This window comes from Bradyrhizobium sp. UFLA05-89, from assembly GCF_059803475.1.
The window spans coordinates 1-57,671 of record NZ_JBANBA010000011.1 but is presented as its reverse complement, the minus strand read 5'-3'; the positions used below and the strand labels follow the sequence as shown (position 1 = coordinate 57,671).

General features: G+C 64.3%; 47 protein-coding genes (1 of these 47 running past the window's edge). 31 read left to right on the top strand and 16 right to left on the bottom strand.

The features are described 5' to 3' along the window. Positions 1–222, bottom strand: the 5' portion of a protein-coding gene (locus SO139_RS08555) for a RidA family protein (RefSeq protein ID WP_449379222.1). The gene continues 183 nt to the left of window position 1, outside the view; only the first 222 of its 405 coding nucleotides appear in the window; the start codon lies at positions 220–222; the stop codon falls past the left edge of the window. A 116-nt stretch (positions 223–338) separates the two neighbouring features. Here SO139_RS08555 and SO139_RS08550 point away from each other — a divergent pair, with 116 nt between their 5' ends. The 6 genes from SO139_RS08550 (at position 339) to irr (ending at position 4,447) form a co-directional block, all read left to right on the top strand. After that, positions 339–1,067, top strand: a complete 729-nt coding sequence (locus SO139_RS08550) for an ArsR/SmtB family transcription factor (RefSeq protein WP_474799276.1) — start codon at positions 339–341, stop codon at positions 1,065–1,067. Positions 1,068–1,119: 52 nt separating this feature from the next. Next, a complete protein-coding gene (locus tag SO139_RS08545; protein ID WP_449379176.1) occupies positions 1,120–1,458 on the top strand; it encodes a hypothetical protein in 339 nt (112 codons plus the stop codon). Between the two features lie 141 nt (positions 1,459–1,599). Then, positions 1,600–2,238, top strand: a complete 639-nt coding sequence (locus SO139_RS08540; RefSeq protein ID WP_449379177.1) for a TetR/AcrR family transcriptional regulator — start codon at positions 1,600–1,602, stop codon at positions 2,236–2,238. A gap of 384 nt (positions 2,239–2,622) precedes the next feature. Further along, a complete protein-coding gene (locus SO139_RS08535; protein ID WP_449379178.1) occupies positions 2,623–3,285 on the top strand; it encodes a DUF3313 domain-containing protein in 663 nt (220 codons plus the stop codon). A gap of 16 nt (positions 3,286–3,301) precedes the next feature. Next, positions 3,302–3,859: a DUF2147 domain-containing protein gene (locus tag SO139_RS08530; RefSeq protein WP_449379179.1), complete on the top strand. Its 558-nt coding sequence runs from the start codon at positions 3,302–3,304 to the stop codon at positions 3,857–3,859. A gap of 87 nt (positions 3,860–3,946) precedes the next feature. Then, positions 3,947–4,447, top strand: a complete 501-nt coding sequence (irr, locus tag SO139_RS08525) for a Fur family transcriptional regulator Irr (RefSeq protein ID WP_449379180.1) — start codon at positions 3,947–3,949, stop codon at positions 4,445–4,447. Between the two features lie 58 nt (positions 4,448–4,505). Here the strand turns inward: irr and SO139_RS08520 are convergent, their stop codons facing one another. Continuing rightward, complete coding sequence (locus SO139_RS08520) at positions 4,506–6,827, bottom strand: molybdopterin-dependent oxidoreductase (protein ID WP_449379181.1); 2,322 nt, start codon at positions 6,825–6,827, stop codon at positions 4,506–4,508. A gap of 166 nt (positions 6,828–6,993) precedes the next feature. On the opposite strand from SO139_RS08520, the gene SO139_RS08515 reads away from it, so the two are divergent. Next, a complete protein-coding gene (locus SO139_RS08515) occupies positions 6,994–7,833 on the top strand; it encodes an alpha/beta fold hydrolase (protein WP_449379182.1) in 840 nt (279 codons plus the stop codon). An 8-nt stretch (positions 7,834–7,841) separates the two neighbouring features. Here SO139_RS08515 and SO139_RS08510 read toward each other — a convergent pair whose 3' ends face one another. Beyond that, entirely contained in the window at positions 7,842–8,393 is a 552-nt protein-coding gene (locus tag SO139_RS08510) for a cytochrome b (protein WP_449379183.1), read from the bottom strand. Between the two features lie 2 nt (positions 8,394–8,395). Between SO139_RS08510 and SO139_RS08505 the strand changes: the two genes are divergently transcribed. Then, positions 8,396–8,542, top strand: coding sequence for a hypothetical protein (locus SO139_RS08505; protein ID WP_449379184.1), 147 nt, complete (start codon positions 8,396–8,398; stop codon positions 8,540–8,542). 22 nt (positions 8,543–8,564) lie between these two features. On the opposite strand, the gene SO139_RS08500 is transcribed toward SO139_RS08505, so the two are convergent. Beyond that, positions 8,565–10,106: a winged helix-turn-helix domain-containing tetratricopeptide repeat protein gene (locus tag SO139_RS08500; protein WP_449379185.1), complete on the bottom strand. Its 1,542-nt coding sequence runs from the start codon at positions 10,104–10,106 to the stop codon at positions 8,565–8,567. A gap of 132 nt (positions 10,107–10,238) precedes the next feature. On the opposite strand from SO139_RS08500, the gene mddA reads away from it, so the two are divergent. Together mddA and SO139_RS08490 are read left to right on the top strand one after the other, a co-directional pair. Next, positions 10,239–11,024, top strand: a complete 786-nt coding sequence (mddA, locus tag SO139_RS08495; RefSeq protein WP_449379186.1) for a methanethiol S-methyltransferase — start codon at positions 10,239–10,241, stop codon at positions 11,022–11,024. 46 nt (positions 11,025–11,070) lie between these two features. Next, positions 11,071–11,493, top strand: coding sequence for a GFA family protein (locus tag SO139_RS08490; RefSeq protein WP_449379187.1), 423 nt, complete (start codon positions 11,071–11,073; stop codon positions 11,491–11,493). A gap of 84 nt (positions 11,494–11,577) precedes the next feature. Here SO139_RS08490 and SO139_RS08485 read toward each other — a convergent pair whose 3' ends face one another. Together SO139_RS08485 and SO139_RS08480 are read right to left on the bottom strand one after the other, a co-directional pair. Then, positions 11,578–13,140 carry a winged helix-turn-helix domain-containing tetratricopeptide repeat protein gene (locus tag SO139_RS08485; protein ID WP_449379188.1) on the bottom strand — a complete coding sequence of 521 codons (1,563 nt, stop codon included), beginning with the start codon at positions 13,138–13,140 and terminating at the stop codon, positions 11,578–11,580. Positions 13,141–13,390: 250 nt separating this feature from the next. After that, a complete protein-coding gene (locus tag SO139_RS08480; RefSeq protein WP_449379189.1) occupies positions 13,391–13,780 on the bottom strand; it encodes a BA14K family protein in 390 nt (129 codons plus the stop codon). Positions 13,781–14,094: 314 nt separating this feature from the next. Between SO139_RS08480 and SO139_RS08475 the strand changes: the two genes are divergently transcribed. Then, the gene (locus SO139_RS08475; protein ID WP_449379190.1) at positions 14,095–15,351 is read left to right on the top strand and encodes an aminopeptidase; all 1,257 of its coding nucleotides are present in this window, start codon (positions 14,095–14,097) and stop codon (positions 15,349–15,351) included. A 160-nt stretch (positions 15,352–15,511) separates the two neighbouring features. On the opposite strand, the gene SO139_RS08470 is transcribed toward SO139_RS08475, so the two are convergent. Continuing rightward, complete coding sequence (locus SO139_RS08470) at positions 15,512–16,072, bottom strand: hypothetical protein (RefSeq protein ID WP_498539947.1); 561 nt, start codon at positions 16,070–16,072, stop codon at positions 15,512–15,514. A gap of 239 nt (positions 16,073–16,311) precedes the next feature. Between SO139_RS08470 and SO139_RS08465 the strand changes: the two genes are divergently transcribed. Then, positions 16,312–16,767, top strand: coding sequence for a cupin domain-containing protein (locus SO139_RS08465; RefSeq protein WP_449379192.1), 456 nt, complete (start codon positions 16,312–16,314; stop codon positions 16,765–16,767). A gap of 78 nt (positions 16,768–16,845) precedes the next feature. Here SO139_RS08465 and SO139_RS08460 read toward each other — a convergent pair whose 3' ends face one another. From SO139_RS08460 to SO139_RS08435, 6 genes are all read right to left on the bottom strand, one after another. After that, complete coding sequence (locus tag SO139_RS08460) at positions 16,846–17,901, bottom strand: amidohydrolase family protein (protein WP_498539946.1); 1,056 nt, start codon at positions 17,899–17,901, stop codon at positions 16,846–16,848. Positions 17,902–18,103: 202 nt separating this feature from the next. Then, positions 18,104–18,634: a hypothetical protein gene (locus SO139_RS08455; protein WP_449379194.1), complete on the bottom strand. Its 531-nt coding sequence runs from the start codon at positions 18,632–18,634 to the stop codon at positions 18,104–18,106. 75 nt (positions 18,635–18,709) lie between these two features. Continuing rightward, the gene (locus SO139_RS08450; RefSeq protein ID WP_449379195.1) at positions 18,710–19,654 is read right to left on the bottom strand and encodes an EamA family transporter; all 945 of its coding nucleotides are present in this window, start codon (positions 19,652–19,654) and stop codon (positions 18,710–18,712) included. 71 nt (positions 19,655–19,725) lie between these two features. Beyond that, positions 19,726–20,538 carry an MBL fold metallo-hydrolase gene (locus SO139_RS08445; RefSeq protein ID WP_449379196.1) on the bottom strand — a complete coding sequence of 271 codons (813 nt, stop codon included), beginning with the start codon at positions 20,536–20,538 and terminating at the stop codon, positions 19,726–19,728. Between the two features lie 91 nt (positions 20,539–20,629). Then, positions 20,630–22,153, bottom strand: coding sequence for a permease (locus SO139_RS08440; RefSeq protein ID WP_449379197.1), 1,524 nt, complete (start codon positions 22,151–22,153; stop codon positions 20,630–20,632). Further along, a complete protein-coding gene (locus SO139_RS08435) occupies positions 22,150–22,902 on the bottom strand; it encodes an ABC transporter ATP-binding protein (RefSeq protein WP_474799303.1) in 753 nt (250 codons plus the stop codon). Before SO139_RS08435 ends, SO139_RS08440 begins: the two co-directional genes overlap by 4 nt. A gap of 267 nt (positions 22,903–23,169) precedes the next feature. Here SO139_RS08435 and SO139_RS08430 point away from each other — a divergent pair, with 267 nt between their 5' ends. The 6 genes from SO139_RS08430 (at position 23,170) to SO139_RS08405 (ending at position 29,945) form a co-directional block, all read left to right on the top strand. Beyond that, positions 23,170–24,045, top strand: coding sequence for a branched-chain amino acid ABC transporter permease (locus SO139_RS08430; RefSeq protein WP_449379198.1), 876 nt, complete (start codon positions 23,170–23,172; stop codon positions 24,043–24,045). Positions 24,046–24,050: 5 nt separating this feature from the next. Then, entirely contained in the window at positions 24,051–25,202 is a 1,152-nt protein-coding gene (locus SO139_RS08425) for a branched-chain amino acid ABC transporter permease (RefSeq protein ID WP_449379199.1), read from the top strand. Continuing rightward, positions 25,199–25,957, top strand: coding sequence for an ABC transporter ATP-binding protein (locus tag SO139_RS08420; RefSeq protein ID WP_449379200.1), 759 nt, complete (start codon positions 25,199–25,201; stop codon positions 25,955–25,957). Before SO139_RS08425 ends, SO139_RS08420 begins: the two co-directional genes overlap by 4 nt. A 4-nt stretch (positions 25,958–25,961) precedes the next feature. Then, positions 25,962–26,750 carry an ABC transporter ATP-binding protein gene (locus SO139_RS08415; RefSeq protein ID WP_449379201.1) on the top strand — a complete coding sequence of 263 codons (789 nt, stop codon included), beginning with the start codon at positions 25,962–25,964 and terminating at the stop codon, positions 26,748–26,750. Between the two features lie 80 nt (positions 26,751–26,830). After that, entirely contained in the window at positions 26,831–28,669 is a 1,839-nt protein-coding gene (locus SO139_RS08410) for an AMP-dependent synthetase/ligase (protein WP_449379202.1), read from the top strand. A gap of 76 nt (positions 28,670–28,745) precedes the next feature. Continuing rightward, entirely contained in the window at positions 28,746–29,945 is a 1,200-nt protein-coding gene (locus tag SO139_RS08405) for an ABC transporter substrate-binding protein (RefSeq protein WP_449379203.1), read from the top strand. Between the two features lie 186 nt (positions 29,946–30,131). Here SO139_RS08405 and SO139_RS08400 read toward each other — a convergent pair whose 3' ends face one another. Together SO139_RS08400 and SO139_RS08395 are read right to left on the bottom strand one after the other, a co-directional pair. Further along, the gene (locus SO139_RS08400; RefSeq protein ID WP_449379204.1) at positions 30,132–31,256 is read right to left on the bottom strand and encodes a lysozyme inhibitor LprI family protein; all 1,125 of its coding nucleotides are present in this window, start codon (positions 31,254–31,256) and stop codon (positions 30,132–30,134) included. 189 nt (positions 31,257–31,445) lie between these two features. Next, positions 31,446–32,195: a transglutaminase-like cysteine peptidase gene (locus tag SO139_RS08395; RefSeq protein ID WP_449379205.1), complete on the bottom strand. Its 750-nt coding sequence runs from the start codon at positions 32,193–32,195 to the stop codon at positions 31,446–31,448. A 624-nt stretch (positions 32,196–32,819) separates the two neighbouring features. On the opposite strand from SO139_RS08395, the gene SO139_RS08390 reads away from it, so the two are divergent. Together SO139_RS08390 and SO139_RS08385 are read left to right on the top strand one after the other, a co-directional pair. Next, entirely contained in the window at positions 32,820–39,740 is a 6,921-nt protein-coding gene (locus tag SO139_RS08390; protein ID WP_498539945.1) for a FecR domain-containing protein, read from the top strand. 124 nt (positions 39,741–39,864) lie between these two features. Continuing rightward, entirely contained in the window at positions 39,865–42,093 is a 2,229-nt protein-coding gene (locus tag SO139_RS08385) for a CHASE2 domain-containing protein (protein WP_449379207.1), read from the top strand. 218 nt (positions 42,094–42,311) lie between these two features. On the opposite strand, the gene SO139_RS08380 is transcribed toward SO139_RS08385, so the two are convergent. Beyond that, on the bottom strand, positions 42,312–43,907 hold the full coding sequence (locus SO139_RS08380) for an ABC transporter substrate-binding protein (protein ID WP_449379208.1): 1,596 nt from the start codon (positions 43,905–43,907) through the stop codon (positions 42,312–42,314). Positions 43,908–44,109: 202 nt separating this feature from the next. On the opposite strand from SO139_RS08380, the gene SO139_RS08375 reads away from it, so the two are divergent. The 11 genes from SO139_RS08375 to SO139_RS08325 all read left to right on the top strand — a co-directional run bounded on the left by SO139_RS08375 (position 44,110) and on the right by SO139_RS08325 (position 57,431). Then, entirely contained in the window at positions 44,110–45,768 is a 1,659-nt protein-coding gene (locus SO139_RS08375) for an ABC transporter substrate-binding protein (RefSeq protein WP_449379209.1), read from the top strand. A gap of 226 nt (positions 45,769–45,994) precedes the next feature. Beyond that, entirely contained in the window at positions 45,995–46,948 is a 954-nt protein-coding gene (locus SO139_RS08370; RefSeq protein WP_027521379.1) for an ABC transporter permease, read from the top strand. A 210-nt stretch (positions 46,949–47,158) separates the two neighbouring features. Beyond that, on the top strand, positions 47,159–48,061 hold the full coding sequence (locus SO139_RS08365; RefSeq protein ID WP_449379210.1) for an ABC transporter permease: 903 nt from the start codon (positions 47,159–47,161) through the stop codon (positions 48,059–48,061). 78 nt (positions 48,062–48,139) lie between these two features. Further along, positions 48,140–49,201, top strand: coding sequence for an ABC transporter ATP-binding protein (locus SO139_RS08360; protein ID WP_449379211.1), 1,062 nt, complete (start codon positions 48,140–48,142; stop codon positions 49,199–49,201). Next, complete coding sequence (locus SO139_RS08355) at positions 49,198–49,395, top strand: P1/P2 acidic ribosomal protein (protein ID WP_449379212.1); 198 nt, start codon at positions 49,198–49,200, stop codon at positions 49,393–49,395. Before SO139_RS08360 ends, SO139_RS08355 begins: the two co-directional genes overlap by 4 nt. Further along, positions 49,392–50,807, top strand: a complete 1,416-nt coding sequence (locus tag SO139_RS08350) for an amidase (protein ID WP_449379213.1) — start codon at positions 49,392–49,394, stop codon at positions 50,805–50,807. Before SO139_RS08355 ends, SO139_RS08350 begins: the two co-directional genes overlap by 4 nt. Next, entirely contained in the window at positions 50,804–51,781 is a 978-nt protein-coding gene (locus SO139_RS08345) for an ABC transporter ATP-binding protein (protein WP_449379214.1), read from the top strand. Before SO139_RS08350 ends, SO139_RS08345 begins: the two co-directional genes overlap by 4 nt. Positions 51,782–52,145: 364 nt before the next feature. Continuing rightward, entirely contained in the window at positions 52,146–52,415 is a 270-nt protein-coding gene (locus SO139_RS08340; protein WP_449379215.1) for a GlsB/YeaQ/YmgE family stress response membrane protein, read from the top strand. A gap of 236 nt (positions 52,416–52,651) precedes the next feature. Beyond that, positions 52,652–54,403 carry a type I secretion system permease/ATPase gene (locus tag SO139_RS08335; protein WP_498539944.1) on the top strand — a complete coding sequence of 584 codons (1,752 nt, stop codon included), beginning with the start codon at positions 52,652–52,654 and terminating at the stop codon, positions 54,401–54,403. Then, a complete protein-coding gene (locus SO139_RS08330) occupies positions 54,400–55,734 on the top strand; it encodes an HlyD family type I secretion periplasmic adaptor subunit (protein WP_449379217.1) in 1,335 nt (444 codons plus the stop codon). The genes SO139_RS08335 and SO139_RS08330 overlap by 4 nt, the downstream gene beginning before the upstream one ends. Before the next feature lie 206 nt (positions 55,735–55,940). Further along, positions 55,941–57,431 (top strand): AMP nucleosidase, encoded by a 1,491-nt coding sequence (locus tag SO139_RS08325; RefSeq protein ID WP_449379218.1) that lies wholly within the window; start codon positions 55,941–55,943, stop codon positions 57,429–57,431. Positions 57,432–57,671: the final 240 nt, after the last annotated feature.

Sequence of the window (57,671 nt, the reverse complement as noted above, 5' to 3'; positions counted from 1 at the left end):
TGTCAGCGAGGATCCTGCCGTTTCCAGGCAGTGCTTCATCTGATCGAGCACGATTTCGGCCTGCCGCTCGAATGGCAGCGGCCTGATCTCGCCTGTTTCGGGATCAAATGGCGGCAGTCCGGACAGATAGACCAGGCCGTTGGCGACGACCGCCGGATAGATCGGGCCTTTGCGGCGACGTTCCAGATAGGTCGAAATCGGCTCCACGCGGATTCGTTTCATGTTGCTTTCTCCGGGCTCTGCTGGCGCCACAAGCTACTGCATGCCGCCCATCGATGGTTCGGCGGTTGCCGAATTGTCACCGTTGTTGCGCCGGCGCCGTCGCGATAGGATCAGCCATGGTCGCGGCGGCAAACATGGTCGAAGTGGCGGCGCTGGTTGGCGACACCGCCCGTGCCACCATGCTGGCCGCGCTCATGGGCGGACAGGCGCTGACCGCAAGCGAGCTCGCTGCGCGGGCGCGAGTATCAAAGTCCACCGCCAGCGGACATCTCGGCAAGCTGGTCGGTGCGAGGTTGCTTAGCGTGACCCAGAAGCGCCGCAACCGCTACTACCGCATCGCGTCGCCTCTGGTGGCCAGGATGCTGGAAAGCATCAAGGCGGTCGCCGCGATCGAGGTTCCGTCGCGTCACCAGCCGCGCTCGATCGGCGATGACCAGCTCCGTTTCGCGCGCACCTGCTACGATCATCTGGCCGGTCATCTGGGGGTTGCCATCGCCGATGCCCTCGTTGCCAAAGGGCACCTTGTCCTCACGGACGACGGCGGCGAGGTGACCGCTTCCGGTACACGCTTCCTCTCCCTGTTCGGTGCCGAGCTGACGCCGACGTCCCGGAGCAGGCGAGTTTTCTGCCGCCCGTGCCTGGACTGGAGCGAGCGCCGCTATCATGTCGCCGGTCACGTCGGCGCGGAAATTCAACGATGCTGCCTGGAGCTCGGTTGGCTGAGGCGCGATCGCGACACGCGGATCGTGCGCATCACGCCGTCCGGGCAGATCGGCTTGCGCAAGACATTCGGCATCGACCTGAGCGATGGCAGAAGCCGCGGTTCATCAAATGCCCGATCATGAATTCGCGTGCTAGTCTCTCGCTGCCGGTCGAGCGTCAGCGAGGGGAAATCCCATGCCAGTGTTCAAGCTGCCCCTGTCGGGGGATGTCGTGCAGTCGATTTATCCGTCGTTCTTCAGTCCCACTGGCGGCCAGTTCGGGCTCGTCAACATCACGGTCGGGCAATCCTCGGCGCCGGAGGTCGAGAGGGACGTGCTGTCGGATGTCGGCAGCTACGGCAAGCAGATCGGCCAGATCGCCGATGCGTTGCTCGCGGTGATCGAGCATCTGGAAGCGGACGTCGACGGGACGCTCAAGCGCGACAAGGCGATCAAGGACTTCAAGACCATGCTGCATGCGGTCGCCAAGGTGAAGAACGCCCACCATCGCGAGGCACGGCGCCCGCGCGACTGATCGCGTCATACGGCCTGCGCGTTCCGTCCGGGTCGGGCGGCGAGCGGGCCGCCCGGCGCAGTCGGCATCCCGCCGCACAAAAAATGCAGCGCGATCCTGTTTTCACTTGATTCATCTCCCTGTCACGGTGACAAGTCCGCCATGGACAACGCTACCCGCTCGGAACGATCTCGCAACGCTGCGCTTGAAGCGGCGATTGCCATCATTGCGCGCGACGGACCCGGCCGGCTGACGCTCGACGCCATCGCGCGCGAGAGCGGCCTGAGCAAGGGCGGCGTGATGCACCAGTTCCGCACCAAGGAAGCCGTGCTCAAGGCGCTGCTCGAGCGGCAGATGGCGCATTTCGAGGAATTTTCGAACCGCTATATGGCGAAGGTGAGCGCCACCTCCGCGAACCCCGCGCTCGCAACCCAGCTCGCGACAGTCCGCGAAGCGGCCGCGTCGCCGAATTCGGCGGCGCTGGCGCTGGTCGCGGCCATGGTCGAAAACCCCGGCCTGATGTCACTGCCGCGCGATCGTGAGATGAAGAGGGTCGCGGCGATCAAGGCTGAGGCCGCGGACCCGGATCTTGCATTGCTGCGCTGGGCCGCTGCACGCGGACTGCTGCTCAGCGGCCTGTTCGGCATGTCGCCGCTCAGCAAGGAGGAGCATCAGCGCCTGTTCGCGCGGCTGCTCGACGACAGCCAATGGAGCGCGCTGGAAAAGCCTGCCAAGCCACGCGCTGTGAAGGCAGGCGCAACGACACCCGCCAAGAGCGCGACCGCGCGCAAGCGCGCCTGACCAGCAGCCACGAATCCGTTGCGGCATCAGCCGCGCCAGGCACGCTCCAACCCCTCATCCTGAGGAGCTTGCGGAGCAGGCGTCTCGAAGGATGAAGGCCGAGCTGCAAGAGCCGGCCCTTCATGGTTCGCCCGGCGATGGGAAGCATCGTCCGGAGACTGCGGCTGGCGCTGGCCGCGGCCAAACGTGTCCATCGCATTTTGATACTTTACAAACCGTCTAGTCGGTTTTATAGATGGCGACACTGAGGCCCGGCCCAAGGCTTCGGATCATGGCCCCGGAAGAGGCCTTGGGCCGGTAATTGTGAGCACCGCAGCCGCGTTCTTGTCCCGTACGCGGCTGCGGTCGCCGCGGCCTCTCGTTGCGCCTCAAGAGGAGTATGGAATGGATCGCTCGATCGCCATGCGCGGTCTGGGAACGCTTGCGCTGTGCGCATCCGTGGTAGGCTGCGCCAGCGTGACGCCGGTGCCCTATTCGGAGATGGCGTCGTCGGCCTACATGGCGCCGGACAAGTCGGACACCTCCGGCCGCGTGCCCTATCGCTACTCCACGCAGGTCGACTGGCGCGCGTACGACAAGGTCATCCTCGATCCGGTCGTGATCTATCGCGGTAGAGATCATCAGTTCGGCGATATGTCCGACAAGGACAAGACGACGCTTGCCGCCCACATGCAGAACCGCTTCGCCGACAAACTGCGCAGCCGCTTTGCGCTGGTGAATGCACGCGGGCCGAACACGCTGCGGGTTCGGCTCACCTTGACTGGCGCAGTCACCAACACGCCGGTGCTCGGCACGCTGTCGCGCTTCGATGTCGCGGGCGCCGTCTATAACGGCGTGCAGGCCGCGCGCGACGGCGAGGGCACGCTGACCGGATCGGTCATCTACGGCGTCGAGATCTTCGACGCCTCGACCTCGCGCCTGCTCAGCGCCTACGTCACCAAACAATATCCCGCCGCCTTCGACATCAAGGCGAGCGTCGGCTCGCTCGCCGCCGCCACGGCCGGCATCGACAAGGGTGCCGACGCCTTCATGGCGCAACTGAACTGAAGAGAGAGGCCGAGAGATGAGCATCCTTCTTCGCATCGTCGTCCGCATCGCGATCACCGTCGCGCTGATGATCTTCGACGGCCGCGCCGGGGCGGTGGGCCCCAGCGATCCCGCCGGCACCTGGCTCACCGAGGACGGCCGCGCCCGCATCCGGCTCGAGCGCTGCGGTTTGGGGCGCGACCGCATCTGCGGCTTCATCGTCTGGATGAGGACCCCGCAAGATGCGCGCGGCCAGCCGCTGCGCGACAGTGAAAATCCCGATCCCGACAAGCGCGCCCGCGCGCTGCTCGGCCACCAGCTCATCATGGGCCTCGAGGCGACACCGGAAGGCCGCTTTGCGGGCGAGATCTACAATGCCGAGGACGGCAAGCGGTATCCCATCTCGCTGTGGCGCGAGGCGGCCGACAAGCTGAAGCTCAAGGGGTGCCTGATCAGGTTCCTGTGCCAGACCCAGACCTGGCAGCAGACTCTCGACGTCCTGCCCGGCCAACTCGTTGGCCTGACCGGCGACGTCAACGGTCCCCGCGCCGACGAGGAATGGGCCGCAGCCTCGCCGCCGAAGCCACGCAAGTGAAGGGAAAGTAGCGGCTGCTGCCCGTGTGCTGCCGCGAATTTGATCCGGATCAAAGCGGGACAGCCCTTTCTGCGGTCCGATTGCAACATGGATACTCTCCCGGCGAACGCCTTCACGGGCGAAGCCATCGAAGCTGAGCTTGAGACGGACTGCGATGCGCGCGATGCCGGGTTTGCCCGCTGCGTGCAATTGCTGCGCGATGCCGGATTGAGACCGACGCGCCAGCGCGTGGATCTGGGGCAGCTTCTGTTCCTGAACGGTCACCGACATGTCACCGCAGAGATGCTGTTCGAGGAGGCGGTCGCGGCGAACGCTCGGCTGTCGCTGGCAACCGTCTACAACACGCTGAACCAGTTCACGGAAGCGGGCCTGTTGCGCCGGATCGCGGCCGATGGCCTGAAGTCGTTCTTCGATACCGACACCAGCGTGCATCCGCACTTCTACCTCGAAGGCGAGGACATTCTGGTTGACGTCTCCGAGGGGCTGAGCTTCACCAAAGTGCCAGAGGCTCTGCCGGGGCACGACATCGTGCGGCTCGACGTCGTCGTGCATCTTCGCAGGAAAACGTCATCAGCGAGCAAATCATAGCCGTCCGCCGAATTGCGAATTCCGACTCGCAAGGGCCCGGTTCGCCCTGCGATACGGTTTAAGCCGTTGCCTGATGTATCCGCCGCGACTGCTCCTCATATATCGCGGCTTCCGTCGCCGGTAGGCGCTCGAGCCGCACGGCGACGTGCTTGTGATAGGGGGTGCCGGCGATGGGGTCGCGGTTGCCGCTTTCGGTCAGCGCGTTGATCCGCGGGCCGTTGCTAAGGCGTTCTCCGCCTGCGGTCGGGTGGGCCTGGCCGTAGCCGTGCGGCAGCGCGAGCTGGCCATCGCGCATGGAGTCATCGCGCCTGGCGCGCGCGACGATGCGCCCTACGGGTGATCGAACCGCGATCCAGTCGCCGTCGTCGGCGCCGAGGGAAGCAAGATCGTGCGTGTTGATGAGCAGCGCGCCATCGGGGTCGTCGCGCCGCCAGGCCGGATCGCGAAAGATCTGGTTGGCGTTGAACATGCGGCGCTGGCCAGCCGCGAGCACGAAGGGATAGTCATTGCCCGGCCGCGCGGCGGTCGGATCGAGCGCTCCCAGCCAGGTCAGCAGCGGCGTGATCGCGAGCCGCACCTTGCGGTCGGGATGGGCGAGCAGCGTCCACACCTCGTCATAATCATGCTCGGTGAAGGCCGTGCCGTTGCGTGCGCCGACCACGGCGTCGAACAGAGCATCGCCGAGCGACACATCCGGCACCTCGGCGCCTGCCTTCAGCGCGCGCCGTACCGCCTGCGGTGAACGCTTGGCGCAGGCGAGCGCGGCCATCCAGAGCGGCGCCGCCGCTGCGGTTTCGTCCGGCAGGGTCGCTCCCAGCGTATGGTAGAGCACCAGCGCGCCGAGCGCAGCGAGCTGCGGATTGGCGCCCATGAAGGCGCGGAATTCCGCGGCAAAAGCGCCGCGCGATTGCAGCGCGGCCTCACGCAGCGGCGCCAGCGCGTTGTCGCCGGGCAATAGCCCAAGCGCGCGGGTCAGGCGGGTGTAGATCTCCGGCTCTGGTAGCGTCCCCGGCAGCGGTGCGACCACGCCGGCCCGGACATGGAAGAAGTTTTTGGGAAATTCCATGTTGAACAGCGTGAACTCGGTCTTCTCGTATTGCGAGGAGGCCGGCAGCACGTAATGCGCGAGCTGCGCCGTCTCGGTCATGGCAACGTCGACCACGACGACGAGGTCGAGCGCGCGCAGCGCCTTTTCGACCTCGGCGGTGTTGGCGGCCGTGTTGGCGGGATTAGATGAGTCCACCCAAACCCCGCGCAATCGTTGGGGATGATCCGTCAGCACGGCCTCGCAGAACAGGTTCGGCGGCAGCAGTCCGGCGATCACCTCGGTATCGACGGCCGCAAATCGCTGGTTCGGCGAATTGCCCCATAAGGGTTGCAGCCAGCTGTGGAGCTGGTTGGTGCCTTTCCGGCCAAAGCTGCCGGTCAGCATGATCAGGAGCTTTTCGAGATAGGAGTTGAGCGTCGAGTTAACGCCCTGCTGGATGCCGAGTTCGACCCGCACGGTCATCGCTTTTGCCGCCACGATCATGTCGACGCATTGCTCGATCTGCGCAATCGGGATGTCGGCGGCCTCGGCCCATTCATCGACGCGAATGCTCAGGAGCGCCTCCCGCACCTCGTCATAGCCCGTCGTGTGCTGCGCGATGAAGGCGTGGTCGACCGCGTCGCGGCGCACCAGTGTTGTGAGAATGGCCCCGAGCAGGAAGGCATCGGCCCCGGGTCGGACGGCGAGATGCAGGTCCGCCATCTCGGCGCTCTCCGAGCGGCGCGGATCGACGACGATCATCCTGCGGTTTGGATCTTTCCTGATCTGGTTGAGATGGTCGCGTGCGTTCGGGAAGCCGTGCGCGATCCAGGGATTGGCGCCGATCACGAACAGGAGATCGCAGTGATGGACGTCCTCCGCGGTGTGGCAGGTCTGGCTGCCGAACATGTGGCCGTTGACCCAGAAGTCGCCGGTCTTCTCCTGCGCCAGCGCATTGAAGACGTGGCGCGAGCCCAGCGCGCGCAGCAGCGCATTGGCATAGGCGCCACCGGCATGATTGCCCTGGCCACCGCCGCCATAAAGCGCAAGGCTCTTGCCGCCATGATGCTCGACCAGCGTGCGCAACCGGCCCGCGATCTCCGCGATCGCGGTGTCCCAGTCGATCGCGTCGAACCCGCCGTCGGCGCGTCGGCGCAGCGGCGTGGTCAAGCGGTCACGGTGATGGGCATAGAAGGGGATGCGTGCGGCCTTGTTGCAGAGGTAGCCCTGCGATTTCGGATGCTCGCGGTCGCCGCGCACCTTGGTGATGCGGTCATTGTCGACCCGCACCTCCAGCCCGCAATTGACGTAACAGAGATTGCAGGCGGTCTTCCGCCATTCCGTACCCGGCATCGACATCTCTCCCATGGTCTGGCTGGAGGGGATTTTAAATGATGATCATCATATATTCAATCGCCGTAGTGGGCTGCCGGTTCGCAGGGGATGGCGCTGGCCGGCAGGGGGTGCAAGACTGGTCAGGATCGAAATCCGCGGCTTCAACGATCAGATCGGCACCATAATGAGTGATCAACCGTTTCCAGGGCCCGCCTTGCGCCCGCTGAGCTTGCAGATCGGCGCCCAAAAAATTGCAGGCTTTGAGAGCGCAGGCACTGGCCGCCCGATCCTCTTGATCCACGGGAACTCATCCTCGTCCCGGATCTGGCAGAAGCAATTGCAGGGACCGCTGGGAACAAGATTCCGCGTGATCGCGATCGACCTGCCGGGCCACGGCGCCTCGTCGCCGCCGCCCAATCCGGAAGCCGACTATTCGGGCGCGGGTTATGCAGCCGTCATCGCGGCGATCGCCCGTGAGCTCGATCTGAAAAACGCCGTGGTGGTCGGTTGGAGCCTAGGCGGCCACGCTGTGATCAATGCGGCCGGCGCGCTGCCCACGGCCGCCGGCCTGATGATCTTCGGCACGCCGCCGATCGGCAGGGCGCCGGACGGCTTTTCCGGCTTCAAGGGCCTGTCCGCCACGGTGTTCACGCCGAAGCCGAGCGAGGCCGAGATCGAGGAGTGGACGAAATCGGCCTTCGCGCCGGGCTATGCGCCGATCCCCGATTTCGTCGTCGCGGACTTCCGCGGCACGGACGGCAACGCACGGGGCTATCTCGGCGTCAACGTCCAGGCCGGCCGCATCTCCGATGAGGCCGAGATCGTCCGCAATCTCAAGATTCCGCTTGCGATCGTCCACGGCCGTGACGAGCAGATCGTCGATCTCGGCTATCTCCAGCGACTGCCCGCGCCAACGTTGTGGCGCGGCGAAGTGCAGGTGATCGACGGCGCCGGCCATGCGCCGCAATGGGAGAAGGCGGAGGCGTTCAACAAGGTGCTCGACGCGTTTGCATCGAGCGTCTGAGGACACAGCTAGCGCCGCGCCCCCGGCAGCATGCGCTTAAGGGTGCGGTCGTGCAGCACGTAATGATGCACAAGCGCAGCTGCGGCATGCAGGCCGACCAGGATCAGGAGTGCGTTGGCGAGCGCCTCGTGCACTTCTCTGACGTCACGAGCGAAGGCACGGTCGGCCGTCCAGGGTGAGGCGATCTCGATGAGACCGAACACCGGCAAGGCCTGACCGCGGGCGAATTGCACCAAAATGCCGGCGACCGGCGCGGCGACCAGCAGCGCATACATCATATAATGCATCGCGCGCGCGGCGTGCTCGCTCCAGCGGCCAATCACGGCATCCGGTGCCGGCGGCGCGTCGGTGAGGCGCCAGCAGAGTCGTACGGCGACCAGCAGCAAGACCGAAAGCCCGAGGAAGATGTGGATGTTCTCGCCGGCTTCGCGCTGCGGTCCGCGCGGCAGCGCATCGCCGAACTCTCCCAGCAGCCAGGCGCAGAATACCAGCGCGACGACCGCCCAATGCAGGGCTATCGCGACGGCGCCATAGCCCTCGGCTGAATTACGAACTTGCATGCGTGAAATTCCAGTTCGCCAGCAGTATGAGCAATCGGCGGCAAGTGCCATTGATACAGCTCAATTTCCGCGAACATGTCATTCCTGATGCAAACGATCGTCATTCCGGGATGGTTCCGGGCTCGCCGCTGGCGCGTCGCCCGGAATGACGGACGGACCTGTATCGGCGCATTACCTCAACCCCGCCCTTCGAAATCCCTCCAGATAGTGCTCGCGATCCGCTTCGCTCCGCCAGGGCAGTTGCGTCGTGATCCAGGCGAGTGAGATGTTGGGCTGGGTTCGGCGCAGTTCCTGCAAGGCGGTCGCGGCGAGCTCCTGATCGCCGCTCATTCCGGCCGAGACCGCGAGCACGCGATAGGCCCCGGTGAGATCGCCACGGTGGCGGATCGCCTCCCGTGAGAGTGCGATCGCCTCGGCATAGCGCCGCTCGGTGAAGCGCGCATAGCCGGCGATGCCGTAGTAGATCGCGAGCGACGGATCGCGCGGGCTGAGGCGGATGACTTTTTGCGCCGCCTCGAACGAGCAGCTGGAGCGGCCGGCGTAGGATAGCGCCAGCGCGTAATAGCCCTGCGCCAGCGAGAAATTCGGGTTGAGCCTGAGCGCCTGCTCGAACTCCGACAGCGCGTCGTCGAGTCGGCGCGTCGAGAAATAGACGCTGCCGAGCGCGGTATGGGCCCAGGCATCCTCGTGGTCGCACTTGACCGCCGCGAGCGCGGCGGCCTCCGCAACCGGTGCCGCGCTCGCAAGCTCCGCCCAGCCGAGATGGACGCCGAACATGTGGCTTGCCGCCAGAACCGACTGGGCCTGGCCGTAGTCGGGATCGATGGCGATCGCCTGCGCGAGCAGCGCCTGCGCCATCAGATGATCCTGCCGCGTCACGCGCCAGTAGTGCGACAGGCCTCGCATCACGAGGTCCCAGGCGTCCAGGCTCGCCGGCTGCTTGCGGTGGGCGTGAAAATTCTCCGCAGCATAGATCTGCGGCTCGATCGCCGCGACGATCGCGTTGGTGATCTCGTCCTGAACGGCGAAGACGTCGCCGAGCTCGCGATCGTAGTGCTCGGCCCAGATGTGGCTGCCGGTGACGGCGTCGTTGAGCTGCGCAGTGATCCGCACGCGGCCGCCGGCCTTTCGCACGCTGCCTTCGACGACATAGCCGACCCCGAGCTCGTCAGCGATCTCCCTGATATGGACGGCGCGTCCCTTGTAGGTGAAGGACGAGTTGCGAGCGATGACCAGGAACCAGCGCACTTTCGACAGCGCCGTGAGGATGTCCTCGGCGATCCCGTCGCAGAAATACTCCTGCTCGGGATCGTCGCTCATGTTCTCGAACGCCAGCACCGCGATCGCCGGGCGCTCGGGCGCGTTCCGTGGCGCCTTCGTCCCGGCCGCGGGCGGCACCAGCGTTTGCTCCACGACGTCGCCCACGAAGCGAAAGCCCTTGCGCGGGATGGTTTTGATCAGCCGCTGCGTCGCGCCGTCATCGCCGAGCGCCTTTCGTGCCGCATTGATGCGGCTATTCAGCGCAGAGTCCGAAACGATGCGGTTGTCCCAGACCTGGCTGATCAGGTCGTCCTTGGTGACCACACGCGTGCGTTGCTCCACAAGATAGCGCAACAGATCGAACACCTGCGGCTGCAATGGAACAGCCGCGGCATCACGCGTCAGTTCATGCAGCTCGCTATCGAGCACATAGTTTTCAAAGCGAAATCGCACGTCTCGGCATCTCAAGCAAAAATCAGCGTCGTCTCAGGCGAAAATCAATCGTCCGCAAAAGTCCTGGCACGTCCAATACGGCACGGTGCAGCGACCTATGAATTGCCGAATCCCGGCACAACGGAGCTACATATGAGCCAAGTTCATTCCGACGTGCATATCAGCCCGGATGTCGCGGGCTCCAAAGTCCTCAGGTTTATCGCCTTTCTGTACGGAATTGCGGCCTATCTCGTATTTCTCGTGACCATCCTCTACGCCATCGGCTTCGTGATGGGCCTGGTGGTGCCGAAAAGCATCGACACCGGAACCGTTTCTTCGGCGTTCGAAGCCGTCACCATCAATCTGCTCCTGATGGCGTTGTTTGCCGTTCAACACAGCGTGATGGCACGGCAGCAGTTCAAGGCGTGGTGGACGCAGTTTGTGCCAAAGCCCATCGAGCGCAGCACCTATGTGTTGCTGGCCAGCCTGTCGCTGCTGCTCCTGTTCTGGCAGTGGCGGCCGCTGCCGGCGATCATATGGGACGTCCAGGACGCCGATGTCGTCGTGACGATCGTCACGTTATCCTTCGCCGGCTGGGTGCTGGTCTTCACCTCGACCTTCCTGATCAATCACTTCGAGTTGTTCGGTTTGCAGCAGGTCACCCAGCAACTGGTCGATAAGCAGCCGTCGCCGCCGCGTTTCAGGACGCCGCTGTTCTACAAATTCGTCCGGCATCCGCTCTATCTCGGCTTCATCATCGCAGTCTGGGCCGCGCCGACCATGACTGCGGGCCACCTGCTGTTTGCATCCGTGATCACGCTCTACATCCTGCTCGGCATCACGCTCGAGGAGCGCGACCTCGTCGCGCTGTTTGGCGACGAGTACCGGCAATACAAACAGCGCGTATCGATGCTTATTCCCTGGCGCCGGTCGGTTTGATCTCCGCCTCAACCAGATATTCATCGTCATCCAAGGAGAGCTTTCAATGAAACACGTCGGAAACTGCTTCTGCGGCGCGGTCGCAATCGAAGTGACGGGCCCGCCGGAGGCGATGGGCTACTGCCATTGCCGCTCCTGCCGCTCGTGGTCGGGCGGGCCCGTCAATGCGTTCAGCCTGTGGAAGCCGGAGGCCGTACGCATCACTGAAGGTGCCGATCACGTTGCGACCTACGCCAAGACGCCGCTCAGCCAGCGTAAATATTGCCGCACGTGCGGCGGCCATCTCATGACCAGCCATCCGCCGCTCGGCCTGATCGACGTCTTCACCGCCGCCATCCCGACGCTGGCGTTCACGCCCGCCGTCCACGTCAACTATGCGGACACCGTGCTGCCAATGCGCGATGGCCTGCCCAAGCTGAAGGATTTTCCGGCCGAGTTCGGCGGTAGCGGCGAGATGATGAAGGAGTAGCCAAGACGGCAGGGAAGGCCAACCACAACGCTGTCACCCTCTCCCGCAAGGGGAGAGGGTGCACCGTCAATGCGGCCCCGACGTCTACCTCAATCCCGCCCGCCGCAGGCCTTCGAGATAATGCTCCCGATCCTCGGCGCGCTGCATCGGCAGCTCGCTGGTGATCCAGGCGAGCGACACATTGGGCTGGGCGCGACGCAGGCCCTCGAGTGCGGAGGCCGCAAGCTCGCGATTGCCGAGCATGCCGGCGGCGGCCGTCAGCGCGCGATGCGCGCCGACGAAGTCGCTGCGCTGCCTGAGCGACTCGCGCGCGAACTGGATCGCGTCCTCGTAGCGATGGCCGATGAACTGAGCATAGGCGGCGACCCCGCAATAGATCGCCGAGAAGGGATCGCGCGGACTGAGCCGCAGCGCGCGGCGCGCGGCCGCTTCGCCGTCCTCCCAGCGGCCCGCATAGCACAGCGTTACGCCGTAGAAGGCATGCGTCATGGCAAAATTGGGATTGAGCCGCAGCGCCAGCTCGAATGCGGCAATGGCGTCGTCGAAGCGCCGCCGGAACAGATAGGTGTAGCCGAGCCCGTGATGGGCCCAGGCGTCGTCGCGGTCGGCCTCGACCGCGGCGATGGCGGCGCGTTCCGCGATCGGGAGCGTGGCGGCCATGTCGGCCCAGCCCATATGCGCGCCGAACATATGGCTGGTCGCGAGCAGGCCGAGCGCCTTGCCGTAGGCCGGATCGATCGCGATCGCCTTATCGAGCAGCCGTTGGGCTGCGACATTGTCGTCCCGCGTGATCCGCCAGTAATGCGACAGCGCGCGCATCACCAGATCCCAGGCATCCAGGCTTCCCGGCGGCTTCTGCTGGGCGCGAAAGCTTTCGGCGGCGTAGAGCTGCGGCTCGATCGCGGCAACGATGGCGTCGGTGATCTCGTCCTGCACGGCGAAGACGTCGGCGATGCTGCGGTCGTAGCGCTCGGCCCAGAGATGGCTGCCGGTCGTGGCGTCGTTGAGCTGCGCGGAGATGCGTACCCGGTCGCCGCTCCGCCTGACGCTGCCCTCGACGACGTAGCGCACGCCAAGCTCGCGGGCGATCTCGCCGATATGCACGGCGCGGCCCTTGTAGACGAAGGAGGAGTTGCGCGCGATGACGAAGAACCAGCGCAGCTTCGACAGCGCAGTGATGATGTCCTCGCTGATGCCGTCGGAAAAGTAGTCCTGCTCGCGGTCGCCGCTCATATTGGTGAAGGGCAGCACGGCGATTGCAGGGCGATCGGGCAGCGGCAGCGCGGCCGGGGCCTCCCTGGCCTGGCCGGCGGGTTCGGCAGGGCTGGCATGGCCGTTCCGCATCTCGACGTCGCCGACGAAGCGAAAGCCTTTGCGCGCCACGGTGCGGATGAGCGCCTGGCTCGCGCCGGAATCACCGATCGCCTTGCGTGCCGCGTTGATCCGGCTGGTCAGGGTCGATTCCGAGACCGAGCGTCCGAGCCAGATCTTGTCGATCAACTCGTCCTTGGTCACCACGCGGTCGCGATTCCGCATCAGGTGAACGACGAGATCGAAGACCTGGGGCTCGACCGCGACGGGAACCCGATCGCGGCTCAGCTCCCGTCTGTCGGTGTCAAGTAGGTGATCGCTAAACAGAAATTGCACTGCGACGACTCTGGCCTCACGACAAAATCAAGCATCCTGAAACGGCAATATGAATTGGGTCTGGATTCTATGAGTCCATCGAGGCGCATCCGCGGTTCATCGCAATCGCGGCGGTTGCTCTGACCTGGAGGGATGCCAGCCATGTGACTGATTGGCGCGGGCGATGGAACCGAGGGAGGGGTATTCAGGACTTGCCGAGGGCGGGCATAGGCGCAATTGCCGTGCCACCCCGGCGGTTATGGCAAGGTCATCACGGACACGGATGCCGCCGGCCGTCATTGCCAAGGAGGGTGCCGCTGTTCGGATCGTAGGACCGGTAGCGCTGCATGCAATAGGCGACCGCATCGTCGGCAGGCGATGCTGCATAGTAGGCGGGCGGCGGAGGCGGATAGCCTGGACCATAGTAATAAGGTGCAGCGAGCGCACCGCCGATCAGTGCGCCGGCGGCGAGACCGCCCACGAATGCGCCGCCGCCCCAGCCGCGGTGTCCGTACCAGCGGACCTGCTCGACTCTTGCCGACTGCGATGGCGCGACTGCGAGCGGATGGCCGATCGGCGCGGCGGATGCTGGCGACAGCGCGCCCGCTGCTAGACTTGCAAGCAGTACGACTCCGGCAACGGAACGAAACGATTTCAACATCAGGCCTCCTCGTCATGCAAGGCGATCGACGCCTCGCGGCAGAGATAAAGCAACCTGCCGGTGGCGATGGATTAAAGTTTCGACAGGATGACGGCTCGCCGCGACTGCGCTGAGCAGCCCCGCCACCATCGCGGCGCCCATCTCACCGAAATATGACCTTGGCGTTGCTCAATCGGGCCGCCGCGGCGGCAACGTGTTGAAAACCAAGATGCGTGAAATTGCGTATCTTGGCTCGACGCGCGCAATTGGCTCGCGCACTTGCGCCATGCGATGCTAGACTTAGATGGAACAGAGATTTCGGCAGAGGGCCCGGCATGACCGATCAACGCATCACCTCCACTCCCATCGATCCCGCAAAACTCGACCGGCTGGCCGAGGTGGCGGTGAAGGTGGGCCTGGGCTTGCGGCCGGGCCAGGATCTGCTGCTGACCGCACCGGCGATCGCGTTGCCCCTGGTACGGCGGATCGCCGTGCATGCCTACAAGGCCGGCGCGGGCATCGTCACGCCGATCCTCTCCGATGAGGAGATGACGCTGGCGCGCTATCGCCACGGTCACGACGACAGTTTTGATCGCGCTGCCGGCTGGCTCTACGAGGGCATGGCGAAGGCGTTCTCGGAGAATACCGCGCGGCTGGCCATCGTCGGCGATAATCCGATGCTGCTGTCGAGCGAGGATCCCGCCAAGGTGGCGCGCGCCAGCAAGGCCAATTCCATGGCCTACCAGCCTGCGCTGGAAAAAATCGTCAATTTCGACACCAACTGGAACATCATCGCCTATCCGAGCGCGTCCTGGGCGAAGCAGGTGTTTCCCGACGATCCCGAGGAGATCGCGATCGGCAAGCTCGCGGATGCGATTTTTGCCGCGTCCCGCGTCGATCGCGAGGACGCGATGGCGAATTGGGCGCAGCACAATGCGGCGCTGCGCGAGCGCACGAGCTGGCTGAACGGCAAGCGTTTCCGCGCGCTGCAATACTCGGGTCCGGGCATCGATCTGACCATCGGCCTTGCTGATGGTCATGAATGGGAAGGCGGTGCCTCGCTCTCCAAGAACGGCATCAGCTGCAACGCCAACATCCCGACCGAGGAAGTCTTCACTACGCCGCATTGCCGGCGCGTCTACGGCCACGTCGTCAGCTCGAAGCCGCTGTCTTATCAGGGCACCCTGATCGACAACATCGCCGTGCGCTTCGAGGACGGCAAGATCGTCGACGCCAGGGCCTCGCGCGGCGAGGAGGTGCTGAACAAGGTGCTCGACACTGACGAAGGCGCACGGCGGCTTGGCGAGGTGGCGCTGGTGCCGCACTCCTCGCCGATCTCGCAGAGCGGACTGTTGTTCTTCAACACGCTGTTCGACGAGAACGCGGCCTCGCACATCGCGCTCGGCCAGTGCTATTCGAAGTGCTTCATCAATGGCGCCAAGCTGACGCCGCAGCAAATCGCGGCGCAGGGCGGCAACCAGAGCCTGATCCACATCGACTGGATGATCGGCTCGGCCGAGACCGACATCGACGGCATTCTGGCCGACGGCAGCAAGGAGCCGGTGTTCCGCAAGGGCGAGTGGGCGAAATAGTCGGCTAAGGCGCGATGAGATTTGGGATCAATCGTCAGCGCGCCTTAGGTTATTGTTTGAGCATGATCTCCGCGCAAAGGCGTTCCGCGTCTGTCGCGAGGGAAAATCGCTTCACACTTTGCGCCAACGCGGCGCTCCAAGTCCGGATCATGCTCTAGCCTCACGCCGCCGCGTTGCGCAGCATCGGATTGCGATCGATCGTGAAGCGGTTGAACAGCGTGGTGAACGGACTGCCGTCGGTCGCGCGCACGATGGCATCCGACGCGGCGACCGCTTCATAGAGCGCTCCAACGGGATCCTCTAGGGCGGGAAGGTCGAACGCGTCACGGATCGTGTCGCGGGCGTCGTTGACGTCGTCCTCGTCGTCGAGCGTCGCCTCCAGCGCAACCGCCGCGCGCCGCATCTGATCGAGGTCGCCGCCGGCGGAGAATTTGAGGATGTCGAGCCAATAGGGACAGGCGACGACGATCTGGATGAAGTCCTCGAATGTCGCCGCGATAATGCCAGCGCGGCCCTCCGACGACGCATAGAGCACATGGTTTGACGGCAGCAGCACGAACGCGCCGCCCGCGCCGTCGCTGCCGACCTGCCGAGGCGCCTCGATGCCGTCGATGGAGAACCAGTCGGGCAGCGGATCGTCGGCCTCAAGAGAGACGTCGAGGGCCGCGAGCTGCTCGGCAACCTCGCTATTGGCGCTGACGGCCTCGGGGGAGAGGGGCATCGGACAGGCTCCTTCCTGATTTGATTCCGCGCATTTTGTCGCACCCTGCAAAAACCGGGTTCAAACGCGCGAATCTGAAGGCAAATCGGCGCGTTAGCCGCGCCGCTCATGCAACTTGCGGCTGATTGTCCGGGCCCGCGTAAGGAAGAATTAAAAAACGGCTACTAGCGTCACACGCACTGTTTGAAACGGCCCGGGGCCTGGGCCAACCAGTCATATTTTATCCCCAGAGGAAGCCGATGTCGCGCACATTGATTGAAACCGGAAGTAGTGCCGTCGATCTGGAGCTGCGGCCGATCGAGCCGTCCTGGATCATTGAAGGCAATCCGGTGTCGCGGTCGCATATCCTGTCGACCAGCGCCGACGGCACCGCATCGACCATCATCTGGTCCTGCACCGAAGGCCGCTTCAACTGGTACTACGATTTCGACGAGACCATCATGATCCTGGAAGGATCGATCGTGCTCGAGAGTGAAGGCATGCCGCCGAAGCGCTACGGCGTTGGTGACGTGATCTTCTTCCACGACGGTGCGCATGCCAAATGGCACGTCGAAGGCCACGTCAAGAAGATCGCCTTCTGCCGCAAGACCAATCCGGCGCTGATCGGCTTCATGGTCCGTGTCGTCAACAAGCTGAAGCGGATGTTCCTCTCGCCCGGCGAGCGTCGTCCCGCAACCCTCATGGGTGCGGGCTAACCCCAGGTTCTACCAAGGCGCTTCCCAGCGAATGGCGTCGAGAAGGGGTCGGGACTGACGTCCCGGCCCCTTCTCACGTCATGACGGCAGTTCGAGCCGGTAGAAATTGGTTGCCGTCTGTGAGAACAGAGCCGTCTTCTCGGCTTCGCTCAGCGGTGCGGCGATGCGCTTGAAGGCGTTGAAGATTACCTGGTAGCTGCACTGGCCCTTGTCCGGCGGGAAATTGCTCTCGAACATCGCGCGCTTCGCACCGAACGCCTCGATGCAGGTTTCGACATAGGGCCGCCACGCTGCCGCAAGCTCCTCGGACGACGGCGGTCTTTCGCGCAGATGGAAATCATAGCCGAGCAGGCACATCGCAAGTCCGCCGAGCTTGACCACGACGTTCTCGCATTTTGCGATCTCCTTGATCGCGGCGCGCCACAGCGGAAACACTTCCTCGCGCCGGCCCGCGAACCGGCCGGTGCCGGCCGGTCCGCCGCAATGATCGAGCACGATCTTGGTGTCCGGAAAGGCGCGCGCCAATTCGGTCAACTCGCCGATCTGCGGATGAAACAGCCAGGCGTCGAAGCTCAGGCCCAGCGGCGCGAGGCAGGCAAAGCCCTTGCGGAAGGTCGCGTCCTTCAGCAACCCCTTCGGCCGGTTCGCATACATGCCCGCGACCACCTGGTCCTCGTCCCAGGCGGAGGAATGCCGGATGCCGCGAAAGCGGCCGTTGCCGGCGGCGATCTCGGCTTCCAGCACCGGCTTTGCCGCATCGCCGAGCAGGAGATTGACGTGGCTGACGATGCCGGCACAGATCGCAGCCCTGCCATAGCCACCGCTCGCGCTCATCGCGGCGACGCCATTGGCGAACTCGACCTCCCCGACGGGGCGAAACGCCTCTGGCCCGTGCGCGCGGTACATCGAGCGGCAGTCGACATAGACGGTTGCAATGACGTTGTGGCCGGAGGCGATGTCGGCGGCCATCTCTTCGATCAGATAGCGCTGTCCGCCGCGGTCCCAGAGGTGGTGGTGGGGATCGACGATCGGCCGCAAGGGATCGATGATCTCCTCCTGGTGCAACGCGAGCCAGTCCTCGCGCGGATCGGCAAAGAGTCCGCTCCTATTGGCGGGCATGGTGCTCGCGGCCATCGGCATTCGCTCCCCTGATTGTCGTTGCCGACAAGACTAACATCAGGAGGCGCTGCGCGGCAGCGCGTGTTGCGCAACCGCGCCCTTCGGCGAGAGCGCACCAGGCGGTCTCAAAGCCCGACGAGATTGAGTGCAGTCGATCGCCTGGGCACCTCTCCCTTCGGGAGAGGTGCCCCTCGGCTTGCATTGATTCAACCAAAACTCATCGTGCTTTAGCCTGGCGCCGCCGCGCCTTCACCTCCACCATCAGCCGCCAATCCCGCGCTGCGGCCGGCTTGCTCTCCCCGAGCCAGTGGAACGCATTTTCGGTGATTTCGGTAAAGCTCCAGCGTGACAGGTCGCCGCTGTCGGTCGTGCCTTCCTGCACGATATCGGCGCCGCGCGGCCGGCCGATCTGCTGACGGAACACGCTGCGGCCGGGATCGAGCCAAAAAATCCGCCAGGCAGCGATGGTCGGATCGTACACGCGCAACGTCGTGCCGTACCAGTTGCCGGCGAGCGGGAACGGTGGCGCGCCGGCGGGGCGAGGGATCATCCAGACGTCCTGGACGGCACGGCCCTCCAGCACCCAGCCGAAATGGATCTCGCCGGCCGCGCGATGCGTGGCGCCGTCATGCTCATACGCGGTGATCTCGGCATCCCAATCACCGACGAACTGGCCATAGAGCTGCAGCGCCGCGGCGTATTCCGGGTTGGGGCCGCTCGCATGCAAGAGTTTCGCAAAGTCGCTCATGTCGATCTCCACTTTCGCGCAAGATCAGCACGATCGGACCTCAGGCTACTTGGAGAAAATTGCCGCAGGCGGTCGTCAGGTCTTGCGCAGCGATAGTTGCCTGATGGCCCGCTTGCTCTCGTCGCTCGTTCGGCGGCTGCCTGAACGTTCCGCCCGCCAAATGACGATGACGGAGACAATGACGAGGCTCGCGCCAACCAGCATCATGGGTGAAAACGGCTCGCCGAGTACGACGGTGCCGAGCAGCACGGCGATGACAGGATTGACGAAGGTGTAGGTCGATACCAGCGAGGTCGAGACGTTCTCCAGCAGCCAGTTGTAGGCGACAAATCCGATCACGCTGCCGGAGATGACCAGCCAAACTAACGCTGCAAGCGACGTCATCGAGACGTCGCGCGGCGTGAAGGTCTCGATCTCGCCCGTCAGCCAGCTGATCGCAAACAACACGGCGCCGCCGATCGACAGCTGCATGCCCGAAAGCAGGATCGCAGAGGTCTGGCTCGACATGCCTCGGGACAGGACAGTGCCGATCGACCATGACAGGGCTGCTGCGAGCAGCCAGACGATGGGAAGGATGCTGATGCCGGCCCGCTCGACGTTCTGCCATGCCACGAGCCCAACGCCCACGAAGCCGGGCACGAGTGCAAGCAAGGCAATCGGCCGCGGGCGCTGGTCGCCCGGGAACAAGACATCGATCAGCAGGAGCCAGAACGGGATCGTGGCAAGCACGATCGCTGCCACGCCCGAAGGAACCGATTGCTGCGCAAAGGCGAGCACGCCATGGCAGCCGACAAAGAAGAGCAGCCCGCACAGGCACGCCTGCAACCATGTCTGCAAGGACGTTCCCGCGACCTCTCGGCCCATCAGGCCAAGCAACACGATGCCGCCGCAGAACGAGCGAAGCGCCATCAGCAGAAATGGCGGAATCGATTGCAGGCCCAGCGTGATGGCGAAATAGGTGGAACCCCACAGCAGATAGATGGCCGCGAACGAGCCGATCACCAGGAACCTTCTGCTCATGATTGCTCCGATCGAAGATGATCCCAAGGCAACCAAGTCGGAGGAGGTTCATGCGTTCCGGCTTCGGCGCCTCACACGCCGTCGAGGATGATCACCGTCGGCGTGCCCGGCAGCGAATCCCGCGAGATTCGGAGCGAGCGCTCGAGGCGTCGGTCGATCTCGAAGTCGCGGCCGATCCGTCGCATGAAGTCGTCGAGCGGCGTGGCGAAGCGGTGCATCGGCAGCACGACGGAGGCTCGCAGGCGTTTCGTGATCTCCGAGATGCCGTCGAGCGACATGGTGTAGGTGCCGTCGATCGGCACCATGACGATGTCGAGCCGTCCGATCTGGGCAAAATGGCTGTCGTCGAGCTTGTGGTGGAGATGGCCGAGATGGCCGATGCAGAGGCCCGCGACCTCGAAGATGAAGATCGAGTTGCCGTCGCGGATCATGTCGATGCCGGCGTCGTCGCCAAAGTAACGGCGGATGTCGGTGGTGACGTTGCGGATGAAGGTGTCGCCGACGCGCTCGGAAATCACTGCCGGCTTGCCGTCCTCGCCCCAGCCATGCAGCACATGGGGAATGCGCTTGTCGGGATATAGCGAGTAGTGCGTGCTGTGGGCCCGGTTCATGGTGACGACGTCGGGCAGCCGGCCGACCTGATAGGCGCCGCTATAGTCGGTGGCGATGCGCAAGCCGCCGGGCGTATCGATGAAATAGGTGGAATGGCCGGCATAGGTGATCTCGACCTCGGCCGCGCCCGCAGTCCGCTGCCAGGACACGGGCACCGCGCGCGGGGCCGCGTTGGCCATTGCCAGACATTCGCTGCGCTGCGGCTGCTGGGCAAGGGCGGGCGTGAGGGAAGCGCCGAGCAGCGCGAGGATCGCGGAAAAGAATCGCCACATAGATCCATCCCCAATGACGTCGGGGAAGTCTAGCGTGCAATCCCGCCTGCGGCCAATGGGCCGCGATCAACAGCGCGTCAGTGTTATAGGCCTACTCCCGCCGCGGGCTGAACTTCCAGGTGGTGGCGACGAGACCCGCGGTGATCAGGCCACTGACGACGCCGGCGAGGGGAAGCGAGAGTAGCAGCGCGGCGGTGGCCGCCCAGCCGATCGAGGAGAAGGCCTCAGCAAAGGTCGCAAGACGCGAGGAGGTCTGGCGGCGGCGGAATTGGCTGCGCCGCGCCTGCACGCGGAACCAGAGCTGGATCGCGGTGGCGGAGGCGGCGCCGACGATGATCGCGCCCGCCGTGATCGCGGCCTGGAGCGGTGAGGCAAAGGCAAGCGCTGCGACCAGCGGAGCGAAGATGACGGCGATTGCGATCAACACGACCTCGATCTTGGCGCGGATCACGCGCGAGGGTGACAGCGGCGCGGTTGCGACGAGATCAGGGGCATCCTCGCCCGAAATCGTCAGCCAGGCGAGTCCGCCGGCAAGCTGTCCCGCCGCCATCACGATGACGGGCGTGATCAACACCAACGCCGCTGAGCTGTCGGCAAAGCTCCGCCACAATAGAAGCGCCGGCGGCACCAGATAGAGCAGTTGCATCAGGGTTTGCGAGATCAGCCAGGGATCGCGCCACAGCAGCATGAACTCCTTGCGCCGTAGCGCCTGCGCCCGTGAGCCGGCGCGGAACGGCCGCTCGCGCGTGGTGCGGCGGCCGGATGTCCCGTGGGCGGCCGCATCGATCGCGGTGTCGGCGAAGCGGCCGGAGAACAGCGCCATCACGCCGCCCAGCATGACGAGACCGAGTGCGAGCAGCAGCGCCAGCGCCTCGCGATCGCCCATCACGGCCCGCGCGGGCCACCAGACGATGCTGTCGACACCGGGCGCATAGGCAGCCGTGGCATCCGAGGTCAGCACCGCGAAGCGCGACAGCGTGCCGTAGGAGATGATCGCGGCGATCTGGAGCGCGATGACGAAACCGGCGCCGATGATCGCGGCGAGGATCTGCGCGATGAAGCGGGTCCGCGCCGGGCCGATCAGCCGGAACAGCAGGATCGTGATGGCGATCGCGATGGCTGCTGCCGACAGCCCCATGGCGATGACCATGCCGAACGCCGCGAGCCATCGCGGCCCGCCTCCGATCACCAGCGCGTCGATGAAGGGCGTGGAGAACAGCAGCGCCATCGCCGTGATCGCGAGCGCTATCGCGGCGATGCGCACGGAGAACAGGTTGGTGAGCGTTGCCGGCGACGACATGATGAGATCGAGATCGGCGCGGGCGTAAAACACCCGCGTCACCGATTCGATCGCTTGCGACAGCATCAGCGACCAGGCGAGCGCGATCGTCGCCGTAATCACGATCAGCGACGGCTTGTCGAGCGGCAATCGAAGTCCGGCGAAGCGACCGATCACCGCCCAGGCCGGCAGATGCAGGAGTGCGGCAAAGACGATCAGGCCGATCACGGCGGTGCGTTTCCGCTTGCGCTGGCCCGTCATCATGGCGAGCCATTCGCGCCAGGCGAGGCGGAGCTCGTGGCGGGCGAACCACGATAATGCAGTCGCCGAGCTCATGCGGCGGCAGCCTCCAGCGTGACCAGCGCGATGAAGAGATCCTCGAGGCTGGTGTCGTTGTGGCCGTTCTGCTGACGCAGCTCGGCGAGCGTGCCTTCGGCAACGAGGCTGCCCGACGCGATCACGCCGATCCGGTCGGCCATGCGCTCGGCGACCTCAAGAATATGCGTGGTCATGATCACGGTGCAGCCAGCGCGGACGCGCTCGGCCAAAAGACCCTTCACATGGCGGGCGGAGACGGCGTCGAGGCCGGTCAGCGGCTCGTCGAGAATGATGAGGCGGGGGTCGTGGACCAGCGCGCCGGCCAACGCCACCTTCTGGCGCATGCCCTTGGAAAATCCCTCGCAACGCTCGTGCCGGTGTAGCGCCAGGCCGAGCGAGCTCAACAGTTCCTGCGCCACGGGTTCGGAGACGGCTGGCGCAATGCCCCAGAGGCCGGCGACGAATTCGAGATATTCGAGCGGCGTCAGCTTGTCATAAATCATCGGCTCGTCCGAGACCCAGGCCATCACCTGCTTGGCGGCCACGGGATCGGCCAGGGCATCGATGCCGAAGATCGACACCGCGCCGGCATCGGGCCGCAGCAACCCTGCGACCATGCGCAAGGTGGTGGTCTTGCCGGCACCGTTGGGGCCGACCAGCGCGTAGAATTCACCGGCGTGAATGGTGAGATCGAGGGAATCGACCGCCAGACGGTCAAAACGCTTCGTTAACCCTCGGACGCTCAGCGCCGAACTGTCCGGTTTCATGATGGCCACACCATACGGTTTCGCATCGCTCGCGACCTTGATCTGAAGATGTTTCGGCACGGTGAATCACCCTGCCACAAATTCCGTCATCCCGCACGAATGCATCCGCCTCTCGTTTTATTGACAGCGCTGGGCGGTTCGGGCTGAATTGCGCCGGGCCAAATGGCGCTTTCCGTGACTGATAATGATCGCGTAGCGACTGGACACAAGATGCGACGAGACGGCCGCCAAGAGCCGCAAGGATCGCATCGGGGAGGATGCTCGGCGATGCTGGACTTCGTTCAGCAGCTGGTCAGTGGCATTGCACTCGGCTGCGTGTACGGCCTGATCGCGCTTGGCTTCGTGCTGGTTTACAAGGCAACCGAGGTCGTCAACTTCGCCCAGGGCGATCTGATGATGCTGGGCGGCTTCTTCGCCTTCACCTTCATCGGCATGATGGGCCTGAACTACTGGGTCGGCTTCGTCGGAGCAGTCGTCGCCATGGCGCTGTTCGGCATGCTCGCCGAACGCATCGTGGTGCGGCCGATCCTCGGCTATCCGCAATTCTCGATCATCATGGCAACCATCGGGCTCGGCTACTTCCTGCGCTCGATCGCCGGCATGATCTGGGGCACCGACGACTTCAAGATCGAGACGCCGTTCAGCCAGGGCGTGTTGCGCATCGGCGCGCTGGTGCTCGCCTATGACAAGCTCTCGGTGATCGCGGCAACGGTCATCCTCTGCACGCTGCTCTATCTGTTCTTCAACAAGACCACGCTCGGCACCGCGATGCGCGCCAGCTCCGAGAACATGCTCGCGGCCTACTACATGGGCATTCCCGTGAAGCGTGTCGTGTCGATCGTCTGGGCCATCAGTGCGGCGGTCGCGACGTGCGCCGGCGTTCTGCTGGCACCGATCACCTTCATTCACTCCAATGTCGGGCTCGTGCTCGGTCTGAAAGCCTTTCCCGCCGCCGTGCTCGGCGGCTTCGGCTCAATACCCGGCGCGGTCGTCGGTGGCGTGTTGATCGGCGTGATCGAGAGCATGGCCGGCTTCTATCTGCCGGAGGGCTGGAAGGACGTCGCACCTTACATCGTGCTGCTGGCGGTGTTGCTGCTGAAGCCCGAAGGCTTGTTCGGCCTCCACGTACGCAAGAAGGTCTGAACGCCATGCGCTTTCTGTTCAAGACCGACTACGAGGACGACATCCGCCTGTTCCCGCATTCGGGCTACGTGATCTCCTACGGGCTCCTGATTGCGGTGCTGCTGATCGCGCCCTACGTGCTCTCCAGCTATCTGATGAGCCAGCTGGTCTTTGTCTGCATTTATGCGACCGTCGGCGTGGCGCTGCTGATTCTCACCGGCTTTACCGGGCAGGCCTCGCTCGGGCACGCCGCGTTCCTTGCGATCGGCGCCTATGCGGCGGCCTATTTGCAGAAATACAACGTGCCGTTTCCGGTCTACTTCCTCGCCGCAGGCGTATTGACCGGATTGATCGGCGCGCTGGTCGGCTTCCCCGCGCTGCGCCTCCAGGGCATCTACCTCGTCATCGCCACGATCTCCTTCGCCTTCATCGTCGAGGAGATTCTGGCGCGCTGGGAAAGCGTCACCAACGGCAATGAGGGCATGCGCATCAAGACGCTGTCGTTGCTCGGCGTCCCCGTGCCGCGCGACAGTCCGATGTTCTATTTCCTGTGCCTCGCCGTCTTGATTCTGACGATCGTCGGCACGCTCAATCTCTTGCGCTCGCCGACGGGGCGCGCCTTCGTTGCGATCCGCGACTCTGAGACGGCGGCACGCAGCATGGGCGTCAACGTCGCGCTCTACAAGGTGAAGTCCTTTGCGATCTCGGCGGCGATCACCGGCTTTGCCGGCGTGCTGTTCGCGCACAAGCTCTCCTTCATCTCGCCGGAGATGTTCACGCTCCAGCTCTCGATCGAGTTCATCATCGTGATCCTGATCGGCGGCACGTTCAGCCTGCACGGTGCAGTGCTGGGGGCGATCTTCATCGTGATGATCGATCCGTTCCTGACTTATCTGAAGGACGACATGCCGGGCATCATTGCCGGCGTCGCCGCGGCGTTGGGGGCGAGCACCGACGGCGCGGCGAACGTTCAGTCGAAGGTCGCGGCCTTCGCCTCGCTCAACGGCCTGAAGGGCGCGATCTACGGCATCATCATCGTGCTGTTCGTGCTGTTCGAGCCGCTCGGCCTCTACGGCCGCTGGCTGAAGATAAAACTCTTCTTCCAGCTCTTCCCGCTCTACAAGCGCGCGACCTTCAAACGCCAGAAGATCTACGTGAAGTCGGAGCGGAACCGATGAGCTATTTCCGCGCCGAAAACCTGTCGCTGCATTTCGGTGGCCTCAAGGCGGTCGATGCGGTCTCGTTCGCGGTCGAGAAGGGCGAGATCCTCTCGATCATCGGGCCGAACGGCGCGGGGAAAAGCTCGATCTTCAACCTGATCTCGCGGATCTACCGTCCGACCTCGGGCCACATCTTCTTCGAGGACCAGGACATCACGGAACAGCCGCCCTACGACATTGCAAGGCTCGGCATTGCCCGCACCTTCCAGAACATCGAGCTGTTCGAGAATGCAACCGTGCTCGCGAATCTGCTGGTCGGGCGCCACCGTCACTCAACCACGCAGCTCTGGCAGGAATTGCTGTTCCTGCCGAGCGTGCGCGCGAACGAGAAGCTGCACCGGCGCCGCGTCGAGCAGGTGATCGAATTCCTCGATCTCGAGCCCTATCGCGACAAGCTGATCTCGGGTCTTCCCTACGGCGTACGCAAGGTGATCGAGCTTGCCCGCGCGCTCTGTTCCGAGCCGAAGCTCATACTGCTCGACGAGCCGTCGTCGGGGCTGAATGTCGAGGAGACCGACGACATGTCGTTCTGGATCCGCGACATGAAAAGCGAGCTCGGCATCACCGTGCTGATGGTCGAGCACGACATGTCGCTGGTCAACCGCGTCTCGGACCGCGTGATCGCGCTGAACTACGGCCGGGTGCTGGCGATGGGCTCGCCCGCCGAGGTGCAGCAGCATCCCGACGTCGTCGCCGCCTATCTCGGAGCCTGACGCGATGGACGCCGCCGTTTCGCCCGACATCATCCTGAAGCTCTCCAATATCGAGAGCTACTACGGGCCGATCATGGCGATCCGCGGCATCTCGCTCGAGGTGCCGCGGGGCCGCATCGTGACGCTGCTGGGTGCCAATGGTGCGGGCAAGACCACCGTGCTGAAGACCATCTCCGGCATCCTCGATCCGCAGAAGGGCACGATCGAGTTCATGGGCAGGCCGATCCAGCGCATGGAGGCCGACAAGATCGTCCGCCTCGGCCTCAGTCATGTGCCGGAAGGGCGCGAGGTGTTTCCATTCCTCTCGGTGCGCGAGAACCTGATGATGGGCGCCTATCCGCGAAAGGATCGTGACGGTGTCGCGGAGGATATCGAGCGCGTCTACGGCTATTTCCCGCGGCTGAAGGAGCGCATCAACCAACCGGCCGGCCAGCTTTCCGGCGGCGAGCAGCAGATGCTGGCGATCGGGCGCGCCCTGATGAACCGGCCGACGCTGCTGTTGCTGGACGAGCCGTCGCTGGGCCTGTCGCCGATCCTGGTGAAGGAGATTTTTACGATCATCCGCCGCGTCAACGAGGAGCAGGGCATGTCGATCCTGCTCGTCGAGCAGAATGCCAAGGTGGCGCTGGAAACGGCGCATTACGGCTACGTGCTGGAGATCGGCCGCGTCGTGATGAACGACACCTGCGACCGCTTGATGGATTCCCAGGACATCCAGGAATTCTACCTAGGCGCCAAGGAAGCCGGGGCCAGAGGCGAACGGCGCTGGAAAAAGAAGAAAACGTGGCGTTAAATATGGCGTCTCCCCGTGAACGAACGGACCGGCGGCAAGCCATGCTGCGGGAGGGGACGAAGCGGCAAGGAGGCAATGGCATGGCCCGACCGGCGGTGCTGACAGTCGCAGACACGATCGCAAAGAGCTTTTTGCGTGCGGTGGAGACGCGCGGCGACAGGCCGGCGATCCGCGAGAAGCAGTTCGGCATCTGGCAGCCGACGAGCTGGCGCGAATGGCTGGAGCTCTCCAGGGAGATCGCCTACGCACTGCATGCTTCGGGCTTCAAGCCTGGCGACGTCGCCTCCATCATCGCCAATGCCGTGCCGGAATGGATCCATGCCGACATGGGCATCCTGTGCGCGGGCGGCGTCTCGTCCGGCATCTATCCAACCGATTCCTCGGCGCAGGTCGAATATCTCGTCAACGACTCCGCTACTCGCGTGATCTTTGCCGAGGACGAAGAACAACTCGACAAGGTCCTCGCCTGCCGCGCGCGATGCCCGACGCTCGAGAGGATCATCGTGTTCGACATGGAGGGCCTGAGCGGATTTTCAGACGACATGGTGATGTCGCTCGACGAGTTTCGCGCGCTCGGGCGCAATCACATGGTCGGCCGCGAGCAGCTCTGGCAGGAGATGATCGACAGCCGCGGCCCAGGCGATCTCGCGATCCTCGTCTACACTTCCGGCACCACGGGCCCGCCCAAGGGCGCGATGCACGCCAACCGCAGCGTGACCCATCAGATGCGCCACGCCAACGATTTCATCCCGGCGAGGGAAGACGAGGACCGGCTGATCTTCCTGCCGCTCTGTCACGTCGCCGAGCGGGTCGCTGGCTACTACATCTCCGTCGCGCTCGGCTCGGTGATGAATTTCGCCGAAAGCCCGGAAACCGTGCCGGACAATCTGCGCGAGGTGCAGCCGACCGTCTTCTTCGCGGTGCCGCGGATCTGGGAAAAATTCTATTCCGCAATCACCATCGCACTCAAGGATGCGACGCCGGTCCAGCAATGGGTCTATCGCCGCGCTATCGACATTGGCCTGCGCATCGCGGATTGCCGGCTCGAGGCACGCGCGCCGTCCTTGTCGCTTGGGATCGCGAACCGCCTCGCCTACAGGCTGGTGTTCCGCAACATCCGCCGCATGATTGGCCTCGATCGCTGCCGCATCGCCTTCACTGGCGCAGCGCCTATCTCGCCAGACCTGATCCGCTGGTATCTCGCGCTCGGCATCAACATGCACGAGGTCTATGGCCAGACTGAAAATTGCGGCGTTGCCACCATGATGCCGTCCGAGCGCATCAAGCTCGGCTCAGTCGGCAAGGCCGTGCCCTGGGGTGAGGTCAGCCTCTCGCCGGACGGCGAGATCCTGATCAAGGGCGACTTCCTGTTCATGGGCTATTTGAATCAGCCGCAGAAGACCGCCGAGACCATCGATGCGCGCGGCTGGCTGCACACCGGCGACGTCGGCACCATGGACGACGACGGCTTCGTCAAGATCACCGACCGGATGAAGGACATCATCATCACCTCAGGCGGCAAGAACGTGACGCCCTCGGAAATCGAGAACCAGCTCAAATTCTCGCCCTATATCTCCGACGCCGTCGTGATCGGAGACAAGCGGCCATATCTCACCTGCCTCGTCATGATCGACCAGGAGAACGTCGAGAAATTCGCGCAGGATCACGACATCCCCTTCACCAACTACGCGAGCCTGTGCCGGGCGATCGAGATTCAGGACCTGATCTGGCGAGAGATCGAACAGGTCAACGGCAACTTTGCGCGCGTCGAGACCATCAAGAAATTCTATCTGATCGAGCGCCAGCTCACGCCGGAGGACGAGGAGCTGACGCCGACCATGAAGCTGAAGCGCAGCTTCGTGAACAGGCGCTACGCCGCCGAGATCGACGCGATGTATCGCGAGCGCGCGGTGGCGTGAACCATTCCAAGGGAAGCGAGGGAGCGATGGCCACGCCCTTTGCGCAACACGGGCCTTAAGGAGAGAGGAGACGTCGATGTCGAAATCGTTCTGGGCGTTCGGCCTTGCGGCATGCGCGGTGGTGCTCACCTGTCTGCCGGCTGCCGCGCAAACCAAGGTCACCAATGAAGGCATCTCGGCCAGCGAGATCGTCATCGGCACGCATCAGGATCTGTCGGGTCCGATCAAGGTGTGGGGCGTACCGGTCTCCAACGGCATGAAGATGGCGGTTGAGGAGATCAACGCGGCCGGCGGCATCAACGGCCGCAAGATCAAGATGATTTTGGAGGACAACGGCTACGACCCCAAGAAGGCCGTGCTGGCCACGCAGAAGATGATCGAGCGCGACAAGGTCTTCGCGATGATCGGCCCGATGGGCTCGCCGACGGTGCTGGCGGCGCAGGACACGCTGTTCGATGCCGGCGTGCTGCAGCTCTTCCCGCTGACTGCGGCCGAATTCACCTTCAAGTTCGATCCGAGCAAGCCGCAGGAGCGATTGAAGTTCAACAACCTCTTGCCCTACGTCGAGAGCACGCGCGCCGCGCTGAAATACATGATTGAGTGGAAGAACTTCCAGAAGCCCTGCATCATGCACCAGGACGACGAGTACGGCAAAAACGTGCTCGACGGCTTCAATCAGCAGCTCACCGTGATGAAGGTGCAGCCGGCCTCGATCACCAGCTACAAGCGTGGCGCCTCCGATTTCAGCGCGCAGGTTGCCAAGATGAAGTCGGACGGCTGCGATCTCGTGGTGCTCGGCACAGTGATCCGCGAGACCATTGGCGCGATGACGGAGGCGAAGAAGCTCGGCTGGGACGTCACCTTCCTGGGGGCAACGCCGACCAACGTGCTGGAAGTGCCGACGCTGGGCAAGGACGCCGTGGAAGGGCTTTATGCCGCGTCCCAATTCGAGATTCCCTACGAGGACAGCGCTAAAGGCCCGGTGAAGGACTGGCTCGCCAACTATAAGAAGATGTTCAACTCGGACGCCAATACGCAGGCGATTATCGGCTACAACACGGTGATGACCTTTGCCTTCTACGCCCAGAAGGCGGGCAAGGATCTCACGGGGCAGAAGATGCTTGACTCGCTCGAGTCAGGCGAAAAATTCCTCGACATCTTCAACTCGCCGCCGACGAAGTTCTCCAAGACCGACCACCTCGCCAACACCATCACCCAGGTGCAGCAGGTCAAGGGCGGCCGCTGGGTCCTGGTGAAGGACAATCTGATGTTCTGATCTTCGCCTCTCCCCGCAGGTGCGCCCTCTTCCCTTGTGGGAGAGGGTGGCTCGCCGCGTAGCGGCGAGGTGGGGGAGGGGGGTCTCTGCGCGAATGAGCCTCTCGCTTTCGGACTCGGTGAGGCAGACCCCTCATCGGGCGCTTCGCGCCACCTTCTGCAAGGGGAGAAGGGAGAGGCGCTGCACCTACGATCCCCCACCCGCGACGCCTGACTCCACCGGTGCCAGCTCGTCTTCCCTGCAGCGCCACCCATCGGCGGCTTTCTGGAATGCGAAGGTGCGCTGGATTCTGAGCCGGCTCGTCACATTGAAGCTTTCCTTGAAGCCTTGCTTGGACGCTGCGGCCGGCTGCGCCTTGCCGGATCTTGGGTCCCAGCAGGTGCCGGTGCAGGTCGATGCGACCGCGCTGCAGGCGGTGAAGGGCGACAGCACGACCATGTCGATATCGGCGGTGACCTTCGCCTCCTGCTCTCCGACGTTGCTGCCGGAAGCGGACACGCGACTGATGCGGACGAAGTCGCCGCAGGAATTGGCGGCATGAATCTTGGCGACGCAGAAGTCGGCGGCGTCGGTATCAGGCAGCCGTGCAGCGATCTGGCGGCCGAACACCCGCTTCGGATCGCCCTTGGCACCAAGGATATCGGCGGTCTTCCGGCTAAAATATTCGGCGAGACAGCCTTGCGCAGATGACAGCTCGGACAGCGGCACGTTCTCCTTGCCGACGAGGTCGCATTTGCGATCGCGCTCCCTTGTCCAGCGGCCGTATTCGGCGAAGGCAAAGCGGGCTTCGGTCGGGCTCAGCTTGCCGATCAAGCCGAGGACCTGGCCGTTGAGCTCCTCCTCCGCCAGCGCCAACTCCGGATCGCTACAGATCAGCGCGCCGGCCGTCGTGTTGGCCGCGAGGCAATCGAAATCGGGGTCGCGCAGGATCGCGGCGCGCTCCTCGGTCTCCCTGAGCAGGCAGGTCTTGACGCGATCGATGTCATCGGTGCGGACCGCGGTCCGACCAAAGATGCCGCAGCTCAGATTGCGCTGTCGGATCCACAGCGCGTTCTCCTCGATGGCCGGCAGACGATCCGGCAGGCGGGAGAGCCGCGCCTCGATGGCCGCACCGAGTTTCTCGGCCGCTGCGGCAAGCTCGCCATTGCCGCAAAACAACTGACCCGCGGGATCGCGCTGCTGCTCACAACGGTTCTTGACGAACAGCGGCAGCTTGTCGGCGATCGCTGGGTCTGAATTGACCGCCTGCGCGTGCGCAGGTGACATCAGCGGCACCATCGCCGCAACCATCGCCAGCACCAACGTTCGCATTCCGCTTGTCCCCGAAGCCCGCATGATACGCATGCTAGCTTCCCGGGCGGCGCGGCGAAACCGTGAATGTCCAGCCGCGCATCGGAATTGTAGTCCGGATGGAGCGCAGCGAAATCCGGGATTTCAAACGGAGATGCGGTCCCGGATTGCGCTGCGCTCCATCCGGGCTACGCAGCTCAGTTCGGGCAATCAGCGCGACGCGATCAGCGCCGAGCGGTTGTTGTCCGGCACAGCCGCAAACGCGGGCTCGTCGACGTATTTCAGCACCGCAGACTGATAGAGCACGAAGAGCGGCTGATAGGTCCGCGCCGCCTCATCCTCGACCATGGCCATGCGACGGTTGTCGAGCATCAGCCAGTGGCTGTCGAGCCTGGCGGCCGCGACCGCATGTTCCTCGCCGACTTGCGTGTCGCGCACGAAAACGATTCGCAGATCCTCGGGCGAAATGCCCGCGAGGCGCAGCGCGGCGAGCTTTGCGATCGCATAGTCCTCGCAATCGCCGGCGCCGCGCTGGAAGGTGGCGAGTGGCGAACTCCAGACGTCATCAGAGCCGTCATTGGCCGCCTTGATCGCGAGATTGATGGCGCGGTTGGCTTCACCGAGGCGGGCGCGGCCTTCGCGGCTGCGGGCCTGGTCGACGATGGCGAGCAGCTTCAATGCCGCGGGCGAGACGCAGTTGTCGCGGTCGCCGTCGCACAGCGCGAGCTGCACCATCTCGTCGTCGAGCTTGTCCTTCAGGTGAAACCACTTGTCGCGGACGCGACCGGCGGAGATCGCGAAGGCGAATAGGCCGAACGGTTCTGCGGATTTTCGCACGAGGACGGCGGACCCCGGCGACAGCAGCGTGCCTGCGCGAAGGTCGGCGGCCGATCCGAACAGGATCAATCCGCAAAAGAGCAGGACTGCGCGCCAGGCGCGCGAGTGAGCAACGGTCTCCATCTGACTTCCCCTGTCCAGCATCGGCAGGACACCCCTGACCCGCACGTGCCGGCTTTGTTTCTGGTGCGGTGATAGTGAGGGGCGGGCCGTTTTGTTCTGCTTAATGAGCCCGGCCGGGAGCCCAAAACCGAGCAACAGGCTGAAGCCGGTCTCGCCGGCTTGGGTAAAATTTTACGGGCTCAGCCCCCGGGAAGGCCCGATCTGTTGTGGAATGGAACCAATTCTCGTCGCGGGTTGAGTCGGCTGCCGAATCTGGTTCATATGGCTAATGGCGGGCTTATCTCGCCACTTCTGCTAGCCGGGTCGCAGTAAAAAGTCCGCATTTGCCGCAGTATGTCGCAGGGCGTTGCAACGGAAAGATGACACGAGTATTCGTAGGAAATTTCTTCTATTTGAATACTTTGGAATGCTTCAAGTTGTAGTACGCGCCGTCAATATGCAGAGGCTATATTCGAAATATACTATCATTATTCTTGGCAAACCCTGCCTCGCACCGGCCATGGCGATGCTGCCGCGTCGATTCCCACGAGAAATAGATGGTTTCGCTAAGGACTCGGTAATGATATGCAAGCTTAGGCAGTCGATACTTCTATAAATATTAACCCTTTCTGCGGTGTTTCCCCGTTGAATTACGCTGGCAAATTTGACGCCGCGCTTTCCATGGACGGCAAGGGTTTTCATGCGCCCGCCAATGGCCATGTCGATTCCTTTTCCGTCTCGGGTCATGGGCAGGTCCCGCACGGCGCGTTCTTTGTTCCCAATCCCAATCTCCTGTTCCATGGCGAGTTCAAGCGCGCGGGCGTCGATCTCGTCCTGTCCAATGACGGACACGAGTTCGTCATTCACGACTACTTCAAGGGCGAGAAGCGCGCGGCGATCGCCTCGCCCGATGGCGCCCATCTCACCGGCGACATCGTCAACGCGCTCGCCGGCAACGTTCAGTATGCGCAGGCGGCGCCCGGCGCCAGCGCCGCGCAGGTCATCGGCCATATCACCAAGCTGACCGGCAGCGCGACCGCCGTCCGCAACGGCGTCTCGATCATCCTGAACAACGGCGACAACGTCGAGAAGGGCGACGTGCTCTCGACCGGGTCGGACTCGACCCTCGGCGTCACCTTCATCGACGGCACCGTCTTCGGCCTCTCCTCCAACGCGCGCATGGTGCTGAATGAGATGGTCTACGACCCCAACGGGTCGAGCAACTCCTCGCTGCTGAGCCTGGTCGCGGGCACCATCACCTTCGTTGCCGGCGAGACTGCCAAGCACGGCGACATGAAGATCGACACGCCGGTCGCCACCATGGGCATCCGCGGCACAGCCGTGCTGACGGAAATCAGCTTCTCGGTTCCGTCGGGCGGCGGCGATCCGCAGCCGCAGGCGAATTTCCAGGTGCTGGTCGAGCCGGACGGCACCACCGGCTCCTACATCCTGTTCGACAAGGTCACACTACTGCCGATCGCCACCGTCAACCAGGCGGGGCAGATGATCCAGATCAGCGGCGGCAACGTCTCGGTCACCAACGCGCTGCTGTCGCCGGACGTGCAGAAGCTGATCACTGACGTGTTCTCGCTGAAGTTCACGGACAACAGCACCAACACGAAGCTGACCAACAACTCGACCGATTCGATCACGCAGGACGCCAACCTGATGCTGATCAAGACGGCGAGCGGCGCGACGGCGCAGGCGACTTTCGTCACGGTCAATCCCGGCAGCAACGGGTCGTCGACGAATACCCCCGACAAGCCGACGAGCCTCAGCCGTGTTCCTGGCGCCCCGCTTGCGAGCAGCCTCGACTCGAGCGGCAACGTGAAGACGGCGTTCACACTGAACGAGCTCGACGGCAAGACCGGCACGACGACGCTCGATGCTGTCGGCGGAAAGATCACCTTCTTCGATTTCAATCTCGGTGACCGGCCGACCGTGAAGGTGAATTTCGACTCCTTCACCTACCACAACGCCAATCACGACGACGTCACCGCCGGATTGTCGGACCTGCAAAAGGCCGACATTGCCGCAACCGAAGCCAAGATCAGCGTCGTTGCCGCCCCCGACAACAGCAACACGGGCTCGGCGACCTGGACCTACAGCGTCCCGGACGACGCCTTCGACTTCCTTGCCGCCGGCGAAACGCTGACGCTGACCTACCGGGCCCGCGTCGACAATAATTTCGCCGCCAACAACGAAACCGCCTTCATCGACATCACCGTCACGGTCACCGGCACCAACGACACACCGGTGATCACCTCGAGCGTTCCGGTCATCACCTTCGAGGGCGGCACCAGCGTCCCCGGCGGTCCGCTCACCTCAGAGGTGCCGACCTCGGGAACGCTGACTTTCACCGATGTCGATCTCACCGACACCCACAAAGTGTCGGTGAAACTGACCGGCGCGACCCTGCCGGACGGCAGCACCGTGCCGCCGGGACCGCTGGCGATCTTCGAAAAAGCGATGTCGGTTGCGATCGATACCGACAGCACCGGAACGGGCGACGGCGTCATCGACTGGTCGCTCGCCGATCTTCCCGTCTACCTCGCGGACTTCATTCCGAAGGGCGAGGTCCTGACGCTGACCTACACCGTGACGGTCACGGATTCGCAGGGCGCGACCGCGACGCGGACCATCACCGTCACCATCAAGGGGACCGACAGCCCCGCGGTGGTGTGGGTCGCGACGTCCGAGGCCGGGTCTCCGCCCGGCGGCTTCTGGAAGGACGCCGCGAACTGGGAAACCGGTACCGTGCCGACGATTAATGACGACGTCATCGTCATCACCGATCAGCTGCACGGGCTGACGCCGTCCTATCCGGTCACGATCGACGAGGCGGCGTTCGCCAAATCGCTGACCATGAACGATTTCGACACGACCAAAGGGCATAAGGCGCCGGAGGTCATCAACCAGAGCACGCTGACGATTGCGCACACGCTCGACCTCAGCGCCGATTCGATCCTGACCAATTCCGTGGGGGCCACGATTTCCGTCGGCGGCAAGGCGGAAATCCTGGGCACCAGCGTGCTGACCAATTCAGGCACCGTGACGCTCGCGGGCGGCGGCGACTTCGCCGTCGGCGCTTTGATCACCAATGCCGGCACGATCGAGCTCGCCGGTGGTACGCTCAAGACGTTGGCCGAGATCAACAATGCCGGCGGCACACTCAAGGTCGATGCCGGGACAACGCTGGATGTCGACGGCGCGACCATCGACGGCGGCAAGCTGATCATCGGCGGCGCATTAGTACTGGACGGGACGAGCGTGCTGACCAACGGCAAGCTGGACAATTCCGGTGCCGTCACCATCAAAGGGGCCGTCGCGTTCGACAACGAAACCGTCGACAACGATTCGACCATCGAAATCCAGGCCGGTGCGGCGCTGACGCTAGGCCAGGGCACCACGGTCGCTAATTCGGGTGGGACCCTCACCGTCGACGACCATGGCGTGCTGGTCCTCGATCAGGGCGAGATCACCGGCGGCACCATCAACAATTTCAGCAGCACGCTCGGTGGCACCATCGACGTCATCGGCGACAGCAGCATCAACGGCGGCGCCAAGCTCAACAAGGGCGCCGTGACGGTCGAAAGCGATGTCACGCTGACGCTCGACGACGTGACCGTGTCCGGAACCTCCATCACCGACAAGGGAATCATCAAGGTCGATGCCAGCGAGACGCTGACGCTGAAGGGTGCGAGCATTGCCGGTGGCGCGCTCAATGTTTCCGGCACGCTCTCGTCCAGCGGCGCCAGCACGATCACTGACACCTTCATCATCAACGGCAACGTGATCGAGGCGATTGGCGGCGTGCTTGCTCTCGTCGCGACGACTTCCGCCACGATTGCCAATGCCGGGACGCTGCAGGCCAATGGTGGCGAGCTCGACATCAACGGCGAACCGGTCACGAACACCGGAACGCTGGCGACGATCAATGACGGCACGCTGAAGCTGATCTCGACGACGGTCACCAACACCGGTGCCACGGTGTCGGTGGACGCGGGCTCGACGCTCGATCTCGTCGGCGCGACCATCGATGGCGGCACGCTGACGCTGTCCGGCACGCTGGTCTCGACCGGCATCAGCGCCATCAACAACGCAGATATCACCAACACCGGTACCATCGACGTCGCCGGAGGAACGCTGACGATCGACCCTGCGGTGCAGCACACTATCACCAATCAAAACCTCATCGAGGCGAATGGTGGCGAGCTCGACATCACCGGCGATCTGATCATCAACACCGGCACGCTCGAGGCGATCAAGGGCGGCGTGCTCAAGCTCGACAAGGTCACGGTCACCAACACGAAGGGGACGGTGACGATCGACGGTGCATCGAAGCTGGATCTGTCCGACGTCACGATCAACGGCGGAAGCCTCGGCAATGCCGGCAAGATCGATCTGCACGACGGCGCGTCGCTCTCCGGCGCGGACGGTTCGGCCTTCGCCATCACCAACTCCGGCGAGATCGAGAGCTGGGGCTCGACCTCCATCAGCGGCGCCATCACCAACACGGGCAGCATCGAGATCGACAGCGGCACCATGACGCTGTTCGGTTCGCTGTCGGGCTCCGGCTCCGTGACCATCGATGCCAATGCGACGCTCGAGGTCAACGCCACGGTCTCGCAGACCGTCACCTTCTCGGGCGGCGCTGCCGAGCTCAAGATCGACACCGCGTCATTCGGTGGATCGATCACGGGGCTGACTGCGACCGACAAGCTTGATCTGTCGAGCATCGAATATGGGCTTGGCACCTACGCGACCTTTGCCAGCAACGCCGACCATACGGGCGGCGTGCTGACCGTGACCGACGCCGACGGCCACAGCATCAGCCTCAACCTCGTTGGCGACTACAGCAACGCGAATTTCGCGGGCAGCGGTGATGGCACCGGCCACACGCTGATCACGCTCAAGGCCGCCGACGACGGGCCGAAATTCAGCGCTGCAGAGACCTCCCAGAGCGCGAGCTTCAGCGAACTCGCCGATACGACCGGCGCGCCGAGCATGACCACCGACCCGACTCCGGCGGCAACTGGTACGATCCACTTCACCGACGTCGACCTGACCGACCGTCCGCAAGCCACGATCACGGATCAGACCGTGACGTTGCTCGACACCGATCAAACCACGCACCTGACGCTGACCGCGGACGAGGTGACGGCGCTCGAACAGGCGCTGACGCTGCAGCAGGAGGGCAACCACAACAACGGCGCAATCGGCTGGACCTATTCCATCCCCGACAGCGCACTGGATTTCCTCGGGCAGGGTCAGACCGCGACCGTGGTGTCGACCATCACGCTGGACGACCAGCATGGTGGAACCGATACCGCCGAGGTGACCGTCACGATATCAGGCACGAACGACGCGCCGACGCTGGATGCGGCGACGCTGGCCTCGGTCGGCGGCGGCAACACGGATCCGGGCGGGGCGGCCGTCAGCGATCTCTTCGCCGGCAAATTCCACGACGTCGACCATGGTGCGAGCCTCAAGGCGATCGCGATCACCGCCGACAACGCCACGGAAAGCCAGGGGACCTGGCAGTACGAGGTTGCAGGCACCGACCAGTGGGTGGACATCGCCGGCGTGAGCGATACCAACGCGCTGGTGCTGAGCCCGGACACGCTGATCCGCTTCGTGCCGGCCCACGGCTATAGCGGCACCCCGGGCACGCTCGACGTTCACGCCCTCGACGACACCTATGCCGGCGACATCACAGGCGCGGCGCCGGTCTCGATCGACATCACCGCTACAGGCATCGGCCACGGCGGCTCCTCGCCCGCGTCGGATCTCGCCGCCTCCATCAGCACGGAGGTGACGGCACCGTCGAACGTCGACGTGTGGACGGGCAGCGTCGACCAGGACTGGAACAATGACGGCAACTGGTCGCTCGGGCACGTGCCTACCGTGACCGAGACCGCATGGGTCGATACCGACGAAAAGGTCTATCTGGACCTCGGCGACAACGGCGCCACGATCGGCGGGCTGACACTCGGCAGCGCGACCAAGCTCGACATCACCGGCACCGACAACAACTCCGAGTCCGGGAGCATCGACAGCTATCTGGTGGTGAACGGCACCCTCGCCAATCACGGCCATATCGACGTCGCCGATGCCTATCTCGGCGCCCCACAGCACGTCATCAACACCGGCACCATCGACGCCGACGGACGATATGGGATCGTGAGCTTCGCCAACCTGCCCGGCAGCGTCGTCGACAACGCCGGCGGCACGCTGGAGGCCGACGACGGCGGGCATATCTACTTCTTCTACAACACCATCAACGGCGGAACGATCGACCTCGTCGGAGAGGACTCGGTCGCGCTGCTGGCCGCGTCGATCGTCAACGGCACGACGCTGACCGCCGACGAAGACTCCTATTTCGAGGTTCTGGGCAACACGACCTTCAATGGCTCCACGAGCGCCATATCGGTCGGCGGCGACCTCCATATCGACGTCAACGGCAAGCTCGTCCTCGAGGGCACTGTCAATGACACCGGCTCCGTTGCCAACCATGGCGTTCTCGTTGCAGACACTGGCGCGACGACGATCCTCGGCGATCTCACCGGCTCCGGCACTGTTCAGATCCTGAGCGCGAGCCTCGAGCTCGGCGGTACCTCCGATTCCGCGGTCCAGTTCGTCGGCTCCGGCGTCGGCACGCTGCATCTGGATGCTGCGTCGCACTTCACGGGCACGGTGACCGGGTTCAGCTACGGCGACAACATCGATCTCGCCGGCATCGACCCCAAGAACGTTTCGCTGGTCTCGACCGAAGGCGGGCTCGAGGTCCATTACGGCTCGGGCGATGGCGACTACTTCACCATCGCCGGGCATTACGACGAAACCGGCTTCAGCAAGAGCAGCGACGGCAGCGGCGGCACGGAGCTCGTCTGGAGCCACCAGTCGCCGGTGATCGACACCACGCATTTCACCCACGCCCACGACGAGGCGACGAATACCGACACGGTCACGGGTCTGTCGGTCTCGGGATCCTCGACCGAAACCTACACGGTGACCGCACAGACCGAGGGCGCGAAGGAAGGCAGTAACGTGACGCCGTCCTTCATCGATGGTGCGTCGCTCGACCAGGTCAACACGGCTCTCCACAGCGTGACCTACGATCCGGGCGTCACGCCGCCCAATACCGACATGATCACGTTCAAGGTGACCGACAGCCTTGGCGCCAGCGACACCGTCAACTTCATCTTCGACGAAGGCGGCTCGGGTCCGGTCACGCTGACCGGCACCAGCGGCAAGGACGTCATCTTCGCCACCGAGTCCAGCGACACGCTGATCAGCGGCGGCGGGCAGGACCAGTTCGTGTTCGCCCCGGCGTCAACGACGGACGCCGTCCAGCACACGGTCTATGGCTTCGATACGATCCAGGACAAGATCGACCTGCGGCAGTTCGATACCATCAATTCGGTCGCCGATCTCACCATCACGCAGCAAAACACCGATACGCTGATCACGCTGGACGATCACGAGACGATCCTGCTCAAGAACGTGGCCGCCGGCAACCTGCATGCCAGCGACTTCATCGTCACGAGCCACGGCACGACGTAGCGCGGGCCTCGCTCTCCTGCGACGGGGTAGCAAAAAATCCCCGGATCGTCCCTTGCGGCCATGGCCATTTGCGTCCTGACGATCCAAGATCGAACCTGATCGGGTTACGGGAAGTCCAACGGGCATGAAGCGGCTCAGGATATGGCGGCGGTGGTTCGCGCGCAGGTTCGGCTACGCGCGGCTGGTCTGCCTTGCGCTGCTCGTCGGCTTCGCCGCTCTGCGTTTCGCCGATCCGGGACCGGTCGAGGAGCTTCGTGTCCGCACCTTCGACTACTTCCAGAAGTTCGATGCCCGCAAGAAGACGATGAGGCCCGTCGTCATCGTCGATATCGACGATCGGACCCTAAAGGCGGTCGGCCAGTGGCCATGGCCGCGCACCAAGCTCGCCGACCTCGTCACCAACCTGACGCGGCTTGGTGCGGCCGCGATCGCCTTCGACGTGATGTTCCCCGAGCCCGATCGGCTCAATCCCGATATCGCGGCCGAGACCTTTCGTAACCTCGACGAGGCGACGCGCGAGAAGCTGAGGGCGCTGCCGAGCAACGACCAGATGTTTGCCGAGGCGATGAAGCGTTCCCGCGTCGTGCTGGGCGAGACCGGCCTACCGGTCAGCAACTCGGAGCTCGACAAGAAGCTTCCGCAGACCGGCCTTGCGACCCTGGGTGAGGAGCCGCATCGTTTCCTGTACGAATTTCCAGGCTTGCTGCGAAATACGGCCGTGCTCGAGGCCGCCTCCGCCGGCCGCGGATTGCTGACCATCAAACCCGAGCGCGACGGCATCGTCCGGCGGGCGCCGATGATCACGCAGGCCCAGGGCGTGATACTGCCGTCGCTGACCTTCGAGATGCTGCGCGTGGTGTCCGGCTCTGACACCATGCTGGTCAAGACCGATCGCGAAGGTATCCGCAGCGTCGGCGTGAAGGGCTTCTCGATCCCGACCGACAAGAACGGCCTGCTCTGGGTGCATTTCGCGCCGCAGGATCCTTCGATCTATGTGCCGGCGGTTGACCTGCTGGAGGGACGCGTTGCACCGGACAGGATCGCGCAGCGGCTGGTGCTGATTGGCACCTCGGCAGCGGGACTCAACGATATCAAGACGACGCCGGTTGATCCCGCCATGCCCGGCGTCGAGATCCATGCCCAGGTGCTGGAAAGCGCGATCACCGGCTCGATCATCTCGCAGCCGAACTACGGCATCGCGATCGAGTTCTTCGCCGCCATCATCATGGGCCTCCTTGTGATCACCTTCGCGCCGAAGTTCGGGCCCGTGACACTGGTCGGCGTCGGCGCGCTGTTTGCTTCGGTGTTGGGCGGCTTCTCCTGGTACTGGTATGTGCACTATCGCCTCTTGATCGATCCCACCTATCCACTGCTATCGACCACCGCGATCTATCTGACGCTGATCTTCGCAAGCTTCGTGCGCGAGCAGCAGCAGCGCAAGCAGATCCGCGGCCAGTTCGCGCAATACATGTCGCCCGTGCTGGTCGAGCAGCTCGCGCAGTCGCCGGAAAAGCTCGTGCTCGGCGGCGAGGAGCGCGAGATGACGATCATGTTCTCCGACGTGCGCGGCTTCACCACGATCTCGGAAAGCTACAAGCACGATCCGCAGGGCTTGATCGCGCTGATGAACCGCTTCCTGACGCCGTTGACCGACGTGATCATCGAGCGAAAGGGCTATATCGACAAATACATGGGCGACGCCATCATGGCGTTCTGGAACGCGCCGCTCGACGATGCGCAGCATCAAATCAACGCCTGCGAGGCCGCGATCCAGATGCTCGAGCAGATCGACGCGGTCAACAAGGAGCGCAAGCAGGAAGCCGCTGACGGCGGCCACGTCTACATCCCGCTCAACGTCGGCATCGGCCTCAACACCGGTATCGGCGTGGTCGGCAACATGGGCTCCGATCTGAAGAAGAACTATTCCGTGCTGGGCGACAGCGTCAACCTGGCCTCGCGGCTGGAAGGGCAGACCAAGGACTACGGCTTCCCCATCATCGTCGGCTCCAAGACCGCGCTCGCCGCCAAGGACAAGTTCGCGATCCTCGAGCTCGACTTCATCATGGTGAAGGGCAAGACCGAGCCGGAGGTGATCTATGCCATCGCCGGCCGCGAGGACGTGATGCATTCGGCAGCCTTCCAGCGCCTGCGCAACACGACCATCGAGATGCTCGCCTGCTACCGCAGCCGCGACTGGCAGGGCGCGCTGGACGCGATCGAGCGCGGCCGCAGAAGCGAGGACGCCGACACGCTGGAAAAGCTGTTCGGCCTCTACGAGGCGCGCATCAGGAACTATCAGGCGAGCCCGCCACCAGACGACTGGAACGGCGCGTTCGCACTGCTGACGAAGTAGCGGGGCTGCGGCAGCATGTTCAGATTTCGTAGGGTGGGCAAAGGCGCGCTGCGCCGTGCCCACCATCGTTCAGCATCGTTGACACAAGACGTGGGCACGCGTCGCTTTGCCCACCCTACAATGCTGCCGATGAAGTAGCGGGGTGCGGCAGCATATTCAATGTCGTCCTGGCTTTCGCCAGGACGACGGCGGGTTCTGACGCGCCGAAGTGCCGCCCCTCACTCCACCCCGATCGTCGTCAGGTCCTGGAACCAGTGCTGCGCCTGCACGAACTGCTTGATCTTGGGCGATAGCGCATGCGGGTTGGTGTCGTGGACGACCCAGACCAGCACGGCGTCGTCGACGATCGCTGCATGGGCCTGCGCCAGCAGCTCGTCCTGCTTCGCAGTGTCGAACGTCTGCTTGGCTTCGTCGATCAACGCGTCGACCTTCGCACTTCTGTAGCCGCCCCAGTTGACGCCGACCGGCGCGATCTGGCCCGAGTGGAAGAAGCGCACGATGGCGTAGAGCGGGTCGGAGGTGACGTAGGCGATGTTGTTGGCGGTGATGCCGGCATTCATCTCGTCAGCCGCGCCCTTGCGCCAGTGGGTATAGAGCGTCTCGAGCTCGACGACCTTGAAATCGACATCGATGCCGATCTCCTTGAAGCTCTGCTGCAGGAATTCGTTCATCGGCAGCGACAACATCTGGCCGGTACCGCCCTGCGCGATGATGAAGGTGGTCTTGAGCGGCTTGTCCCTGGAGTAGCCGGCTTCCTCGACCAGCTTCTTCGCGGCAGCGAGGTCGTACTTCAATTCAAACGTCGGCTTGCCGAACCACGGGCTCGACGGGTCGACCTGACCCTTCGCGGGCTTCGCAAGCCCGTTCATCAGCCCGACCACCGCATCGCGGTCGATCGCGAGATTGAGCGCCTTGCGCAGGCGAATGTCGGTCCAGGGCGAGCCCGGCAGCACGCTCAAATGATAATTCCAGACATGCGGCGTGACGTTGTCGACGATCTTCATGCCGGCGGCCTTGAGCTGTGGCACGGCGTCGGGGGCGGGCGTCTCGATCAAGTCCACTTGTCCGGCCAGCAGCGCGTTGGTGCGCGTCAGCGCTTCCGGCATCGGCACCAGCACGAGCTTGTCGACCTTCGGAGTCCGCTTCTTGTTCCAGTAGTCCGGATTCTTGCTGAGCTCGGCGAGCTCCCGCGGCACGAGCTTCGTCAGCTTGAACGGGCCGGTGCCGGAGGGTTGGCTTGCGAACTTGTCCCAGTCCTTGCCGAGCTTCTCGTATTGCGCCGGGCTCGACACCAGGAACCAGAGCATCTGGTAGGGGAAGAACGAATCGACCGTCTTGGTGGTGATCTCGACCGTATCGTCGTCGATCTTGGCGTAGCTCGCGACGGAAGGCAGCCGCGTCTTCACCTGCGCGCTCTGCCGCTTGTCGAATTGCGGCGCCTTGTCGTTGAGCACCTTGTCGAGATTCCAGATCACCGCGTCGGCGTTGAAGTCGCTGCCGTCGTGAAACTTCACGCCCTTGCGCAGGGTGAAGCGCCATTTGGTCTTGTCGGTGTCGTCGACCTTCCATTCGGTGGCGAGCCCCGGCACCAGCTTGCCCGGCCGATCGGCGACGTCCATCTCCCATGCGACGAGCGGATCGTAGATCGTGTAGGCCGTGAACTGATAGGCGCCGGCGCCACGATCGGGCTGGCCCGTGGTCAGCGGAATGTCCGCCATCGAGATACCGTAACGCACCACGGTTTCGGCGCGTGCCGAGATTGCGGAGAACGCCAGCGCAAGCACGGCAAGAGCGGTCGAGATTCGATTGCGCATGACCAAAGCTCCCAACGAAAAATCTGGAGCCGAACTTGCAATCTTGATGCCAGAATAGGCAGCGCAGTGCCTTCACCAGCGTAGCATCACAAGGACTTGTCGTCGCAGGGGCAATTTGCAGAATAAGTTCCCCCATTTGGCATAACCATTGCATGCGCCTGCATCAAAAATAGTCATCGATATCGGGAAAAGGATTGAGGCGATGCTTATCGAAAAAACCACCCGCGCGGCATTGATTGCGGCGCTGGCGCTTACGACCGCAGCGGCCTGCCCGCGTGCGGCCAGTGCCGAAACCGTGCTGCGCATCGGCATGACCGCTGCCGATATTCCACGCACGCTCGGTCAGCCCGACCAGGGGTTCGAAGGCAACCGCTTCACCGGTCTTACCATGTACGACGCACTGACCATGTGGGACCTCTCCTCGGCCGACAAGCCGAGCGTGCTGATCCCGGGGCTTGCGACCGAGTGGAAGGTCGACGAGACCGATCACAAGAAGTGGACTTTCAAGCTGCGCCCTGGCGTGAAATTCCATGACGGCAGCGACTTCAACGCCGATGCTGTGGTGTGGAACGTTGACAAGGTGCTGAACAAGGATGCCCCGCAATACGACCCGAGCCAGGTCGGCCTCACCGCCTCGCGCATGCCGACGCTGCTGTCCGCTCGCAAGATCGACGACCTCGCGGTGGAACTGACCGCCAAGGAGCCGGACAGCTTCCTGCCGATCAATCTCTCCAATCTGTTCATGGCGAGCCCTGCGAAATGGCAGAAGTTTTATGACGCCGCCAGCGGCGCCGATGCGAAGGCGAAATCGGCCGCCGCATGGGAAGCATTTGCACGCGATGCCTCCGGCACCGGTCCGTGGAAGATGACGAGCTTTACGCCGCGCGAGCGGCTGGAGCTCGCCAGGAATGAATACTACTGGGACAAGGCACGCGTTCCGCATGTCGACCGCATGGTGCTGTTGCCAATGCCGGAGGCGAATGCGCGCACCGCGGCGCTACTGTCGGGGCAGGTCGACTGGGTCGAGGCGCCCGCGCCCGACGCGATTGCCCAGATCAAGCAGCGCGGTTTCGTCATCTACTCCAACGAAGAGCCTCATGTCTGGCCGTGGCAGTTCTCGCGGGTCGAAGGCTCGCCCTGGAACGACATCCGCGTCCGCAAAGCGGCCAACCTCTGTATCGACCGGGAGGGCCTGCGAGACGGCCTGCTCGGCGGATACATGGTGCCGGCGACCGGGACCTTCGAGCCCGGCCATCCCTGGCGCGGCAATCCGACCTTCCTGATCAAGTATGACAAGCCAGCCGCGCTGAAATTGATGGCAGAGGCGGGCTATGGTCCGAGCAAGCACCTGGCGGTCAAGATCCAGACCTCGGCCTCGGGTTCGGGCCAGATGATGCCGCTGCCGATGAACGAATATCTCCAACAGGCACTGGCCGAATGCTACTTCGACGTGCAATTCGACGTCATCGAGTGGAATACGCTGGTCAACAACTGGCGGCGCGGCGCCAAGGATGCTTCCGCCAACGGCTCCAACGCGGTCAATGTGACCTATGCTGCGATGGATCCGTTCTTCGCCCTGGTGCGCTTCCTGCAGTCGTCAATGGCGCCGCCCCTCTCGAACAATTGGGGCTACATCAACAACCCCAAATTCGACGAGCTGGTCACCAAGGCGCGGCAGACGTTCGATCCCGCCGCGCGCGATGCGGCGCTCGCCGAGCTGCACGCCGCGTCCGTCGACGACGCCGCCTTCCTCTACGTCGCCCATGACGTCGCTCCACGCGCCATGAGCCCGAAGGTGAAAGGCTTCGTGCAGCCCAAGAGCTGGTTCGTCGACTTCTCGCCGGTGTCGATGGTGCCGTGAGGTCGACTTCACTCTATCCATTCGTCATGCCCGGGCTTGACCCGGGCATCCACGTCTATCCACTCGCCCCGTCATTCCGGGGCGCCCGCAGGGCGAGCCCGGAATCTCGAGATTCAGGGTTCGACTCTTCGAGCCGCCCCCAGAATGACGGAGCAAGAACTTGGATGGCCGGGTCAAGCCCGGCCATGACGACTGAGAGATCAACGCTCCATCTCGAGTGAACAACGTGCTCGCCTATATCGCCAGACGCATCGTCTACGTCATCCCGATCGTCATCAGCGTGGCGCTGGTGTGTTTTCTGCTGGTGCATATAACGCCGGGCGATCCGCTCGTCGCCGTGCTGCCGGCCGATGCGTCGCAGGAGCTCGCGGCGCAGCTTCGTGCGGCCTACGGCTTTGACCGGCCGCTGCCGGTGCAGTTCGGCCTCTGGCTCTTGCGCGCGCTGCACGGCGATCTCGGTAATTCCATCGCGACGGGACGCCCCGTGCTTGCCGAAGTCATGCGCGCGGTGGGCAACACCGTCACGCTGGCGATCGCGGCCGCCATCATCGGCTTCACGATGGGGATCCTACTTGGCCTCATCGCCGGCTATTTCCGCGAGACCTGGATCGACAAGCTCGCGACGTCCTTTGCCATCGCCGGCGTCTCGGTGCCGCATTACTGGCTCGGCATGCTGCTCGTCATCATCTTCTCGGTCGAGCTGAACTGGCTGCCCGCGGTCGGTGCGGGTCCCGGCGGCTCCGGCGCCTGGGCCTGGGATTGGGCGCATCTGCAATATCTCGTGCTGCCGGCGATCACGACATCGGTGATTCCCATGGGCATCGTCACCCGCACCGTGCGCGCGCTCACCGGCGACATTCTCAGCCAGGATTTCGTCGAGGCCTTGCGCGCAAAGGGCCTGCGCGAAACCGGCGTGTTCCGCCACGTCATCAAGAACGCTGCGCCCACCGCGCTGGCGGTGATGGGCCTCCAGCTCGGCTACATGCTCGGCGGCTCGATCCTCATCGAAACCGTGTTCTCCTGGCCGGGCTCGGGCTTCCTGCTGAACTCCGCGATCTTCCAGCGCGACCTGCCGCTGTTGCAGGGCACGATTCTGGTGCTGGCGCTGTTCTTCGTCTTCCTCAACCTGCTGGTCGACATCGCGCAAGCCGCGATCGATCCGCGCATCAAGCGAGGCTAGCGGGATGAGCCTGGCTGTTGCCACGCAACCGGTGCGCTCCCTCCCCCGCCTGCGGGGGAGGGTTGGGGAGAGGGTGTCTCCGCAGTCGAGAATCCCCAAGAGGAGAGAACCCTCACCCCCGCCTTCGGCGCGAGCTCTCCCGCAAGCGGGAGAGGTGCACCGCGCCCTGGGCCTGCACCGATTGAATCAATGCGAACCGGGAGCCGGCCAATGAGCGAGCTTCCGCTGTCTGCGACCAATGATGCCGCGCTGCAGGCTGCGCCCGCCACAAAGGCGCGCGGCTACTGGGCGACCGTCGGCCGCCGCATCCTGCGCGACAAGGTCAGCATGACCTGCGCGCTGGTGCTGCTGTTGATCTTCCTCTCCGCGCTGCTCGCACCCTGGCTGGGCCTCGAGGACCCCTATAAGGGCTCGATGATCCGCCGCCTGCGCCACATCGGCACGACAGGCTATCCGCTCGGCACCGACGAGCTCGGCCGCGACATGCTGGCGCGGCTGATCTATGGCGGACGTCTCTCCCTCGTCGTCGGCATCTTGCCGGTCATCCTCGCCTTCGGCATCGGCACTTCGCTCGGCATCATTGCCGGTTACGTCGGCGGCAAGCTCAACACCGCGATCATGCGCACGGTCGACGTGTTCTACGCCTTCCCCTCCGTGCTGCTCGCGATCGCGATCTCCGGCGCGCTCGGTGCCGGCATCCTCAATTCCATCGTGGCGCTCACCATCGTGTTCGTGCCGCAGATCACCCGCGTCGCCGAAAGCGTCACCACCGGCGTGCGCAACATGGACTTTGTGGAGGCCGCGCGGGCGTCCGGTGCAGGGCCCGTCACCATCATGCGCGTGCACATCCTCGGCAACGTGCTGGGCGCGATCTTCGTCTATGCGACCAGCCTGATCTCGGTCTCGATGATCCTGGCCGCCGGTCTCTCGTTCCTCGGGCTCGGCACGAAACCGCCGGAGCCGGAGTGGGGGCTGATGCTGAACACGCTGCGCACCGCGATCTACGTCAATCCCTGGGTCGCCGCGCTTCCGGGCGCGATGATCTTCGCGGTCTCGATCTGCTTCAATCTGCTCTCGGACGGCCTGCGCAGCGCCATGGACATCAGGAACTGAGATGATGATGCAGAGGCCTGCTACCGCGGCGTACTCCGTACACCTCTCCCCGATGGGGAGAGGTGAAGGAGCGCGGCCATGAGCGAGAGCAACACATCCGTTGAAATGCTGGAGCCCGTCGAGGACGTCGGCGGCGTCGCGCAGCCGCTGCTTCAGGTCAATGGCCTCACAAAACATTTTCCGGTGCGTGGCGGGCTGTTCGCCGCCAAGCGCACGGTGCGCGCCGTCGACAACGTCTCCTTCTCCGTCGCCAAGGGCGAGACGGTCGGCATCGTCGGTGAATCCGGCTGTGGCAAGTCGACCACTGCGCGGCTCCTCATGCATCTGATGCCGCGCGATGCCGGCGACATCATCTATGACGGCATGACGGTCGGTCAGGCGCTCAGCTTGCGCGAGCTCCGCCGCGGCATGCAGATGGTGTTCCAGGATTCCTACGCCTCGCTCAACCCGCGCCTGACGATCGAGGAATCCATCGCTTTCGGCCCCAAGGTTCACGGCATGGCCGACAGCGCGGCCCGTGCGCTCGCGCGCGAACTGCTCGGCAAGGTCGGCTTGCGTCCGGAAAATTTCGCCAACCGCTACCCGCACGAGATCTCCGGCGGCCAGCGCCAGCGCGTCAACATCGCGCGGGCGCTGGCGTTGTCGCCGCGGCTGGTGATTCTCGATGAAGCCGTCTCCGCGCTCGACAAGTCGGTCGAGGCGCAGGTGCTCAACCTTCTTGCCGACCTCAAGCGCGAGTTCGGCCTGACCTATCTCTTCATCAGCCACGACCTCAACGTCGTGCGCTACATCTCGGATCGCGTGCTGGTGATGTATCTCGGCGAGGTCGTCGAGCTCGGCCCGGTCGATGCGGTCTGGGACGCGCCCGCCCATCCCTATACGCGCGCGCTGCTGGCGGCGATGCCGTCTTCCGATCCCGACAAGCGCACCGAGACGCCGCCGATTTCCGGCGATCCACCCAACCCGATCGATCCGCCCTCCGGCTGCCGTTTCCACACCCGCTGTCCCTTTGCGGAGCCGCTCTGCGCAAAAGCCACGCCAAAGCTCACCGCGCTCGATACAATGGGCCACGAGGCCGCGTGCTATATGGCGATACCGGGATCGGGCCACAGCCGCGCGTCGCAAGAGGGAACAGCATGACAAGACCGACTGCAAAAGACGTCAAGGCCATCGCCGACACAGTAGGCGTGCCCGTCGACGAGGAGACCGCGACCCGCATCGCCAACTCCATGGGTCCCGTGTTTGACGGCTTCGCAACCATCGCCGGCACGCTGCCGATGGACCTGGAGCCTGCGCTTTTCGTGATTGCGCAAACCACGAAGGTTTCGGCATGAGCACCGAACCCGCATTGATGACGCTGACCGAGGTCGCACGCGCGATCGCGATGAAGCAACTGTCCTCGCATGAGGTGATGCGCGCGCTGCTGCACCGCATCGCCGAGTGGCAGCCGCATCTCAACGCCTTCATGGCTGTTGAGGCCGAGGCCGCGCTGAAGGCGGCGGAGGAAGCTGATGCCGCGCTTGCGGCGGGCGAGGTGCGCGGGCCGTTGCACGGCGTGCCGCTCGCGCACAAGGATATGTATTACGACGCGGGCAAGGTCGTGACCTGCGGCTCGCTGATCCGCCGCGACTATGTCGCCACCACGACGTCGACGGCTCTGCAGCGCCTGAAGGATGCCGGCCAGGTCCGGCTCGGCACCCTCCACATGGCCGAGTTCGCCTATGGGCCGACCGGTCACAACAGCCATTATGGTCCGGTGCGCAATCCCTGGAACGTCGCGCACATCACCGGCGGCTCGTCGTCGGGCTCGGGCTCGGCGGTCGCCGCGCGGCTGACCTTCGCCGCGCTCGGTTCTGATACTGGTGGCTCGATCCGCATGCCCGCGAATTTCTGCGGCGTCACCGGCTTGAAGGTGACCTGGGGCCGCATCAGCCGCGCCGGCGCGATGCCGCTGTCGCAGTCGCTCGACACCGTCGGTCCGCTGGCGCAGACCGCGGAGGACTGCGCGCTGCTGCTCGCACTGATGGCGGGGCCGGACCCCGAGGATCCGACCGCGAGCGCCGAGCCCGTGGCGGATTACGTTGCCGCGACGAAAGGCTCGCTGAAGGGTCTCAAGATCGGCGTGCCCGCATCCTTCTATGTTGATGATCTCGACGGCGAGGTCGCGCGCGTGCTCGACGAGACCATCGTCGTGCTCAAGCGCGAGGGCGCCGACATCGTCAAGGTCGAGCTGCCCGACCAGCGGCAATTGCAGGCGGCGAGCCAGCTCGTGCTGGCAGTGGAGGCCGCCGCCTTCCACAAGCGCTGGCTGATCGAGCGTCCGCAGGATTATGGCGCGCAGGTATTGATGCGGCTCCAGAACGGGCTTGCGGTTCCCGCCATCACCTATCTCGAAGCGATGCGCTGGCGTGGCCCTGCGCTCGCAGCCCATCATGCGGCCACCGCCGGCGTCGATGCGGTGATCGCGCCGGTCTCGCCGGTGCCAGCGCCGACGATTGCCGAGAGCGATGTCGGTGGAGACGCGAATGCGCCGGCAGTGTTGCAGCGACTGACGCTGTTCACGCGTCCGGTGAACTATCTTGGCCTGCCGTCGCTGGTCGTGCCGTCAGGCTTCACCAAAAGCGGCCTGCCGGTCGGCATGCAGCTCATCGGCCGCGCGTTCGATGAAGCGACCCTGCTCACCATCGGCGCCGCGTTCCAGCGCGCGACCGACCATCATGCCAAGGTGCCGAAGCTGCCGTCATGACAAAGCTCGTCGAGATCTCAGGCCTCAACATCCGCTTTACCGGCGAGCGCACGGTCTTTGCCGTGAACGATCTCGCTCTCTCGCTCGGTGATGGTGAGGTGCTGGGCCTGCTCGGCGAGTCCGGCTCGGGCAAGAGCGTGACGTTGCGTGCGCTGATGCGGCTGTTGCCGAAGAAGCGCACCCAGATCTCGGGCGCCGTGAACGTCATGGGCCGCGACGTGCTGGCCATGGGCGAGGAGGAGCTCTCTTCATTCCGCGGCCAGACAGTGTCGATGATCTTCCAGGAGCCGGCGCTCGCGCTCGATCCGGTCTACACCATCGGCGCGCAGATCGCCGAGAGCGTGGTGCGTCACGAAGGCAAGAGCTATGCGGAAGCGCGGGGGCGCGCGCTGGAAATGCTCGAGGTCGTCCGCATCCCCTCCGCAAAGCGCCGGCTCGATGCCTATCCGCACGAGATGTCCGGAGGCATGCGCCAGCGTGCGATGATCGCGCTGGCGCTCGCCTGCCGGCCAAAGATCCTGCTCGCGGACGAGCCGACCACCGCGCTCGATGCCACCGTGCAGATCCAGATCCTCTTGCTGTTGCGCGAGCTGCAGCGCGAGTTCGGCATGTCCGTCATTTTCGTCACCCACGACATCGGCGTGGCGATCGAGATCTGTGACCGTGTCGCGGTGATGTATGCCGGCCAGATCGTAGAGCAGGGAAGCCTTCGCGACATCGTCCGCGCGCCGGTGCACCCCTATGCCAGGGGCCTGCTCGCCTCGACCATTCATGGCGCTAAGCGCGGCGCGCGGCTCGAGACCATCCCCGGCACCCCGCCATCGCTTGGCCAGAAGCCACACAACTGCTCCTTCGCTCCCCGCTGCGCCGTCGCCCAGCCGCGGTGCCTGGAGCAACTGCCGGAAAACGTGCAGGTGGGACCGGGCAGGGCGGCGCGGTGCGTGCTGGCCGAATCGGCGACGGTTACCTCGTAATATTTGCGGAGGCTGCATTCACGAATCGGCCGCGCACCCTCCCTCCTTGTGGGGGAAGGGTGGGGGAGAGGGGTAGCCACAAACGCCGCCGACATCACTTGGGGCTACCCCCCTCCCTGCCTCTCCCTCGCAAGGGGGGAGGGAATGAGCGGTGTGCTCCTGACCTCGAGAATCTCAAGCACCGGCACTGAGTTGCTGCGATTCGCCGGGCGTCTCCTCGCCAGGCCAGTTCTACTTTGCATGGGGTTGTTTTCGACGTTTTGTCGGGATGAGGCCTTCGGGGGAGACGTGAAGAGGCATTCAGTTCCCATTCATCCCGGTTCCGGTTCCATGCGCCCCCATTCACGGAGAGGGACTTCAACTTATGTACATTTCTGGCCAAAGCCTGATCGTCATCCTGTTCGTCGGCCTGGTTGCCGGCTGGCTTGCTGGCAAGGTGGTCCGCGGAAGCGGGTTCGGCATCATCGGCGACATCGTGATCGGCATCGCCGGCGCGTTTGTCGCGAGCTTCCTGTTCCCGCGGCTCGGCATCCATCTCGGCGTCGGGCTGGTTTCGGAGATCATCTACTCGGCGATCGGCGCCATCATTCTGCTTCTGGTGGTCCGCCTGCTGCGCGGCGGCGGCCGGCTCTAGCGATCCGTTGCGAAAACCGGCTGCCGCGACGACAAATTCGCCGCGGCAGCCGCAAACCTGTGGAATTCGTGGATTTGCGCCGCAGCGCGGCCGCGCTAGAGGTTTTTGAGCCAGATTATTGATCAACTGTCGTGCATTGGACGACAGCCACAAACGCGATATTAATCGGCGTCGAGTACCCCAAATTTAGCTTGTGAAATCAGGGGTTTTACCCCTCATCCGGTGGAAAGCGACTGATGGCAGCAGTTCCCGGCTTGCGCCGTTCTGAACTCGGTAATGCCTTGCGCGCCTGTCGCGCAGCGTTCCTGGGTCTCGGGTTGATGAGCTGCATGATCAACCTGCTCTATCTGACCGGGTCGATCTTCATGCTGGAGGTCTATGACCGGGTGCTGCCCAGCCGCAGCATCCCGACGCTGGTCGGCCTGATTATCCTCGCCGGCGGTCTCTACATCGCGCAAGGTGTTCTGGACCTGATTCGCGGCCGCATCCTTGGCCGTATCGGCACTGCGCTCGACGAGGCTTTGAACAAGCGTGTGTTCGACACCATCGTGCGCCTGCCCCTTCTGGTCGGCAACCGCAACGAAGGCCTCCAGCCCCTGCGCGACCTCGACAACGTCCGCTCCTTCCTTGGCGGCATGGGACCGAGCGCGTTCTTCGACCTGCCGTGGCTGCCGCTCTATCTCGCCATCTGCTTCGCCTTCCATTGGCTGATCGGCATCACCGCTTTGGTCGGTGCGATCATCCTGGTCGGCCTGACGCTGGTGACGGAGTTCATGTCCCGCCGCCCCGCACGCGAGGCGACGAGCCTCGCCGCACAGCGCAACGATCTCGCCACCTCCAGTCGCCGTAATGCCGAGGTGCTTGTGGCGATGGGCATGGCCGGCCGGCTCAACCAGCGCTGGAGCGAAGCCAACGAAAAATATCTCGCCGGCAATCAGCGCGCCAGCGACGTCGCCGGCGGTCTCGGTGCCATCGCAAAAGTTCTGCGCATGATGCTGCAATCGGCCGTGCTCGCGGTCGGCGCCTATCTCGTCATTCATCAGGAGGCGACCGCCGGCATCATCATCGCGGGCTCGATTCTCTCGGCGCGCGCGCTCGCGCCGGTCGATCTCGCGATCGCGCACTGGAAGTCCTTCGTCGCCGCGCGGCAGAGCTGGCAGCGGCTCAGCCGCCTGCTGGAGCAAATTCCGGCCCAGGTGATGCCGACCCAGTTGCAGGCGCCATCGAGCCGCCTCGCGGTCGAAGGCGTCAGCATCGTGCCGCCGGGCGATCAGCGCGTCATCGTGCAGGATGTGACATTCGTGCTCAATGCCGGCATGGGCCTCGGCGTGATCGGCCCGAGCGGTTCGGGTAAATCGTCGCTGATCCGCGCGCTGGTCGGCGTCTGGCAGCCGGTGCGCGGCAAGGTGCGGCTCGACGGCGCGGCGCTCGATCAGTGGGCCTCGGACGTGCTCGGCCGCCACATCGGCTATTTGCCGCAGGACGTCGAGCTGTTCGGCGGCAGCATCGCGCAGAACATCGGCCGGTTTGATCCCGACGCGACCTCCGATGCCATCATCACCGCTGCGAAAGAGGCCGGCGTGCATGAGATGATCATCAAGATGCGCGAGGGCTACAACACCCAGGTCGGCGAGCAGGGCACGGCGCTGTCCGCCGGCCAGGCGCAGCGCGTGGCGCTGGCGCGCGCGCTCTACGGCAATCCGTTCCTGATCGTGCTCGACGAGCCCAACTCCAACCTCGACACCGAGGGCGACGAGGCCCTGACCCGCGCGATCCGCGCCGCGCGCGAGCGCGGGGCCATCGTCGTCGTCGTGGCGCATCGGCCGATCGGCGTCGAGGCGGTCGACCAGATCCTGGTGCTGCGCGCCGGCCGCATGCAGGCCTTCGGTCCGAAGGAGCAGGTGCTCGCGCAGGTGCTCCAGCCGCGCGTCGCCCCGCCGGCGCCGCCGATCAAGATCGTCAGCGAAGGCGGAGTTGCCAAACCATGAGCACGATGACGATGGCGGGCGCCAAGCCCGCGGCAAAGAGAAGCGTGCGGCAGTCGATCAGGTTTCACCTGCTGCTCGGTCTCGGGATCGTGCTGCTGCTCGCCGGCGGGCTCGGCGGCTGGGCTTCGACGGTGCTGATCTCCGGCGCGCTGATCGCGCCAGGGCAGATCGTCGTCGAATCCAACGTCAAGAAGGTGCAGCATCCGACCGGCGGCGTGGTCGGCGAGGTGCGTGCCCGCGACGGCGACCTGGTCAAGGCCGGCGATATCGTCGTGCGGCTCGACGACACCGTCACCAAGGCGAACCTCGCCATCGTCACCAAGAACCTCGACGCCGGCCAGGCGCGCGCCGCGCGGCTGCAGGCCGAGCAACGCGGGCTTGCGAAGATCGAATTCCCGCAGGCGGTGCTCGAGCGCGCAAGCGATTTCGACGTGGCGACGCTGCTGGCCAGCGAGGGCAAATTGTTCGAGGTCCGCGTGAACGGCCGTGCCGGACAGAAGGCCCAGCTCCGCGAGCGCATTCAGCAGCTCAACGAGGAGATCGACGGGCTGAGCGCACAGGAGAAGGCCAAGGACAAGGAGATCGCGCTGGTACAGCAGGAGCTGGTCGGCGTCCGCGATCTCTACGACAAGCACCTGGTGCAACTCTCGCGCCTGACCACGCTGGAACGCGACTCGGCCCGCCTCAACGGCGAGCGCGCTCAGTACATCGCCTCGCGCGCCCAGGCCAAGGGCAAGATCACCGAGACCGAGCTCCAGATCATCCAGGTCGACAAGGACATGGTGAGCGAGGTGTCCAAGGATCTGCGCGAGACCAACGACAAGATCGGCGAGCTGATCGAGCGCAAGGTCACCGCCGAAGATCAGCTCCGCCGCGTCGATATCCGGGCGCCGCAGGATGGCATGGTGCTGCAATCGACCGTGCACACCGTCGGCGGCGTCGTCACCGCCGGCGATACCCTCATGCTGATCGTGCCGCAGCAGGACGACCTCCAGGTCGAGGCCAAGGTCAATCCGACCGACATCGACAAGCTCCAGGTCGGCCAGAAGACGCTGCTGCGCCTCTCGGCCTTCAACCAGCGCACCACGCCGGAGCTCAGCGGCGTCGTGAGCCGGGTCTCGCCCGACGTCACCACCGACCAGCGCACCGGGCAGAGCTACTACACCATCCGCGTCTCGATGCCGCCGGAAGAAGTCGCCCGCCTCGGCGAAGTCAAGCTGATCCCCGGCATGCCGGTCGAGGCCTTCGTGCAGACCGGCGATCGCACCATGCTGTCCTACCTGATGAAGCCGCTGCACGACCAGCTGATGCGGGCGTTCCGGGAGAAGTGAGAGGAACGGTCATTCCGGGGCGATGTGAAGCATCGAGCCCGGGAGCGCGTGCCGCAGCGTCGGTCTCGCAAGGTGGGCAAAGCGCGACGCGACGCGCCCACCGCTTTTGCGGGCACACACACGGTGGGCGCGCTTCGCTTTGCCCACCCTACGCCCTACGTTCCTGATATAGTTCGAACGCAGCAGCTACCTCCAACGTCAGACACATGCATCACGCCTCCATCCAGACCCCGCCGGCCATCGCCACCGAAACCTTCACCGATGCAGGCCTTGCGGTCGCCCGCCTCGAAGAGATCTACGAGCGCAACACGAAATTCCTGCGCGATCACTTCGAAGCTTACCTCAACGGCACCTCGCCGGCGACGCGCGTACGCGCGTTCTATCCGTTCGTCCGCATCACCACGGCAACGCATGCGCGACTTGATTCGCGGCTCGCCTATGGCTTCGTCGCGGGACCCGGCGTGCACGAGACCAGCGTGACGCGGCCGGACGTGTTCCGGACCTATCTCACCGAGCAGATCGGCCTCCTGATCAAGAATCACGGTGTGCCGGTCGAGATCGGCGAGTCGTCCGAGCCGATCCCGATTCATTTCGCCTATCGGCGTGACATCAACATCGAGGCGGCGATCAGCACGGGCGATACGGGCGGCACGCGGCTGATGCGCGACGTGTTCGACACACCGGATCTTGCCGCCATGGACGATGCGATCGCCGACGGCACGCTCGCGCTGTCGCCCGGAGCGCCGGAGCCGCTGGCCCTGTTCCGCGCGGCGCGCGTCGACTATTCGCTGCGGCGGCTCTATCACTACACCGGCACCGATCCCGAGCACTTCCAGAATTTCGTGATCTTCACCAACTACCAGTTCTACGTCGATGCCTTCGTGCAGCTCTGCCAGCAGCGGCTCGCCTCGGGCGAGGATGGCATCGATGCTTTCGTCGGGCCGGGCAACGTGATCACCCGCAACGCGCGGTTCGGCGGCGGCACGAACGGCATTGCGCCGGATCGCGCACCGCAGATGCCGGCCTTCCATCTCGTCGAGCCCGGCTATCAGGGCATTACCCTGATCAACATTGGCACGGGCCCTTCCAATGCGCGGAACGTCACCGACCACGTCGCGGTGTTGAGGCCGCATGCCTGGCTGATGGTCGGGCATTGCGCCGGCCTGCGCAACACGCAGCGGCTCGGCGACTACGTGCTGGCGCATGGTTACGTCCGCGAGGATCACGTGCTCGATCAGGAATTGCCACCCTGGGTGCCGATTCCGGCGCTTGCCGAGGTGCAGGTCGCGCTCGAGGAGGCGGTCGAGGAGGTCACGGGATTGTCCGGCTTCGAGCTCAAGCGCCTGATGCGAACCGGAACGGTCGCGAGCGTCGACAACCGCAATTGGGAGATCAGCGGCGCTGCGGTCATTCGCCGCCTGTCGCAATCCCGCGCCGTTGCCCTCGACATGGAATCGGCGGCGATCGCCGCCAATGGCTATCGCTTCCGCGTTCCCTACGGCACCTTGCTGTGCGTATCGGACAAGCCGCTGCACGGCGAGATCAAGCTCGCAGGGATGGCGAGCGCATTCTACCGGCAGCGCGTCAGCCAGCATCTCGAAATCGGCCTGAAGGCGCTCGAACGGCTCAAGCACCAGGAGTCGGAACGCCTGCATTCGCGCAAGCTGCGCAGCTTTGCCGAGGTGGCATTTCAGTAGTTTGATGCTTGCGCACGCTTAGGGCAGCAAAACTGTCGTACGCAGCGCTGACGTCTGCGTGAGCGCACAAGCCCTCCGGAATAATCACCGGAGGAGCAGGGTTTACACGTCGTCCGGGGCTCCCTTGACCAAGGCCACAGGAGCAGACATGAGCAATCCCCTGATCAGGTACGTCGTGCTGGGAGCATGTGTAACGGCGCTGTGCGCGCCGCCGGCATTCGCCCCGGTCTTTGCGGCAGG

Coding starts and splice junctions, on each gene's coding strand:
- SO139_RS08540 (WP_449379177.1), top strand. CDS start 1,600: ATGGACAACGCTACCCGCTCGGAACGATCTCGCAACGCTGCGCTTGAA.
- SO139_RS08400 (WP_449379204.1), bottom strand. CDS start 31,256: ATGCGAACGTTGGTGCTGGCGATGGTTGCGGCGATGGTGCCGCTGATG.
- SO139_RS08490 (WP_449379187.1), top strand. CDS start 11,071: ATGAAACACGTCGGAAACTGCTTCTGCGGCGCGGTCGCAATCGAAGTG.
- SO139_RS08375 (WP_449379209.1), top strand. CDS start 44,110: ATGCTTATCGAAAAAACCACCCGCGCGGCATTGATTGCGGCGCTGGCG.
- SO139_RS08465 (WP_449379192.1), top strand. CDS start 16,312: ATGTCGCGCACATTGATTGAAACCGGAAGTAGTGCCGTCGATCTGGAG.
- SO139_RS08530 (WP_449379179.1), top strand. CDS start 3,302: ATGAGCATCCTTCTTCGCATCGTCGTCCGCATCGCGATCACCGTCGCG.
- SO139_RS08420 (WP_449379200.1), top strand. CDS start 25,199: ATGAGCTATTTCCGCGCCGAAAACCTGTCGCTGCATTTCGGTGGCCTC.
- SO139_RS08450 (WP_449379195.1), bottom strand. CDS start 19,654: ATGAGCAGAAGGTTCCTGGTGATCGGCTCGTTCGCGGCCATCTATCTG.
- irr (WP_449379180.1), top strand. CDS start 3,947: ATGGATACTCTCCCGGCGAACGCCTTCACGGGCGAAGCCATCGAAGCT.
- SO139_RS08330 (WP_449379217.1), top strand. CDS start 54,400: ATGAGCACGATGACGATGGCGGGCGCCAAGCCCGCGGCAAAGAGAAGC.
- SO139_RS08405 (WP_449379203.1), top strand. CDS start 28,746: ATGTCGAAATCGTTCTGGGCGTTCGGCCTTGCGGCATGCGCGGTGGTG.
- SO139_RS08550 (WP_474799276.1), top strand. CDS start 339: ATGGTCGCGGCGGCAAACATGGTCGAAGTGGCGGCGCTGGTTGGCGAC.
- SO139_RS08520 (WP_449379181.1), bottom strand. CDS start 6,827: ATGCCGGGTACGGAATGGCGGAAGACCGCCTGCAATCTCTGTTACGTC.
- SO139_RS08410 (WP_449379202.1), top strand. CDS start 26,831: ATGGCCCGACCGGCGGTGCTGACAGTCGCAGACACGATCGCAAAGAGC.
- SO139_RS08515 (WP_449379182.1), top strand. CDS start 6,994: ATGAGTGATCAACCGTTTCCAGGGCCCGCCTTGCGCCCGCTGAGCTTG.
- SO139_RS08435 (WP_474799303.1), bottom strand. CDS start 22,902: ATGAAACCGGACAGTTCGGCGCTGAGCGTCCGAGGGTTAACGAAGCGT.
- SO139_RS08335 (WP_498539944.1), top strand. CDS start 52,652: ATGGCAGCAGTTCCCGGCTTGCGCCGTTCTGAACTCGGTAATGCCTTG.
- SO139_RS08460 (WP_498539946.1), bottom strand. CDS start 17,901: ATGGCCGCGAGCACCATGCCCGCCAATAGGAGCGGACTCTTTGCCGAT.
- SO139_RS08380 (WP_449379208.1), bottom strand. CDS start 43,907: ATGCGCAATCGAATCTCGACCGCTCTTGCCGTGCTTGCGCTGGCGTTC.
- SO139_RS08350 (WP_449379213.1), top strand. CDS start 49,392: ATGAGCACCGAACCCGCATTGATGACGCTGACCGAGGTCGCACGCGCG.
- SO139_RS08365 (WP_449379210.1), top strand. CDS start 47,159: ATGAGCGAGCTTCCGCTGTCTGCGACCAATGATGCCGCGCTGCAGGCT.
- SO139_RS08385 (WP_449379207.1), top strand. CDS start 39,865: ATGAAGCGGCTCAGGATATGGCGGCGGTGGTTCGCGCGCAGGTTCGGC.
- SO139_RS08345 (WP_449379214.1), top strand. CDS start 50,804: ATGACAAAGCTCGTCGAGATCTCAGGCCTCAACATCCGCTTTACCGGC.
- SO139_RS08455 (WP_449379194.1), bottom strand. CDS start 18,634: ATGAGCGACTTTGCGAAACTCTTGCATGCGAGCGGCCCCAACCCGGAA.
- SO139_RS08325 (WP_449379218.1), top strand. CDS start 55,941: ATGCATCACGCCTCCATCCAGACCCCGCCGGCCATCGCCACCGAAACC.
- SO139_RS08340 (WP_449379215.1), top strand. CDS start 52,146: ATGTACATTTCTGGCCAAAGCCTGATCGTCATCCTGTTCGTCGGCCTG.
- SO139_RS08440 (WP_449379197.1), bottom strand. CDS start 22,153: ATGAGCTCGGCGACTGCATTATCGTGGTTCGCCCGCCACGAGCTCCGC.
- SO139_RS08355 (WP_449379212.1), top strand. CDS start 49,198: ATGACAAGACCGACTGCAAAAGACGTCAAGGCCATCGCCGACACAGTA.
- SO139_RS08510 (WP_449379183.1), bottom strand. CDS start 8,393: ATGCAAGTTCGTAATTCAGCCGAGGGCTATGGCGCCGTCGCGATAGCC.
- SO139_RS08415 (WP_449379201.1), top strand. CDS start 25,962: ATGGACGCCGCCGTTTCGCCCGACATCATCCTGAAGCTCTCCAATATC.
- SO139_RS08395 (WP_449379205.1), bottom strand. CDS start 32,195: ATGGAGACCGTTGCTCACTCGCGCGCCTGGCGCGCAGTCCTGCTCTTT.
- SO139_RS08425 (WP_449379199.1), top strand. CDS start 24,051: ATGCGCTTTCTGTTCAAGACCGACTACGAGGACGACATCCGCCTGTTC.
- SO139_RS08360 (WP_449379211.1), top strand. CDS start 48,140: ATGAGCGAGAGCAACACATCCGTTGAAATGCTGGAGCCCGTCGAGGAC.
- SO139_RS08545 (WP_449379176.1), top strand. CDS start 1,120: ATGCCAGTGTTCAAGCTGCCCCTGTCGGGGGATGTCGTGCAGTCGATT.
- mddA (WP_449379186.1), top strand. CDS start 10,239: ATGAGCCAAGTTCATTCCGACGTGCATATCAGCCCGGATGTCGCGGGC.
- SO139_RS08475 (WP_449379190.1), top strand. CDS start 14,095: ATGACCGATCAACGCATCACCTCCACTCCCATCGATCCCGCAAAACTC.
- SO139_RS08480 (WP_449379189.1), bottom strand. CDS start 13,780: ATGTTGAAATCGTTTCGTTCCGTTGCCGGAGTCGTACTGCTTGCAAGT.
- SO139_RS08430 (WP_449379198.1), top strand. CDS start 23,170: ATGCTGGACTTCGTTCAGCAGCTGGTCAGTGGCATTGCACTCGGCTGC.
- SO139_RS08445 (WP_449379196.1), bottom strand. CDS start 20,538: ATGTGGCGATTCTTTTCCGCGATCCTCGCGCTGCTCGGCGCTTCCCTC.
- SO139_RS08535 (WP_449379178.1), top strand. CDS start 2,623: ATGGATCGCTCGATCGCCATGCGCGGTCTGGGAACGCTTGCGCTGTGC.
- SO139_RS08470 (WP_498539947.1), bottom strand. CDS start 16,072: ATGCCCCTCTCCCCCGAGGCCGTCAGCGCCAATAGCGAGGTTGCCGAG.